Origin of the sequence: Paenibacillus sp. VMFN-D1 (genome assembly GCF_003386155.1) — a bacterium.
Classification (GTDB): Bacteria; Bacillota; Bacilli; order Paenibacillales; family Paenibacillaceae; genus Paenibacillus_AQ; species Paenibacillus_AQ favisporus.
Map to the genome: position 1 here is coordinate 1 of NZ_QRDU01000008.1, position 57,671 is coordinate 57,671.

49 protein-coding genes and 3 tRNA genes (1 of these 52 running past the window's edge) are annotated in these 57,671 nt (G+C 53.1%); 43 read left to right on the forward strand and 9 right to left on the reverse strand.

Features of this window, described 5'->3' with window-relative positions; genetic code table 11:
• The 17 genes from C7820_RS31235 (at window position 1) to C7820_RS31325 (ending at window position 19,461) form a co-directional block, all read left to right on the forward strand.
• A tRNA-Arg gene (locus C7820_RS31235) sits at window positions 1-77 on the forward strand.
• Between the two features lie 23 nt (window positions 78-100).
• A tRNA-Pro gene (locus C7820_RS31240) sits at window positions 101-174 on the forward strand.
• Between the two features lie 56 nt (window positions 175-230).
• Window positions 231-304, forward strand: a tRNA-Gly gene (locus C7820_RS31245).
• 1,213 nt (window positions 305-1,517) lie between these two features.
• Complete coding sequence (gene ppc, locus C7820_RS31255) at window positions 1,518-4,313, forward strand: phosphoenolpyruvate carboxylase (RefSeq protein WP_116234364.1); 2,796 nt, start codon at window positions 1,518-1,520, stop codon at window positions 4,311-4,313.
• Window positions 4,314-4,501: 188 nt separating this feature from the next.
• Window positions 4,502-5,068, forward strand: a complete 567-nt coding sequence (gene sigW / locus C7820_RS31260) for an RNA polymerase sigma factor SigW (RefSeq protein ID WP_076176256.1) — start codon at window positions 4,502-4,504, stop codon at window positions 5,066-5,068.
• Window positions 5,069-5,187: 119 nt separating this feature from the next.
• The gene (locus C7820_RS31265) at window positions 5,188-5,802 is read left to right on the forward strand and encodes a zf-HC2 domain-containing protein (protein ID WP_076176254.1); all 615 of its coding nucleotides are present in this window, start codon (window positions 5,188-5,190) and stop codon (window positions 5,800-5,802) included.
• Between the two features lie 199 nt (window positions 5,803-6,001).
• Window positions 6,002-6,832, forward strand: a complete 831-nt coding sequence (gene cdaA / locus C7820_RS31270) for a diadenylate cyclase CdaA (protein WP_076176252.1) — start codon at window positions 6,002-6,004, stop codon at window positions 6,830-6,832.
• Complete coding sequence (locus C7820_RS31275) at window positions 6,825-8,258, forward strand: CdaR family protein (RefSeq protein ID WP_181909256.1); 1,434 nt, start codon at window positions 6,825-6,827, stop codon at window positions 8,256-8,258. Before cdaA ends, C7820_RS31275 begins: the two co-directional genes overlap by 8 nt.
• A gap of 52 nt (window positions 8,259-8,310) precedes the next feature.
• Entirely contained in the window at window positions 8,311-9,651 is a 1,341-nt protein-coding gene (gene glmM, locus C7820_RS31280) for a phosphoglucosamine mutase (protein WP_105445344.1), read from the forward strand.
• Between the two features lie 602 nt (window positions 9,652-10,253).
• Entirely contained in the window at window positions 10,254-12,086 is a 1,833-nt protein-coding gene (gene glmS / locus C7820_RS31285) for a glutamine--fructose-6-phosphate transaminase (isomerizing) (protein WP_116234366.1), read from the forward strand.
• Window positions 12,087-13,543: 1,457 nt separating this feature from the next.
• Complete coding sequence (locus tag C7820_RS31295; protein WP_116234368.1) at window positions 13,544-13,912, forward strand: YxeA family protein; 369 nt, start codon at window positions 13,544-13,546, stop codon at window positions 13,910-13,912.
• Between the two features lie 69 nt (window positions 13,913-13,981).
• On the forward strand, window positions 13,982-16,186 hold the full coding sequence (locus C7820_RS31300) for a M1 family metallopeptidase (protein ID WP_116234369.1): 2,205 nt from the start codon (window positions 13,982-13,984) through the stop codon (window positions 16,184-16,186).
• Between the two features lie 326 nt (window positions 16,187-16,512).
• Window positions 16,513-16,866 carry a DMT family transporter gene (locus C7820_RS31305; protein ID WP_116234370.1) on the forward strand — a complete coding sequence of 118 codons (354 nt, stop codon included), beginning with the start codon at window positions 16,513-16,515 and terminating at the stop codon, window positions 16,864-16,866.
• Between the two features lies 1 nt (window position 16,867).
• Entirely contained in the window at window positions 16,868-17,182 is a 315-nt protein-coding gene (locus C7820_RS31310) for a DMT family transporter (protein ID WP_116234371.1), read from the forward strand.
• A gap of 41 nt (window positions 17,183-17,223) precedes the next feature.
• The gene (locus C7820_RS31315; RefSeq protein ID WP_181909257.1) at window positions 17,224-17,808 is read left to right on the forward strand and encodes a TetR/AcrR family transcriptional regulator; all 585 of its coding nucleotides are present in this window, start codon (window positions 17,224-17,226) and stop codon (window positions 17,806-17,808) included.
• 120 nt (window positions 17,809-17,928) lie between these two features.
• The gene (locus C7820_RS31320) at window positions 17,929-19,077 is read left to right on the forward strand and encodes a VanZ family protein (RefSeq protein WP_181909258.1); all 1,149 of its coding nucleotides are present in this window, start codon (window positions 17,929-17,931) and stop codon (window positions 19,075-19,077) included.
• Window positions 19,078-19,248: 171 nt separating this feature from the next.
• Window positions 19,249-19,461: a hypothetical protein gene (locus C7820_RS31325; protein ID WP_116234373.1), complete on the forward strand. Its 213-nt coding sequence runs from the start codon at window positions 19,249-19,251 to the stop codon at window positions 19,459-19,461.
• 100 nt (window positions 19,462-19,561) lie between these two features.
• Here the strand turns inward: C7820_RS31325 and C7820_RS31330 are convergent, their stop codons facing one another.
• Window positions 19,562-20,971 (reverse strand): MFS transporter, encoded by a 1,410-nt coding sequence (locus C7820_RS31330; protein ID WP_116234374.1) that lies wholly within the window; start codon window positions 20,969-20,971, stop codon window positions 19,562-19,564.
• A 197-nt stretch (window positions 20,972-21,168) separates the two neighbouring features.
• On the opposite strand from C7820_RS31330, the gene C7820_RS31335 reads away from it, so the two are divergent.
• On the forward strand, window positions 21,169-21,522 hold the full coding sequence (locus tag C7820_RS31335; protein WP_076176215.1) for a winged helix-turn-helix transcriptional regulator: 354 nt from the start codon (window positions 21,169-21,171) through the stop codon (window positions 21,520-21,522).
• Window positions 21,523-21,629: 107 nt separating this feature from the next.
• Here C7820_RS31335 and C7820_RS31340 read toward each other — a convergent pair whose 3' ends face one another.
• From C7820_RS31340 to C7820_RS31350, 3 genes are all read right to left on the reverse strand, one after another.
• On the reverse strand, window positions 21,630-22,727 hold the full coding sequence (locus C7820_RS31340; protein WP_116234375.1) for a TFIIB-type zinc ribbon-containing protein: 1,098 nt from the start codon (window positions 22,725-22,727) through the stop codon (window positions 21,630-21,632).
• Window positions 22,728-22,739: 12 nt separating this feature from the next.
• Window positions 22,740-23,813, reverse strand: coding sequence for an SPFH domain-containing protein (locus C7820_RS31345; protein WP_076176211.1), 1,074 nt, complete (start codon window positions 23,811-23,813; stop codon window positions 22,740-22,742).
• Between the two features lie 226 nt (window positions 23,814-24,039).
• Complete coding sequence (locus tag C7820_RS31350; RefSeq protein WP_258875620.1) at window positions 24,040-25,182, reverse strand: tyrosine-protein phosphatase; 1,143 nt, start codon at window positions 25,180-25,182, stop codon at window positions 24,040-24,042.
• 275 nt (window positions 25,183-25,457) lie between these two features.
• Between C7820_RS31350 and C7820_RS31355 the strand changes: the two genes are divergently transcribed.
• Both C7820_RS31355 and C7820_RS31360 read left to right on the forward strand, forming a co-directional pair.
• Window positions 25,458-25,811, forward strand: coding sequence for a VOC family protein (locus tag C7820_RS31355; RefSeq protein WP_089549818.1), 354 nt, complete (start codon window positions 25,458-25,460; stop codon window positions 25,809-25,811).
• Window positions 25,812-25,839: 28 nt separating this feature from the next.
• Complete coding sequence (locus C7820_RS31360) at window positions 25,840-27,558, forward strand: ABC transporter ATP-binding protein (protein WP_089549819.1); 1,719 nt, start codon at window positions 25,840-25,842, stop codon at window positions 27,556-27,558.
• A gap of 123 nt (window positions 27,559-27,681) precedes the next feature.
• Here the strand turns inward: C7820_RS31360 and C7820_RS31365 are convergent, their stop codons facing one another.
• Window positions 27,682-28,110, reverse strand: coding sequence for a MarR family winged helix-turn-helix transcriptional regulator (locus C7820_RS31365; protein WP_089549820.1), 429 nt, complete (start codon window positions 28,108-28,110; stop codon window positions 27,682-27,684).
• A gap of 174 nt (window positions 28,111-28,284) precedes the next feature.
• Between C7820_RS31365 and C7820_RS31370 the strand changes: the two genes are divergently transcribed.
• Window positions 28,285-29,745, forward strand: a complete 1,461-nt coding sequence (locus C7820_RS31370; RefSeq protein WP_116234376.1) for an MFS transporter — start codon at window positions 28,285-28,287, stop codon at window positions 29,743-29,745.
• 142 nt (window positions 29,746-29,887) lie between these two features.
• Here the strand turns inward: C7820_RS31370 and C7820_RS31375 are convergent, their stop codons facing one another.
• A complete protein-coding gene (locus C7820_RS31375) occupies window positions 29,888-30,748 on the reverse strand; it encodes a CPBP family intramembrane glutamic endopeptidase (RefSeq protein WP_116234377.1) in 861 nt (286 codons plus the stop codon).
• A gap of 203 nt (window positions 30,749-30,951) precedes the next feature.
• On the opposite strand from C7820_RS31375, the gene C7820_RS31380 reads away from it, so the two are divergent.
• The 4 genes from C7820_RS31380 (at window position 30,952) to C7820_RS31395 (ending at window position 37,625) form a co-directional block, all read left to right on the forward strand.
• Window positions 30,952-31,380: a DnaJ family domain-containing protein gene (locus C7820_RS31380; protein ID WP_244879526.1), complete on the forward strand. Its 429-nt coding sequence runs from the start codon at window positions 30,952-30,954 to the stop codon at window positions 31,378-31,380.
• A gap of 104 nt (window positions 31,381-31,484) precedes the next feature.
• The gene (locus C7820_RS31385; protein WP_116234439.1) at window positions 31,485-32,687 is read left to right on the forward strand and encodes an MFS transporter; all 1,203 of its coding nucleotides are present in this window, start codon (window positions 31,485-31,487) and stop codon (window positions 32,685-32,687) included.
• 61 nt (window positions 32,688-32,748) lie between these two features.
• Entirely contained in the window at window positions 32,749-34,380 is a 1,632-nt protein-coding gene (locus tag C7820_RS31390) for an SWIM zinc finger family protein (RefSeq protein WP_116234378.1), read from the forward strand.
• A complete protein-coding gene (locus C7820_RS31395) occupies window positions 34,377-37,625 on the forward strand; it encodes a DEAD/DEAH box helicase (RefSeq protein ID WP_258875623.1) in 3,249 nt (1,082 codons plus the stop codon). Before C7820_RS31390 ends, C7820_RS31395 begins: the two co-directional genes overlap by 4 nt.
• Window positions 37,626-37,814: 189 nt before the next feature.
• On the opposite strand, the gene C7820_RS31405 is transcribed toward C7820_RS31395, so the two are convergent.
• The gene (locus tag C7820_RS31405) at window positions 37,815-38,762 is read right to left on the reverse strand and encodes a DMT family transporter (protein ID WP_116234379.1); all 948 of its coding nucleotides are present in this window, start codon (window positions 38,760-38,762) and stop codon (window positions 37,815-37,817) included.
• 142 nt (window positions 38,763-38,904) lie between these two features.
• Between C7820_RS31405 and C7820_RS31410 the strand changes: the two genes are divergently transcribed.
• Both C7820_RS31410 and C7820_RS31415 read left to right on the forward strand, forming a co-directional pair.
• Complete coding sequence (locus tag C7820_RS31410; protein ID WP_076176191.1) at window positions 38,905-40,245, forward strand: aminotransferase-like domain-containing protein; 1,341 nt, start codon at window positions 38,905-38,907, stop codon at window positions 40,243-40,245.
• A gap of 28 nt (window positions 40,246-40,273) precedes the next feature.
• Window positions 40,274-40,996 carry an AAA family ATPase gene (locus tag C7820_RS31415; RefSeq protein WP_076176189.1) on the forward strand — a complete coding sequence of 241 codons (723 nt, stop codon included), beginning with the start codon at window positions 40,274-40,276 and terminating at the stop codon, window positions 40,994-40,996.
• A 79-nt stretch (window positions 40,997-41,075) separates the two neighbouring features.
• Here C7820_RS31415 and C7820_RS31420 read toward each other — a convergent pair whose 3' ends face one another.
• Complete coding sequence (locus C7820_RS31420; RefSeq protein ID WP_116234380.1) at window positions 41,076-41,999, reverse strand: LysR family transcriptional regulator; 924 nt, start codon at window positions 41,997-41,999, stop codon at window positions 41,076-41,078.
• Between the two features lie 138 nt (window positions 42,000-42,137).
• Here C7820_RS31420 and C7820_RS31425 point away from each other — a divergent pair, with 138 nt between their 5' ends.
• The 12 genes from C7820_RS31425 (at window position 42,138) to pruA (ending at window position 52,576) form a co-directional block, all read left to right on the forward strand.
• Window positions 42,138-42,521, forward strand: a complete 384-nt coding sequence (locus C7820_RS31425; protein ID WP_116234381.1) for a tautomerase family protein — start codon at window positions 42,138-42,140, stop codon at window positions 42,519-42,521.
• Window positions 42,522-42,588: 67 nt separating this feature from the next.
• Complete coding sequence (locus tag C7820_RS31430) at window positions 42,589-43,329, forward strand: SDR family NAD(P)-dependent oxidoreductase (protein WP_116234382.1); 741 nt, start codon at window positions 42,589-42,591, stop codon at window positions 43,327-43,329.
• A gap of 310 nt (window positions 43,330-43,639) precedes the next feature.
• Window positions 43,640-43,843 (forward strand): hypothetical protein, encoded by a 204-nt coding sequence (locus C7820_RS31435; RefSeq protein WP_076176181.1) that lies wholly within the window; start codon window positions 43,640-43,642, stop codon window positions 43,841-43,843.
• Window positions 43,844-44,235: 392 nt separating this feature from the next.
• Window positions 44,236-44,799, forward strand: coding sequence for a class I SAM-dependent methyltransferase (locus C7820_RS31440; protein WP_181909259.1), 564 nt, complete (start codon window positions 44,236-44,238; stop codon window positions 44,797-44,799).
• 72 nt (window positions 44,800-44,871) lie between these two features.
• Complete coding sequence (locus C7820_RS31445) at window positions 44,872-45,789, forward strand: aldo/keto reductase (RefSeq protein WP_076176177.1); 918 nt, start codon at window positions 44,872-44,874, stop codon at window positions 45,787-45,789.
• Between the two features lie 54 nt (window positions 45,790-45,843).
• Complete coding sequence (locus C7820_RS31450) at window positions 45,844-46,440, forward strand: YdeI/OmpD-associated family protein (RefSeq protein ID WP_076176175.1); 597 nt, start codon at window positions 45,844-45,846, stop codon at window positions 46,438-46,440.
• 212 nt (window positions 46,441-46,652) lie between these two features.
• On the forward strand, window positions 46,653-47,270 hold the full coding sequence (locus tag C7820_RS31455; protein WP_076176173.1) for a hypothetical protein: 618 nt from the start codon (window positions 46,653-46,655) through the stop codon (window positions 47,268-47,270).
• Window positions 47,271-47,411: 141 nt separating this feature from the next.
• Entirely contained in the window at window positions 47,412-47,738 is a 327-nt protein-coding gene (locus C7820_RS31460; protein WP_076176171.1) for a thioredoxin family protein, read from the forward strand.
• A gap of 203 nt (window positions 47,739-47,941) precedes the next feature.
• Window positions 47,942-49,147: an ornithine--oxo-acid transaminase gene (gene rocD / locus C7820_RS31465; protein WP_089549830.1), complete on the forward strand. Its 1,206-nt coding sequence runs from the start codon at window positions 47,942-47,944 to the stop codon at window positions 49,145-49,147.
• A gap of 6 nt (window positions 49,148-49,153) precedes the next feature.
• Window positions 49,154-50,053, forward strand: a complete 900-nt coding sequence (gene rocF, locus C7820_RS31470) for an arginase (RefSeq protein WP_116234384.1) — start codon at window positions 49,154-49,156, stop codon at window positions 50,051-50,053.
• 18 nt (window positions 50,054-50,071) lie between these two features.
• On the forward strand, window positions 50,072-50,986 hold the full coding sequence (locus C7820_RS31475; RefSeq protein WP_116234385.1) for a proline dehydrogenase family protein: 915 nt from the start codon (window positions 50,072-50,074) through the stop codon (window positions 50,984-50,986).
• 18 nt (window positions 50,987-51,004) lie between these two features.
• Complete coding sequence (gene pruA / locus C7820_RS31480; RefSeq protein ID WP_116234386.1) at window positions 51,005-52,576, forward strand: L-glutamate gamma-semialdehyde dehydrogenase; 1,572 nt, start codon at window positions 51,005-51,007, stop codon at window positions 52,574-52,576.
• A 177-nt stretch (window positions 52,577-52,753) separates the two neighbouring features.
• Here pruA and C7820_RS31485 read toward each other — a convergent pair whose 3' ends face one another.
• Window positions 52,754-53,209 (reverse strand): MarR family winged helix-turn-helix transcriptional regulator, encoded by a 456-nt coding sequence (locus tag C7820_RS31485; RefSeq protein ID WP_116234387.1) that lies wholly within the window; start codon window positions 53,207-53,209, stop codon window positions 52,754-52,756.
• A gap of 584 nt (window positions 53,210-53,793) precedes the next feature.
• On the opposite strand from C7820_RS31485, the gene C7820_RS31490 reads away from it, so the two are divergent.
• From C7820_RS31490 to C7820_RS31505, 4 genes are all read left to right on the forward strand, one after another.
• On the forward strand, window positions 53,794-54,423 hold the full coding sequence (locus tag C7820_RS31490; RefSeq protein ID WP_116234388.1) for a TetR/AcrR family transcriptional regulator: 630 nt from the start codon (window positions 53,794-53,796) through the stop codon (window positions 54,421-54,423).
• A 119-nt stretch (window positions 54,424-54,542) separates the two neighbouring features.
• Window positions 54,543-55,133: a permease gene (locus C7820_RS31495; protein WP_116234389.1), complete on the forward strand. Its 591-nt coding sequence runs from the start codon at window positions 54,543-54,545 to the stop codon at window positions 55,131-55,133.
• A 209-nt stretch (window positions 55,134-55,342) separates the two neighbouring features.
• A complete protein-coding gene (locus C7820_RS31500; RefSeq protein ID WP_116234390.1) occupies window positions 55,343-56,638 on the forward strand; it encodes a homocysteine synthase in 1,296 nt (431 codons plus the stop codon).
• A gap of 348 nt (window positions 56,639-56,986) precedes the next feature.
• A protein-coding gene (locus C7820_RS31505) for an aldolase/citrate lyase/malate synthase family protein (protein ID WP_116234391.1) crosses the window boundary here: on the forward strand, window positions 56,987-57,671 show its 5' portion. 617 nt of this gene lie beyond the right edge of the window; 685 of the gene's 1,302 nt are visible here — the first part of the coding sequence; it begins with the start codon at window positions 56,987-56,989; its stop codon lies off the right edge, out of view.

The window sequence follows — 57,671 nt, forward strand, 5'->3', positions numbered from 1 at the left end:
GCGCCCTTAGCTCAGCTGGATAGAGCGTTTGACTACGAATCAAAAGGTCAGGAGTTCGAATCTCTTAGGGCGCGCCATTTAACTGTTTTACAATAAATATCGGGATGTAGCTCAGCTTGGTAGAGCACCTGGTTTGGGACCAGGGGGTCGCATGTTCGAATCGTGTCATCCCGATACGCATGCACAGCTTCGTGCAAGTCATGATTGGTTCAAGGCTTGCACGAAGATCTGCGGGTGTAGTTCAATGGTAGAACTTCAGCCTTCCAAGCTGATAGCGTGGGTTCGATTCCCATCACCCGCTCCATACATAACAACATAACGCCGAAAGGCGTTTTTTTGTTTAGAGCGGTAGTGTGGGAGAGAACCTACGCAGCGTGGGTACGACCGTCCGTGCCGGCTTCATTTGAAGGAACCCGCTCAGGACGCGCGTCAACATCTACCTCTGTGGTGGGCCGAAGGCCCGCTTTTTAATCCGGATGTTGAGTATTCCCATCACCCGCTCCATACATAACAACATAACGCCGAAAGGCGTTTTTTTGTTTAGAGCGGCTGTGTGGGAGAGAGCCCATGCAGCGTGGGTACGACCGTCCGTGCCGGCTTCATTTGAAGGAACCCGCTCAGGACGCGCGTCAATATCTACCTCTGCGGCGGGCCGAAGGCACGCTTTTTTAATCGAGATGTTGAGTATTCCTATCACCCGCTCCATACATAAAACATACCGCCGAAAGGCGTTTTTTTGTTTAGAGCGATAGTGTGGGAGAGAGCCCATGCAGCGTGGGTACGACCGTCCGTGTCGGCTACACTGAAGGAACCCGATCAAGACGCGCGTCAACATCTACCTTTGCGGCGGGCTGGAGGCCCGCTTTTTTAATTTGAGATGCCCTCAAGGGCTGTTATACACGATTACAAGGTATCTCTCTGAGGATTTTACCTGATTGCCTCTATAACCGCCTTATTTGCCCCTCTAGCCCTTTTAAATGGAGGGTTAATAAACCACACAATGCATTCCTTAAAAATCTTTATTATGCCTAGCTAAGCAAGCTAAAAACAATCTAATATTGGGTATGCCCATGATTCCTTAATATGTGTTCTATGCTAATCAATGAACTAACATCTATATGAACAAGAGAGTACAGTTGAATCAGCTGCTATAATGAAAAGGTCCAAAGACATTTTCCATTAAATAACCTCATGTTAAATATTAACGAGATGATTTGTTTAAAGAGTTAACTTATGTGGTAAATAGTGGATGAGGCATCTGAGCTATGCATAAATAAACTCAATGCGGTATTTTATTTAGAATGAAAAGCACCGTATTATCCATAACATCTGGTAAACCATATGTCAGGAATTAAGCATGACTGAATGAAAATACATATTTTACATCGTGTTTTTACGCGAAAATCTGCGCTTTATTTAATAAAAGTGCAGATTTTCGATGTGATTTATTGTATGATGTTAAGAAAGTATGAACAAAGAGAAAGCAATACAGACGGGATAGAGACGGGAGGAGTAGCATGACTGAACTTACGGTAACCGCGAACAAAAGCAATTCAAACAACTTGCTGCGGCGTGACGTGCGATTCTTGGGGAACATACTCGGGGAAGTGCTTGTCCATCAAGGGGGCAATGAACTCTTAGATATCGTTGAGAAGATCCGTGAAACAAGCAAATCTTTACGTTCTGTTTTTTTGCCTGAATTGTATGAAGAATTCAAAAAGATGGTTGAAACCCTTGAGCCGGATATTCGCCATCAGGTGATTCGTGCTTTTGCGATTTACTTCCAGCTTGTGAATATCGCCGAGCAAAATCATCGGATCCGCAGAAAACGGGACTATGAGCGCTCAGCTGGAGAAAGTGTTCAGCCCGATTCGATCGAGATGGCCATCAAGGAACTGAAAGAGCGGAACTTTACGGTCGAAGAAGTTCAGGACATTATTGAGAGCCTGTCTTTGGAACTGGTAATGACCGCCCATCCGACGGAAGCTATGCGCAGAGCGATTCTGGATATTCATAAACGGATTTCCGAAGATGTCATGCTGCTGGACAATCCGACTCTTACGTTCCGCGAGCGTGAACAGCTTCGGGAGAAGCTGCTGAACGAAGTCATTACGCTGTGGCAGACGGATGAGCTTAGAGCCCGTAAGCCTACGGTACTGGATGAGGTCCGGAACGGAATGTATTACTTCCATGAGACGCTGTTCCACGTTCTGCCTGACGTCTATCAGGAATTGGAACGCTGCTTGACCAAGTATTATCCGGGACACCTCTGGCACGTGCCTACGTACCTGAAATTCGGCTCATGGATCGGCGGCGACCGTGACGGTAACCCATCTGTGACGGCCGAAATCACTTCGCAGACGCTTCGTATGCAGCGCAAGCTGGCTATTCGGGAATATCAGCGCATTTTAGTTGAATATATGCAGTATTTGAGCTTCAGCACTTCCATAGTAGAAGTTTCCAAGGAACTTCAGGATTCCATTGAACGGGACCGTGCAAATGTAACCGTTACAAAAAGGGATATTTGGAACAATGCGAAGGAACCATACCGTATTAAACTGGTTTACATGATGGAGAAAATTGCGAACGTTCTGGACGACAGTAAAAAAGGAACAGCCGAGTCCTACGCTTCGCCAGCGGAGTTTATTGAAGACCTGAGCATTATTGACCGCAGTCTTCGCTTCCATTTTGCGGACTATGTAGCAGATACTTATATCAAGAAGCTGATTCGCCAGGTGGAGCTTTTTGGCTTCCATACGGCGGCGCTGGATATCCGTCAGCACAGCCAGGAACATGAGAATGCGATGAAAGAGGTCCTGGAGAAGAGCAACATTACGCCGGACTATGCAGCGCTTTCCGAAGAGGAGAAGATTGAGCTGCTCACGAAGCTGCTGAGCGAACCGAGACCGATCTCGTCGGTATATCAGGATTACAGCCCAAGCACCAAAGAGTGCCTGGATGTATTCCGGGTAGTCAAGGAAGCACAGCAGGATTACGGCAAGGATTGCATTACCAGCTACTTGATCAGTATGGCTGAAGGAGCCAGTGACATTATGGAAGTCATGGTCTTCGCCAAAGAAGTCGGGCTGTTCCGGCAAGTTCCGGATGGTACCGTAGAATGTACATTGCAGGCGGTTCCGCTGTTCGAGACCATAGAGGACCTGCACGCCGCTCCGGAAATTATGAGACGGCTTTTCAAACTGCCGATTTATCGTCAGAGCATTACGGCCCGGAACGACCTTCAGGAAATTATGCTGGGTTACTCCGACAGCAACAAGGACGGCGGCGCGGTTACAGCCAACTGGGAACTGCGGGTTGCTCTGAAAGAGCTGACGGCTGTCGCCAGCGAGTTCGGCATCAAGCTGAAATTTTTCCACGGACGCGGCGGATCGTTGGGTCGCGGCGGCATGCCGCTGAACCGCAGCATTCTGGCTCAGCCGGCTTCTACCATCGGCGGAGGCATCAAGATCACCGAGCAGGGTGAGGTCATTTCCTCGCGCTATTCGCTGAAGGGCATTGCTTACCGCAGTTTGGAACAAGCAACATCGGCGCTGGTGACGGCAGCAATCAACGCGCGTTCGCCGGAAAAGGATGACGTAAACGAAGCCCAATGGGATGAGATCGTGCGCGAGATGTCCGAGGTTTCCCGGAACAAGTACCAGGATCTGATCTTCCGTGATCCGGATTTCTTGGCATTCTTCAAGGAATCCACGCCGCTTCCTGAAGTCGGAGAGCTGAACATCGGCTCGCGTCCTTCCAAGCGAAAGAATACCGACCGTTTTGAAGATCTGCGCGCCATTCCGTGGGTGTTCTCGTGGACCCAGAGCCGTTACCTGCTTCCTGCATGGTACGCCGCGGGTACAGGCCTTCAGAGCTTTTATCAGAACAAGGAAGAGAATCTGAAGGTGATGCAGGAGATGTACGAGAAGTTCTCCTTCTTCACTTCATTGATCGATTCCCTTCAAATGGCGATCGCCAAGGCGGATATGGTCATTGCCAAGGAATACGCCGGCATGGCCCGCAACGATGAGGCACGCCGCCGTATTTTCGGACTGATTGAGGAAGAGTTCAAGCTGACATCAGAGCTGATTTTGAAAATTACAGGACAAAAAGAAATTCTGGATAATGTGCCTGTCATTCAGGAATCGATCCGTCTCCGCAATCCTTATGTGGATCCGCTCAGCTATTTGCAGGTACAGCTGCTCAGCGAGCTCCGCGGACTGCGCGAACAGGATGAGGATAATGCAGAATTGCTGCGTGAGGTTCTGCTCACGATCAACGGCATTGCCTCGGGACTCCGGAACACAGGCTGATGATACGATTACTTCAATAAGCATCCCTGAAGCCAGAATAGGAAAGCTCAGTGCCTGAACCCCAGGTGCTGCGGCTTTCCTATTGTTCTGTTATACGGCTTGTCTTGCTTTTTAGAGAGACTTCATTTACGATTTGAATGGAAAAATAAATTGTTGTCGTACCCATCAGCAAGTCTGGGGGAATCTTGATGGAAAATATAGAAAACCGGCTGACAAAACTGGCTCTGAAAGGAGACCAGCGGGCGTTTGCCGAAATTGTGGAACTGTACAAGGACAAAATTTATCATTTGGCTTACAGGATGCTGAACAACCGCCACGAAGCGGAGGATGTCGTTCAGGAGACTTTTTTACGCGTATATAAAAATTTGGACAGGTATGACCAGAATCAGAAATTCTCCACATGGATTTACCGAATTGGAACCAATTTATGCATCGACCGGCTAAGGAAAAGGAAACCGACCTATTCCCTTGATGCCGAGATGAACGACCAGGAAGGTATGGACGGGTATTCGATGATTCCAAGCGATAACCGGACGCCTGAGAGCGAGACGCTGATCTCGGAGACGCAGCAGATCATTTACGAAGCGATCGAGAGCCTTCCGGCGAAGTATAAGTCGGTCATGGTCCTCCGGTATTTGCAGGATTTGTCCTTGCAGGAAATCAGCGATGTGCTGGGAATGCCCGTAACAACGATTAAAACGAGGGTGCACCGGGGCCGCGAATTTTTGCGCAAAAAATTAGAGCCCAAATTATAGAAAACGAGCTTCGGTTTTGAAACTTCTTCAGAACCTGTACGTATTACAAATGAAACTGACCTGTGCCCCTGAACCGGGGAGATTGAATACATTCATATTAATGAAAGGATTGGCTCAGAATGGATTGCAAATTAGCCGTCTCTTTAATGCATGATTATTTAGATGACGACTTGTCCAAGGAGCAGCAGTTGGAGCTTAAGACCCATATGCTGTCCTGCCCTGACTGTCGGATGCAGTTTAAAGAGCTGGAACAGACGGATATGCTGATGTACTCACTGACGCACCATACGCCGTCTGCATCTCTTGAGCTGACTGAGCGGATCATGAATTCTCTCCCGAAGCAGAAGAAGCAGCAGCTATGGCTTACATGGGTCAAGAGACATCCGGCCATTACAGCCGCGGCTATATTTGTCTTAGTGATGCTGTTTAGTACCGTGAGCTTCTGGGATCAGGATACCCAACTGGTGGTTAAAGGCAGTGATCTGGATCAAGTTGTCATTGAAGGGAACACGGTCATCGTGCCTGAGGGCAAGAGTATTGCGGGCAATTTGACGGTAGAAAATGGAAAGACTCAGATCTATGGTGATGTCCAAGGTAATTTGACGGTCATCGATGGATCGCTGTACCAAGCCTCAACCGCCCATATTTCGGGTCAGGTGAAGAGCATTGATCAGGCGATGGACTGGATATGGTATAAAATCACAAACATGTTCTCTGATGTCGCCTATCGTTAGTAAATCTTGATATTTGTGGATATTGGCGCCTCTTTGGGACAAAGCAGGCGTCTTTTTTGTTGGCAATATTTATAAATGGTTCCAATTTAAAACCGCGGCCGCTTGCAACCTGAAGGTGTACGTTATAACCTAGGTAATATAGGGGAAATTAAAAGACATAGAGACCCATCATCATGAAGGGGAGTATGGGGGCCTAAGTATGAGTTATTTTGCGGACTTAACGTGGAAAGAGTCCATTAAAGATATCATTGACATCGCCATCGTTACATATATCATTTATCAGGTCATTTTGCTTGTCAGGGGGACCCGGGCGGTTCAGCTGTTGAAAGGGATTTTGTTCCTGGTCATCATCTGGGCGCTCAGTACATGGTTTGATCTGTACACCCTTAAATGGCTTATGAATCAGATATTTAACTTTGGCATTTTGGCGATCTTTATCATCTTTCAGCCTGAGCTCCGGCGGGCGCTGGAGCAGTTGGGGCGGGGCAAGCTGTTTGGCCGCTCATCGGCGGAGGATGAACAGCTCAATAAGCTGATCGGCGAAGTCATTAAGGCCGTGAACTATTTGGCTCGCAGAAAGATCGGAGCGTTAATCGTATTTGAACGGGAGACAGGTCTCAATGAATATACGGAGTCCGGGATTCCTATGCAGTCCATGGTGAGCTCCCAGCTGCTCATTAACATTTTTATACCGAATACACCTCTCCATGACGGTGCCGTGATCATTCAGAACCAGCAGATCGCCGCTGCCGCCTGCTATTTGCCGCTGTCCGAGAATCCTTTTATCAGCAAGGAGCTGGGCACCCGGCATCGGGCGGCCATCGGGATCAGTGAAGTAGGGGATGCGGTGTCCATCGTCGTATCGGAGGAAACCGGACAAATATCGTTGGCTATTAACGGTCAGGTCGTTCGTGATATTAAAGAAGAATCCTTAATATCGAAACTGTATGAAGAGCTCCGTCCAAATTCCTCTGCGAAAGAAAAACGTCCTGTTTTCTGGAAGCGGAAGGGGAATGATAATCATGAATAAGTGGATCAATAACAACAATATTTCGAAAGTGCTGGCGCTTGCCGTAAGTATTTTGCTCTGGAGCATGGTTCATTTGAACGATGTGACGCCTACGCCTACCGCTAAAATTGATTCACGGATCATTGATAATGTGAAGGTACAGGCTTTTGGACTGGATGAGAAGAAGTATATTCTGAGCGCCATGGACACGGATCAGGTTCAGCTTGAGGTCAAAGGAAAAAAGTCGGACCTGCTCTCGATGTACTCAGAAGATTATAAAGTAAGGCTGGACCTGAGCAAAGCCAAAGTAGGTACCAGCACGCTGCCGCTGACCGTAGACGTTCCTTCGGGAATTGAGGTGGTCAACGTTCAGCCGTCAACCGTGACTGTCAATATTGAAAAGAGGGATACATCGTCTTTCCCGGTATCGATCGTGACGAGCGGGGAGCCGGCAGCCGGTTATCAGATGGGCAGCATTACGATGGAACCGGCTACGGTGTCTGTTACGCTGCCTGAAAGCGACCTGAAGAGGGTCGATAAGATTCAAGGATCGGTATCCATTGATGGCGAAGACGCAACGATTAAGGAAAAGCGGGTGAAGCTGACCGCGTTGGACAAGCAGGGGAAGGAAATTGAGGGGGCGGTAATTGAGCCGTCAACCATCTCTGTGGTCGTACCGATTACGCCGCCATACAAAGAGGTGCCGATCGAACTGCACTATTCCGGCCAACTGCCTGACGGCCTCGTGATTTCCAAGGCTCAGCCAAGCGTGACTACCGTGAAGCTGTACGGTTCTCAAGATGCGCTTGCGGGAATAAAGTCCTATAATGATGTCGATGTGGATTTGGGGCAAATCAAGGAAGCGGGAACAATGGTACTTCCTGTGGACTTGACGCCGCCGCAGGGTTTTGAGAAAATCGAGCCGAGCTCTATGGAGGTTGAAATCACCACGGTGTCCAACTCCCAGCGGGTGATTGACGACATTCCGATTAAGATCAGCGGGGCCGGCTCTGACGTGCAGGCCGCGATCAAGAGCCCGGCAAGCGGCACCATGTCGCTTAAGCTGAGCGGCGCTCCTGGACTGCTGAACAGCCTGACAAAGGATGACATTCAGCTCATCGCCAGCGTTGGTAACCTGAAGCCCGGTACGCATCAGGTGAACCTGCAGGTGGTCCTCCCACGCTATGTTTCGCGGGTGGATCAGGGAAATGCGCTAACGGCGACCATAGAGATCAAGGATAATGCTGCAACAACGTCGACCCAGCCGGACTCGAAGCCTGAAGATAACAGCAAGGGAACGACCGACAACGGCAGTAAAGGAACAGGCGGCAATTCAGGGTCCGAGACCGATTCGACGAACGTGGATGAGACAGACAACAATGGAACGGCGGGTGACACCACGCCGCCGGAAGGGCAGGAGCCACAGACAGATACCGGCTCACCCTGATCTGAACGAACACATATAGTAACTAGAGATGCACTCAAAAAGGAGATCAATTATGGGGAAATATTTTGGAACTGATGGAGTACGCGGTGTTGCCAATAAAGAACTGACGGCCGAAATGGCTTACAGCATTGGACGCTGCGGCGGTTATGTGTTGACCGGGGACGTGGAGAAACCTACGGTTGTCATTGGAATGGATACCCGGATTTCGGGAGTTATGCTGGAATCGGCACTGGTTGCGGGTCTGCTGTCCATCGGGGCGCATGTTATCCGTGTAGGTGTCGTATCTACGCCAGCGGTGGCGTATATTACACGGTTGTTAAAGGCGGACGCCGGCGTTATGATCTCGGCTTCGCACAATCCGGTCGAAGATAACGGCATTAAGTTCTTCGGCGGGGACGGCTTCAAGCTGTCCGACGAGACCGAGCTGAAAATCGAAGAGCTGATGGATGCAGCCGAAGATACGCTTCCGCGTCCGATTGGCAAGGATCTGGGCAATGTTATTGTCGATAATGAATCGAAATATAAATATTTGGAGTATTTGAAAACGACGATTTCCCACAGCTTTGACGGGCTGAAGATCGTACTCGACTGTGCCAACGGCGCGGCTTACGAGCTGGCTCCTAAGCTGTTTGAGGAACTGGGCGCAGAGGTGGTTACGATCGGCACCGAGCCGAACGGCTTGAACATCAATGACCACTGCGGATCCACCCACCCGGAAAAGCTGAGAGAAGAAGTGCTGAAGGCCAAAGCCGACCTGGGTCTTGCTTTCGATGGCGACGCGGACCGTCTGATCGCGATTGACGATCAAGGTGAGGAAGTCGACGGCGATTTCATCCTCTGCATTTGCGGCGACGCTATGAACAAGCAGGGTAAGCTGAACAACGGCACGATCGTATCGACCGTCATGAGCAACATCGGTTTTTATAAGGCGACCGAGAAGCTGGCGCTGAAAACGGCCAAGACGGCTGTCGGCGACCGTTATGTGATGGAGGAAATGCGTAAAGGCGGCTATAACTTGGGCGGAGAGCAGTCCGGCCATGTTATTTTCCTGGACTACAATACGACCGGTGACGGCATTCTGACCGCGATCCAGCTGGTGGATACGATTCAGGCTTCGGGCAAAAAGCTGAGCGAGCTGAGAACGATGATGCGCAAGTACCCTCAGGTGTTGGTGAACGTACGGGTAGAGGACAAGAGCAAGTATGAAGGCAATGCGGCCATTAAGGATGCTATTCAAGCCGTTGAGGGGATCCTTGGGGATAACGGCCGGGTACTGGTTCGTCCTTCAGGCACGGAATCGCTGATCCGCGTCATGGCTGAAGGTCCTAATAAGGAGGACCTGGATCAGTACGTCTCCCAGATCGTCGATGTGGTGAAACGGGAACTAGTATAGCAGGTAAATGTTGGTTTTTTCTATAAAATAAAGCATAAATGCCATAGGCCGGTGAGACTAGAATTGCGGTTTCATCGGCTTTTTTACAGGGTATATAACGGGGACTCCGATTTGGGGCTATCAGCCCGATTGCAAAACGGAGATGACATGAATATAATTAGTAAATGTCATTACGAAACAGAAAGCGAGGGTCGTGAGGTTAGCAACAATAGCGCCAGAACTTGAGCTTGCGCGGGGAAGAATCGGAAGGAGCACGACGCTTCGGATTCACGGCAGCATCAAGTTGACGAGGTGGAGGTGTTCGAAATGTTCGGCGGGGACCTCCCGGTGATACACCACAGCCGTAAACTCGAAACGGAAAATGAACGGGCGACCGTTCACACAACGTTTCCAGTGGGTGTTAGAAAATAGTGATCATTTTTCATGAGTGTGCGGGCAAGCGCATAAGAGATGCGGCGATGCTAGGATGTACATTCGTGAATGCACCTTGTATAACTGAATACAATGTTCGTTTTCCTGTACATTCTGGCACCATGCTGCACCTTTATGCTCCCGTACTCTTCTAAAACCCAATTCGAAGAAGTGAACGGAGGATATTAACTATGTGTGGTATTGTCGGATATATTGGTAATAAGGATACGCAAGCGGTATTGATCGAGGGTCTGAAGAAGCTGGAGTACCGCGGGTACGATTCTGCGGGTATTGCCGTGTTCACCAACCAGGGACTGCAAATTGCCAAGGCTCAAGGACGTTTGGCCAATCTGGAGTCCAAGCTGGAAGGAACACCGCTGGTGGGAAGTGCCGGCATCGGGCATACGCGCTGGGCTACTCATGGCAAGCCATCGGACGTGAACTCTCATCCGCATACGGACAACAGCCATAAATTTTCGGTCGTGCACAACGGCATTGTCGAAAATTATCTGGAGCTGAAGGATGAGCTGATCAGCCAGGGACATCATTTCGTGTCGGAAACCGATACAGAGGTGATTTCCCACCTGATTGCCCGCGAATACGACGGCGATATCGTCAAAGCGGTTCAGAAGGCCATCGGTTACATGCGCGGCGCCTTTGCCCTCGGTGTATTGACCGAGTACGAACCGGATAAACTCGTGGCTGTGCGTCAAGCAAGCCCGTTGATTATCGGGATTGGCGAAGGAGAGAACTTCATCGGATCGGATATTCCGGCAATTCTTCAATATACGCGTAAAGTATATATTTTGAATGACGGTGAGATGGCCGTATTGACGCAGGATTCTGTCGAATTGATGACCATTGAGGGGAATTTTATTTCTCGGGAAATGATTCATGTCGACTGGGATGCAGTGACGGCGGAAAAAGGCGGCTTTGAGCATTTCATGCTGAAAGAGATCCATGAGCAGCCGAAAGCTTATCGCGACACGATGCGCGGACGGATCGACGAATCAGGTAAAAAGGTAGTTCTGCCAGAGCTGAAGCTGACAGCCGATCAGATCAAAAATATCCGCAACATTCAAATCATTGCCTGCGGTACAGCATACCATGCAGGTCTCGTGGGACGCAGCGCGATTGAATCGCTGGTACGCATTCCGGTAGAGACGGACGTAGCGTCGGAATACCGTTACCGCTCACCAATCGTAACGCCGGAAACGCTGGTCATCGTCGTCAGCCAATCCGGTGAAACGGCGGATACCCTCGCTGCAATGCGTGAAGCCAAAGCGAACGGCGCACACGTACTGGCCATCACCAATGTGGTGGGCAGCTCGATCGCCCGTGATGCCGACGACGTCATCGTGACGCTGGCCGGCCCGGAAATTGCCGTAGCGTCCACTAAGGCATATACGTCGCAGCTGATCGCGTTCTATCTGCTGGCGCTGTACCTCGCCGAGGTTCGCGGCACGCAGACGCCGGAAGCGGTAGCTCAGATCGTAGCGGCTATGCAGGCTCTGCCGGAGCAGGTGGAAAGCATGCTGGCCAAGCCGGATGCCATTAAAGCCTATGCAGAGCATATTTCCAAGCATGAGCACTTATTCTTTATCGGTCGCGGACTGGACTACGCGGTAGCGCAAGAAGGTTCGCTGAAATTGAAAGAAATCTCTTATATTCACTCCGAAGCGTACGCAGCGGGTGAACTGAAGCACGGTACGCTGGCGCTGATCGAGGAAGGCATTCCGGTTATTGCCCTGGCAACCCAGGAAGCCGTTCTGGAGAAAACGGTCAGCAACATCAAGGAAGTGAACGCACGCGGCGCGGACATCATGGCGATTACCCATGAAGAAAATGTCGCAGGTCTGCTGAAGTCGGTTGACCAGGCGTTTGCGATTCCGAAGACGCTGCCGCTGCTAACACCAGCTCTGTCGGTGGTGCCGCTGCAGCTGCTGTCCTACTACGCATCGCTTGCCAGAGGCAACGACGTCGACAAGCCGCGGAATTTGGCGAAAAGCGTAACGGTGGAGTAAGGGTAGTAAGAGGATTGTCGACACGTGTGCAAAGCAAATAAAGTCGTATGCCAGCAAATTAAACTCGTATTGAGCAATTAAAAGTTGTATCAGAGTCGAGCAGATCCAGGATTATTTCCTGGCATTTGCTCGGCTTTTCTTTTATAGCAGGGGGTTGGAATTAAGGGGGATTAGAAGGGGAAACAGGGTTCTTATCGAATCATATCTCTGAGGCTTTTATCAGGCGTTTCAGGGCTTCTCAGGCGGTGGAGTGAGTTCTTCTCAGGCATTTGCTCAGGCTCTTGCCCAGGCGATTTCTAAGCCATTTAACTCGATTTTGTCCCTGTCTTTTTCCTGCCCTTCAATACGACTTTAATTTGCATTTCCCAAGTTCCCCCAACCCCTAATCCCTGTCTTTACCCCTGCATTTCCCGATACGACTTTAATTTGCTCAAATTCTCGGCAAATTGAAGGGGAAGAGCGAGAAAAACCAGTCGGGACAAGGGTTTGACTGGGTTGGGATTGATTGGAAGTGGCGATACGACTTTATTTTCGGTACATAACACGTGAATGCGTTAAATTAATTATGTAAATGAAGAATTAACTTGTAACTGATAAAAGAAGTATGCAACTTCTTAAGCAATTACAAAGGAGCTCAGATTAGTCTGAGCTCCTTTTTTGTTTAGCAAGAAAATCAGGGGTTTTACCAAGAGTGAGTAAAACCCGAGTTGGCGAGCCATTCTTAGGGCTTGAATTGCCTTTCAAAAGCCTATTGTCACTTTCAAAGGAAAGGTTATACCTCCGATACAAATGGTCCTCTTACGAGGCATAAGACGGGCTTACGGCCAATCATCTGAAGACTCTTGTTGTACCCGTCCATGATACTGAGAATTAGAGGCTTATGACCGTCAACTTATATCTGCAGAGCTAGAGTCGCTAACCGTTGTGAAATCTTCGCAAACACCACCTGAAGCAGCTATCCCGCCTTTGTATCTCTTCGATTCCTCCCCATATGTAGCAATCGAGTTGTTCGAAACGTATGATCTGGTCAAATAAATCATCCCAACCCCCTCAATGTAGGGCAAGACTCCGTATGCTAGACTCGGCAAGCTGAGGCCACTTAGGCTTGCTCTTCGCTCCATCAGCGGTAGCCGAAGAAGGTCCCTTCCTTTGAACTGAAGGATGTCAAAGATAACGAACGTAACCGGCAGCAATTGGCGCAAGCGTGCGATCTTATAATGCTTTCCTGCTTTGAATCTAGCGCTGCCAGCATCCATATCAGGGTTAGTACGCGAGACCTCGCGTTTTCCCAGAGGATGTACACCTGACTCTCCAGCTCCCTCAGTGACTGGATAAACGCTATAGTTAGCGCCCTGAGGTTTTTTAAGGTTGCTGTAAGGTTGGGATTAACACGGTGTAAGATTCGGCCTTTAAGATTGAAATTGCATTCAAGAAATTCAACTTAGGAGTGAACGGGAATGAAAAAGGGGATTATCGCTTTAGCCGTCGTTTTGATCGGTCTGGTTGGAATCGTCGTATTCTTCCAAAACATGAATTTGAACCGCCTTGGTGCACAGCAATATTATGTGCAGATTACCCAAGACGGAAAGCGAATGGAAGAGAAGTTGGACAATGGAGAGAAGGTTGTTCATTACGAATACAGCATGAAGGGTTTTGATTCTAACGGGAAGGAAAAAAGCCTGACCTTTACTGCATTCAAAGAACTGCGCAATGAAGCATACCTGCGGATTTATGTGAAGGGGGATAAAGTCAGCTCCTACCAGGAGGTGCAGTCCGAGGAACTGCCCAAGGAGGCAGGCCGGAAGCTGGAGACTGTCGTGAATTAGGTACCTGCACTACCTGAGAGCTTCACAAATAAACATCAATTTTATTTTTGGATCAAGGGAGAGAAAACGATGAAAAAAACTGCTTTTAACACTGTATCCCAAAAAACATTGGCTTTTTCGCTCGCATTTACGCTTGCAGCTTGCCCGCTGGCAAGCGCCGGTCATGTTCTGGCCGCGCCGGCAGCGGCGTCCGCGGATTCCGTAGTGGCTGCGCAGACGCATGACCAAGCCCGAGTCGCGTACGGAATTGATGCTAGGCTCGACGAAAAAAATATGCGTATCCAAGGGAGCGAGACTGTTACCTACCGGAACACATCCAAAGATACGCTGCGAAAGATCGTCTTCCATACGTTTGCTGACGCCAACCGATCCAAAGCGACCCAAACTTCGATGTTTGAGCAAAACAACGAAGAGATCCAAAAGGAAAATCCACAGAAGAAGCCGGAAGATTTTCTTGGCGGTATCTACATTCGCAGCGCGGCGGCTGATGGACAATCTTTGGTTTTTTCAAACAGCAATCAGGCTTTGACCGTTGAATTGAAGCAGGAGCTGAAGCCTGGGGAAGCGATGACGGTTGAAATCGGCTTTGAGGTGAAAATTCCTTTCGGCATGCAGCGCCTGTCCTACTATAAAGACATCATCAATGGCGCACATTGGTTCCCGGTCATGTCGGTCTACGACGAGAACAAGCATGAGTGGGACAACAAGCCGTACAGCAAGACCTTTGAAACCGACTATTACGATTCATCGGATTTCGAAGTTCGTATTAACGTGCCGGAAGACTATCAAGTTCTGATGCCAGGGACGATCACTACGCAGGCGGACCCAAAAGAGCCCGGCCGGAAAGTCGTTACCGCCGTTGCCGATAACACCCGGGAGCATGTCTTTTTTGCCAGTCCGAATTATAAGGTTGAGAGCGTAACGCGTGACGGCCTGACCATTGAATATTATTATTTCGACAATATGCCAGACAAGAAAAAACTCGTTGATGAATATATCGACACGGCTTTTAAGGCTATTCAATTTTTCAGTGAAAAGTACGGGAAATATCCTTACCCTGAGTTCCGGATCGCGGAGTCGTACGTAGAGGGTGTGGCTGTCGAGTTTGCCCGGGTCATCCAAATGGGGCAAATCCGGCCGAATAGCGATCCGGCGCATGATACCACATTCGTGCACGAGATTGCCCATCAATGGTTCCATGCCTTGATTGGCAACGATTCGGAGAAGGAGTCGTTTTTGGACGAAGGGTTTGCCGATTTTTCGATGGTGTATTTTGCCGAAAAACAAGGCGATGAGCTGAACGGGTTCAAATCGATCCAAATCGATGATTGGTCTTATTTAGACAAGCCGATCGCCTCAAACAATACGGAAGCGGGGGGCGAGGCCAACCCGGTCTTTTATAAAAAAGGACGTCAGGCCATTTACCAGCTGTACCGCATGGTGGGCGAGGACAAATTCGATGCGTTCATGAAGGAATATTTCAAACGGTACGCGCACAAAAACGCGACGATCAGCGGGTTGCTGCACACCATCCAGGATACGCTAGGAGAAGAAGCGCGAAAGGAAATGGACAAAGCGCTGCATGATCCGCAGTTTGCTCTAAAGCCCGAATACCGGTTGTCTGAGGCGGAAGAAGCCGCTTATTGGCGTGAACAGTTTAAAACCTCTTACCGTTCTTCCTTGTCCCAAATTCCGAATCTTCCGGCGGAAACGATGAGCCGCATCATGGATAAGGCACTGCAGGGCGAACCGCTGACGATCCTGATGAGTGATCAGGCTGGCAGCAAAGCGAAAAAGCAGCAGCAGACGATCTTGACACAGCTTGAAGGGACGCTTGGGATCATGGGAATTCCATACGAGGTCATTTCCGATCGGCAAACACTCAAGAAAAAGCTGGAAAAGGAGCTCGGAACCAGCAATATCATCGCCATCGGCAGTGCCAAAACAAACGGACTCATCCAGGCGCTTAAACCCGGCATCATGCAGAAATCGAAGGCCATCGGCTTCGACTGGAAAAGCCGGATGAACCAAACAGCTTCTTCAGGCGCTTATGTCGTCAAACATCCCTATAATCAAAATCGACTGCTGCTGCATTTTTTCTGGAACGGTGACGCCCTGAGCGACAACGCGGTCGAGCCGTTTGCGGAGCAAATGCTGAAAGCACTCAACTTTAGCACCGACTTTTATCAGTATTACGTTTTGAACAAAACAGGCCAGGTCGCAACAGATAAAAAGATCGCTAACCCGATCGCGAAATTTTTCGGCGAAGAATAATAATAGAGTCTCTGGCCCAGAGCAGGGAAGATGATGACTGAAGACTCGGCAGTGTAGCTGCCGGTCTTTTTCTTTGCTTGTAGAAAGGGAGCCTAGCACAGAACGAATCATGCTTAAGGTATGTAGGATTTGCTTTTTGGATTGAAAATCATATTTTACTCTTGCAAAATCAGCTTAACTTTCATAAAATCTAATGTACGTTAGTTAGATTATTTGGAATGGCTGTTCAATGGTCGTAATATTTAACGACAGAGCGACAAAATTTTTTAAAGAAAAAATCTAACGATCATTAGTTAGATTAAACTTTTTGAAAAGGAGAGGTTATCATGGCATGGCTATACTTAATTATTGGTGGAATTCTTGAAGTAGGTTGGGCACTTGGTCTAGGCTATTCAGAAGGGTTTACTAGAATAGAAATTGTTATTCCGACAGTTATATTATTAGCCCTTAGTTGGTGGTTTTTCGCTAAAACATTAAAAGTACTTCCCGTTTCGACGGCTTATGCAGTATTCACTGGTCTGGGTGCTTTTGGTACGGCTTTAGTGGGCATGACGATTTTAGGGGACCCCGTAAGTCCAACCAAGATTGTGTTAGTCATTCTATTAATTAGCTGTATTATTGGACTAAAGTTAATTTCGGATGAACCAAAGGAAGAGAAAAGTTCGGGGGGGAATGTGTAATATGTATTGGTTATCCTTAATATTAGCTGGATTGTTTGAAGTTGGAGGTATTATTAATCTGAAGCTAACGGAAGGATTTACAAAATTAAAGCCAACCATCTTTTTTATCTTATGTCTGTGTTTAAGTTTTTTCTTTCTTTCCGTCTCATTAATCGAAATACCTATTAGTATCGGTTATGGTATATGGACTGGGATAGGCGCGTCAGGAAGTGTTTTACTTGGGATGTTTTTATTTAAAGAACCGAAGAATGCGAAGAAACTTATTTTAGTTGCAGGAATTATTTTTTGCATAGTAGGCTTGAAATTGATATCCTGAGATATCCTGATGTATGCTAACCAAATGAGGTGAAAAACGTTTTGAAAAAGGGTGAAAAAACGAAAAGAACGATACTGGAACAAGGTTTAAAGCTGTTTTCCTCGAATGGTTACGAAGAAACAGCACTTAAAGATATAGCTGAAAATGTAAACATTAAAACCCCTTCGATTTATGCTTATTTTGAAAGTAAGCAAGATCTATTTGAACAAATTGTAAATTTTGTTATTGAAGATTATTTAGAGTTTATCGAACAACAATTTTATGTTATAGAAAATTATCCGTTAGAAAAAAAATTATATCATGTTTTAGTTGAATTAAATAAATACTATTATATGAACGAAAAGGGTTCCTTCCTCAAAAGGTATGGGATTTACCCTCCGGATAATTTTAAAGAACTTATCACAGCCCAGAATAAGAAGGTAGAAGAAGGGATTCGAGATCTTGTTTTCTCCATCTTAAGAAACAACAAAGAGAATGAGCTTATCGACGAGGAGACAATCGTTACTTCTTTTACAACCATATTAGACGGTATGCTTTTCCATATGATGAGCTCTCCTTATCAAGAATATGAACGTAGATTAAATATGATGTGGTCTGTATTTTGGAAGGGTATCCGTGAATTGTGAACTAATATGTATAATGAACAAGTTTTCGTTGGAATTTATTACAGGGGTATATGAAAAGAATCAATTGGAAAACATCTATATTGCTGAAGAAGTAAATCTTCTTAATAAAGAGGTACCAATATGTCTGTATATTTAATTCCAATAAAAATCGCATTTATTTTATTTAGTGTTTTTAGCTTTTTTCTTATTATCCCTTGGTTAGTTTATAGTTATAGAAAATATGGTTATTTGAGTCTTTGGGCTTCAATAGTGGCTTATTCCTTTGCTTTTTATATGTTAACGGCTTTATTTTTAGTTCTGCTGCCTCTTCCAGCAACTCGTAATACTTGTGCTCTTCAATCACCTGATACGGTGCATTATACGCTTGTCCCGTTTAATTTCGTTAGGGATATGATTAATAGTGGTTCAGTTGTTTGGTCACAGCCATCCACCTATGTTAGATTACTGACGCAAAGTGCATTTTTGCAGGCGGTATTCAATTTGCTATTGTTGCTGCCACTAGGCGTTTATCTAAGGTATTTTTTTCAACAAAAAAGATTTTGGAAGAGAGCACTTGGTTTGGGGTTTGCGTTATCACTTTTTTATGAGACAACACAATTAACAGGTATTTATGGGATCTATAATTGCCCATATCGTATCTTTGATGTGGATGATCTTATATTAAATAGTACGGGTGCTTTGTTTGGATTCGTCATTGCTCCTGTCCTGCTTGCTCTATTTCCATCTCGAAAGAGCCTTATTGCCAAGGGAGAAAAAATGCAAGAAAATCCACTTGTACCTCCTCTGTTACAATTGCTTGCTGTATTTATAGACTATCTATTGATAAAGATTAGTTGGAACCTTACCGTTGGACTTTTTACAACAAGTGGATTCGCACAATTTGTTTATACAACAACTTGCTTTTTTATTCTGTTCTTTGTAGTTCCATGCATTTGGGAGGGAAAAACAATTGGAACCAATATACTGCGTTTTAAACTAATTCACGTTGATGGAGAAGCCCCCCCGTGGCAGTCCATGCTGAAAAGGTCCTTTGCGCTATATTTACCTTTGGTACTATCATGGGCCCTAAATGTATTTTCTGATGTTGAGTTAGATATAACTCTTAATCCCTATCACACATGGATCACTATATTTATATTTGCATTTCTCATCATGATGTGGGCCGTAATATTGATCCATACTATATTCATCTTATTTAAAAGAGGGAGACGGAACTTTTACTTTGACTATGTAGCGGATTTAGTACCAAGGAAAATCAAACGTGCTTAGGCTCCTAAATAACTGATGCCACTCCTGAATGCGTTAAATAAACCAGTAGATGAGCTTGCAAAATCCTAGGGATCCATAATTGCAAAGGATCATGATAAAGGATATTTTCTGTAAACGAAGAAATACATAACACGCTGATCATTGGGATTACAAGAGGAGGGGGCTTGCATTTTGAATAAGAAGGATGATAAAAGGGTTCATTTCTACCATATTACGTTATCAAACGGTGAACTGCTTGAAAACATTCGAATTGAAGGTTCGCTGGAATGGAACCTCTCTGGTATCGCAGCACATCTGGTTGCCGTGGAAGATCCCGACGGAAGGAAAATTGTACTGAGCAAATATCATATTTTCAAAGCAGAACTGATAAAGGTCGAAGATTAAAAAGATGGATGTGTGTTATCTGTAAAATAGAAACCAAGAGCTGGAATCTGCCCTTGGTTTCTTTTATTAGCTTTATCCACCGGACAGAGCTTCTTAATATTTAATTGTTCACTACCGGAGAGCGTTTACGAAGGCCGAGGGCGGTGATGCCAATCCCGAGAAAGGAAGCGGCAATCGGAACCATCATTGCTGTGCGGTAGCCGTCGAGCAGGGCTTGCGGGGATTTGTCCAAACCTGTAGCGCCAATCTGCACAGCGGTCACGACCGCCAAACCGAGTGCGGCGCCAAACTGGAAGGAGGTATTCAATAAACCGCTGGCGAGCCCCTGCTCTTCTTCCGCTATTCCGTCCGTGGCGGCGATGGTTAAAGGTCCGTAAGTCAGCGAAAAGGCGAGGCCCGTCAGGATCATCGTCGGGAACATCGCTGCATAGGTCCAGTCCAAACCGATGGGAAGAAAAAGGGCGTAGGCTAATGCAGCGAGGCAGAACCCGCCGAAAATCACCGGAATATTGCCGAAACGGTTTACCAGCTTGGGGGTCAGGGTAGGTGCGAGTATGGAATCGACACCGACGGCGAGCAGGGCAAGACCCGTTTCAAGAGATGACCAGCCGCGCAGTTCTTGGAGGTAGAGCACTGTCACGAATTGGAACCCGAAAAAAGAGCCGGCAAACAACATGGCACCCAGGTTCGCCCGCACGAGTGAGCTGGCAGAAAATATGCCAAGGCGTACCAAGGGGGAAGCCGAGCGTCGTTCGATCGTTGCGAAGAGACCAAAAAGCAGGGCACTGCAGGCCAGGATTCCGGCGGTCCAGCTCCAGCCCAGGTTGGAGGATTCCACGACACCGTAAACCAGAAGCAGCATGGCCGCCGTGACGCTGACTGCTCCGGCCAGATCGAAGCCTTTGGAGGAGACCTCCGGCCGACCAGAGGCCGGTATGAGGCGAATCGCGGCTAGAAGAATCACGAATGCCAATAGAACCGGACCAAAGAAAACCCAACGCCAGTTAATCTCACTTAAGATGCCGCCGACCACAAGACCGAGTGAAAACCCGGCGGCCGCTGTCCCGGCATAAACGAGTAAGGCCTTGTTACGTGCAGTCCCCTCCGCAAAGCTTGTCGTGATGATAGATAAGCCGGCCGGAGTCATGAACGCTGCACTAATGCCTGTAATAAACCGGGCGGTGATCAGCATCCAGCCTTCGGTCGATAATCCGCCTAACCCGGAGAAAGCAAAGAAAACCGTGAGCCATAGCAGAAACATTTTTCGGCGCCCGAACAGGTCGGCTGCCCGGCCTCCCAGCAGCATGAAGCCGCCATACCCGAGTACATAGGCGCTGACTACCCATTGCAGCGAACCGGTCGACATGCCCAGTTCAGCACGGATCGAGGGCAGAGCCACGCCCATCATCGACACGTCGATCCCTTCCAGAAAAATTGCGCCGCACAAAACGAACAATAAGCCCCAGGAAAGCTTGCCGGAACTTTGAGACGTTTGACCGTTTGCCTTCATTCGATATGTCCTCCTCATTATGAATAATCATCCATTTTCGGAACCGGCTCGATCGGGTCTGCCGATTTCCTTATTGGCACAAGGAGATTATGTATCATATAATCGAGGAACAGAAGTACGCACTTTTTTGTGTCATTTTCACCAAAAGGTAATATAGGAACCAAAAAGTACCTATTTTGATCGGGGGAAAAAGTGCCATGAAAACGAGTATGCCGCAAGCTTTTAATATACCGATAGAAGCGACCCTGGAAGTCATCGGGGGGAAATGGAAAACGCTCATTTTATGCCATTTAACTTATGGAGCGAAACGAACGAGCGAGCTGAAAAAGTTGACCCCGGGCATCACGCAAAAAATGCTGACTCAGCAGCTTAGAGAGTTGGAGGAGGATGGGGTCATCATCCGGACGGTATACAACCAGGTCCCGCCGAAAGTCGTTTACGAATTGAGCGAGCTGGGCCAATCCCTTCGGCCGGTCATCGATGTGATGTGCCAGTGGGGAGAGCGGTACATCCAGGGATCAACCGAGAACCAGGCAAGCTCGAACATGTGACGTAAGCCGCGGAGAAACTAAAAAAAGAGCTCAGCAACCAGGCTGAACTCTTTTTTTATTCTATATTTATGAGTGGCGCATGTTATGAATCCGACCAACACGCACATTTAGGATTGATAAAAATACAAAATAATGGCGGCGGCCACAAGCACGCAGAAAAGGGTGAAAAACGTAATTTTCCATCCGCTGCGCGGGACCTTGCCGCTGATGCTGCCCGTCTCTCCGTTGACCATATAGCGATAAACCTTCTCCTTGTACGTGTAAGAGGCATTCCAAAGCGGCAGCAGGATATGCTTGTAGGTCCGCTCGGAGTATTGGGTATCGATGCTGAGGTTGCGCAGTTCGTCCCCGCCGATTTGCCGGCGTATCGAATCTTCCAGGCTGTCGTCCATCCGGGATACCGCGTCGCTCCAACCCTCACGCAGGGGCACGGTATACCTTTCGGCCACAAAACCGCTTAAATATTCAGGCTTGTAGGGTCGGAGGTCCTCCAGGCTGAAATCGTCAAACTGCTCCATCAGGCGGGTGTCGTGCTGTTTGGAAGCAGGAACAAGCACATCGTTGAAAAATCGATCGTAGGAGCCGGATGTCCAGTGCCACACGGTGTACCGAACCTGCTCCTCGTACGTCTCTGTTTTCCCGTCAACCGTTCGGGTACGCGTCTCAGTGCGGTAATGATAGGTACCCACCTCTGCCGAATAGTCGGAATCGGTTTGGGCATCAAAGGTCCAGAAGGGGACATAAATGCCGGAAACATTCGAGCGGGTCTGCTGCTTTTTGAAGGCGCCCGGCACGAACCATTTTTTCTTCTTCCACTTCAGGAACAGGGCGTTCGCCTCATCCTTCGAGATGTGAAAGGGGATGATGGATTCGGGCCGTATGCTGTCCGGATCCCCTTGGGGCAGGACCTTGGGGGAACCGCAAAATGCGCATAGAGCCGCCGTCTGCGCGGCAGGCAGGAGCATCTGGGCCCCGCAGTTCTCGCATTGGACCGCCTGCTGCTCGGTCCCCCAGTCTTTCAAGGCCTGATCTTGTTCATCCGCAAAATCGAGCTCATATTCGGTGGGCTCGGACGGATAACGGGGCTGTTTAATGGGAGCCAGGCTTCCGCAATACGTGCATTTCATCTGCTGGGTTTCGGTATCAAAAATCATTTGCGCCCCGCAGCCCGAGCAGGGGAAGCGGATCGGTGCTTCGACGGACATAAGCGCTCTCCTCTACACTTTATTGCCGCAGCTCGGACAGAACTTCATCGTGCTGCTCAAGCTGCCCCCACACTCCGTGCAAAATTTTTTCTCCGGCCGCGGCGTACCGCATTCCGGGCAAAATTTCTCGGAGGGTTTGAGCCCGTGTCCGCATTGGGCGCAGGGCTCGGTATCAACGGGGGACGCCGGATGGGCAGGAGCGGCAGGCTGGGGCTCCACAGCATCCGCCGAAGGCTTCATCGCTTGATTGAACATTTGCCCCATGGCCATGCCCGCCCCGAGGCTTGCCCCGGCGCCAGCAAGCCCGCTGTCGGGATTGTTGGCTGCATCGCGAAGCGATTCGGCGGCCTGAAACTTCATGTACTGATCGAGATTGCCGGCAATGCTCATGGATGACTTCCGGTCGATCATTTTTTCGACTTCTTCCGGCAAGGAGATGTTTTCGATAAAAAATCCGGACAGGGACAGACCCATGCCATTGAAAATCGGCTCCAGCTTGGTCCGGAGGGCGGAGCTCAGCTCGTCGTACTGCACCGCAATATCCATGATCGGAATTTTGGCCTCGCCAATCAGGTCGCTCACACCGGACACGATCACCGACTTGAGATAACCGCCGATTTGATCCGAACCGAATGAGGACTGGGTCCCGAAGATTTCCTTAAGAAACAAGGCCGGGTCCTGCACGCGGAACGCGTAGCTGCCGAATCCCCGCATCCGGATAGCTCCGAATTCAGGATCCCGCATCATAATGGGGTTGGTCGTTCCCCATTTCTGATCCGTGAAGTTACGTGTGTTTACAAAATACACATCTGCCTTAAACGGCGAATTGAATGCATATTTCCATGATTTTAACGCCGTCAGAACCGGCATGTTCTGCGTGCTTAAGGTATACGTGCCTGGGCCGAATACATCGGCGATCTGGCCCTCGTTCAGAAAAATCGCGGCCTGCGATTCCCGCACCGTCAGCCTCGCGCCCATTTTGATCGCTTTGTCGTAGACCGGAAACTGGTGCACGATTTCATTGGTGTTGTCCGTCCATTCAATAACCTCGATAAATTGGCCTTTAATAAAAGAAAACAAACCCATCGTTCAACCTCCATCTTGATTCCAATTATCTCCATTATACGTGATTCCGGTTTGTCCGTCTCAACGAATCGACGAAGGTTCAGCACCATACGCCACCATTGGACAAAATATGTCGGGGATGATAGGGGAAGTTTACACATTCTTATCTCTAAAAAAAGAACGACCTGTATGGCTTCATCCACACAGGTCGTCTTTATGTTCGCATCCGGAGAACCGGGATAGGCGACTATTCGAGATACATCCGCTTCAGCTTTGCCTGCTCGTCTTTGCTTAGCCCCAAGCCTTTTTCCAGGAAACCCTGAATCGAGCCGTATTTCTTCGTCATTTCGTCGAAAGCAGCGTTGATATATTCCGGGCGGACGTCCATTAACGCTTTGATGACTTCAATCGCATTCTCGTCCGTCAGATTAAACTGCTTCACCATGGCGTCCACAGCCGCCTTGTTGTACGCTTCCCGGTACTTGTTGCTGAGCATGAAATCCTGGACTACGGTTTCTTTCGGAACGCCGAGTGCTAGCAGCATCAATGCCGATCCGAGGCCGGTGCGGTCTTTACCTGCGGTGCAGTGCTGTACGAGCGCTGCGGATGCCGGATCCAGCATCATGTCGAACAATTTCACGTAAGCCGAAGGGGAGTCAACCATGTCGCGGTTGGCGGCGGTCAGCACGTCGCCGGGCTTGCCCATTTTGTCGAACTCGCCGCTCGCCATGAAGCTCATGATGTCAGTGCCGCTGCCGGATTGGCCGAAGACCGGGTTGCGGACATAGGCAGCGCCGGGAATCGCCGGATCGGGCTTGGACTTCACTTCATCGTCCGTGCGATAGTCCACGATCGTCTTCAGGCCGCTCTTTTGCAAATAGGCGATATCGCTTGCCGTGAGGCCGGCGAGCTCGTCCGAGCGGAACAGCTTGCCCCACTTGACCGTTTTGCCGTCCGCCGTTTTGTAGCCGCCGAGATCGCGGAAGTTGGTGGCGCCTTGGAGCGGCAGCAGACGCTCGGCGGTTGTGATGGCGGCACCGCTCGCCGCCTTCACTTTAAAGTAAACCCGGCTGCCCGGATTCGGATCCTTCGTTCGCAGGCCGCCAAACGAGGCGTAGGTACGGGCAAGCTCCTTCCAGCCGCTATCCGGACTCTGGCTCCAGTAAACTTTAACCGGTCCCAGATTGGCGGTGGTCTGCCAGTGCAGCGTCAGCGTACCGTCTTTGGCCCGTTCCACGGCAGCCCCGGTAAAGCTGCCCTGCTTGGCCTTGGCTTGAATGCCGGACGCGGGCGCTTTGCCCGCAGGTGCAGCTGCGCTGGCCGTGGCTGCCGACAGCGGCGCAGCCGAAAGCAGCAGGGCCGTGCCCAGCAAAATCGTTTTTTTCATCATGGTCGTTGTTCTCCCCCTCTGGTCTTAGAAAAATGCATGTTGTCCTCTTTATGATGAGGGAGAAGTGTTGGCATCATGTTATCCGAGCATTAGCGGAAGGTAAAATTGTGTCAGTATTTACATAAATCACGATATAAGGTGTCAGATTTAAACGAACCATGATACAGAATTCTTGCGGATGTGGGTCAGAGCAGAGGAAATTCGGCATACAGGGAGGGGGTTCCCGACCAGTGTCGAATAGTTACTTGGAAGTAAAAGGAACAGGGGGAATGGAGATGAAAGTAAAACGGATTGTCACGAACATTCATACGGAGGATCTGGCGGCTGCCCGTACTTTTTACGAGGACGTGCTCGGTTTGGAGAAGTGGATGGACCACGGATGGATCGCCACCTATGGGACCGATGCCCGTATGGATGTTCAGGTCAGCGTCGCATCGGAAGGGGGCTCGGGCACCCCGGTGCCGGACCTGTCCATCGAAGTGGATGACGTCGACGAAGCTCTGAACCGTATGAAGCAGGCGGGCTTTCAGATCGAATACGGTCCGGCGGATGAGCCGTGGGGCGTGCGCCGTTTCTATGTACGGGATCCTTTTGGGAAACTGATCAATATCCTGGCCCACAAGCCGTAAAATATCAACAAGGAAGTGTGATACATCCATGATTCGAAGGTTTTTCGCGTACTACAAGCCGTACAAGGGGCTGTTTATCCTTGATTTCGTGTGCGCGGTGTTCGCCGGGCTGCTGGAGCTGGCCTTTCCGCTGGCCGTCAGCCATTTTATCGATAACCTGCTGCCCAGCAAGGACTGGGCGATCATCGTCGTCGCCTGTCTGGCGCTGCTGGCCATTTACGGGCTCAATATGGTACTGCAGTATATCGTGACCTACTGGGGTCATATGCTGGGCATCAACATTGAAACGGATATGCGTAAAAAGCTGTTCGACCATATCCAGAAGCTCTCGTTCCGTTTCTTCGACAATCATAAAACCGGGCATTTGGTCGGGCGGATCACCAATGATCTGAACGACGTCGGCGAGGTGGCCCACCACGGGCCGGAGGATGTCTTTATTGCGGTCATGACGCTGATCGGCTCCTTTGCGCTGATGGCTTCCATTAACATGGAGCTGGCGCTGCTGACCTTTATTATTATTCCGGTCATGGCCTGGGTGATCATTCACTTCGGGGGCCGAATGACCACGACGTACCGGCGGCTGTTCGGGAACGTGGGGAATTTCAACGCCCGGATCGAGGACAACGTCGGCGGAATCCGCGTCGTGCAGTCCTTTGCCAATGAGGAGCATGAGAAGAAGCTGTTTGACGTCGACAACCAGAACTTCCGCCAGACCAAGCTGATGGCTTATAAGACGATGGCGAAAAGCATGTCGGTCACCTACATGATGATGCGGCTCGTCACCGTGTTCGTAATGCTGTGCGGCGCCTGGTTTTTCCTCAGCGGACGGATCGAGCTGGGCGAGTTCATGGCGTTCCTGCTGCTGTCCAACGTCTTTTTCCGTCCGATCGAAAAGATCAATGCGGTCATCGAAAGCTACCCGAAAGGCATCGCGGGCTTTCGGCGGTATTTGGAAATCATGGATACCGAGCCGGATATTGCGGACGCTCCGAATGCAGTGGAATTGGATCGGGTTGTAGGCAATATCCGCTACGAAGGTGTCACCTTCGGTTATGATCCGGCCAAACCGATCCTGAACAACATCGATCTGTCGATACGGGCGGGGGAGACCGTCGCGTTTGTCGGTCCTTCCGGAGCGGGGAAAACGACGATCTGCAGCCTGCTGCCGCGCTTCTATGAGCTGGATGGGGGACGGATTACGATCGACGGCATCGATATCCGGGACATCAAGCTGGATTCGCTGCGGCGGCACATCGGCATCGTGCAGCAGGACGTGTTCCTGTTCTCCGGGACAGTGAAGGAAAATATCGCATACGGCAATTTGAATGCCACCGATGAGGAAATTTGGAAGGCGGCGGAGCGCGCATCGCTGGCCGAAGTGATCCGCTCCATGCCGGAGGGCATGGATACGGTCATCGGCGAGCGGGGCGTGAAGCTGTCGGGCGGACAAAAGCAGCGCTTATCGATCGCCCGGATGTTCCTGAAGAACCCGCCGATCCTGATCCTGGACGAGGCAACATCCGCGCTCGACACCGAGACGGAAGCCGCCATTCAGCAGGCGCTGACCGAGCTGTCGCAGGGGCGCACGACGCTGGTCATCGCTCACCGGCTGACGACGATCCGCAACGCAGACCGGATTATGGTCGTGAATGAACAGGGTATTGCCGAGGAGGGCATGCACCAGGAGCTGATTGCCGCCGGCGGCATATACAGCCGGCTGCACCTGGCTCAATCACAGCATTCGTAATATCGGATTGAACCGCATTTAGCGGAGGCATTGCTTGCGATATAAGGAAGCCAATTCTCCGAAGCGGATACTTTCCTTAATCATCAAAAAGGAGCTCCACGATTCCCGTGGGGCTCCTTTACTTTATTCATCTTTTTGGGCCAAGCTGACTTTGTGCAGCAGCGAGATCAGCTGATCATGCTCCTCCGGGGTCAGATACCGGGCTAGAGTCCGGTTGGATTCATCCAGGATCGCATGCAGCTGAGGCTGTACTTCCTTGGCTTTGGAGGTGGGAAACAGCAGCTGGGAACGCCGGTCATCCGGGTCCGGCTTGCGCTCGATATAACCTGACGCCTCCAGCTGTTTAATGGAACGGGCCGTGGTGGCCTTGTCGAATTTCAACTGCTGGGTCAGCTGTTCCTGCGTAATTCCCGGTTGATGCAGGATGGCCTTCAGGAAGCTGTGCTGTCCGCCGCCGCCGATGCCGTAAGGAGCCAGTTCCTTGGCGAGCCTTTTCTGGTTCTGGCGATGGATGTAAGAGATCAGCTTGCCAATCGGTTCTTTGTCTGGCATTACATCGGCACCTTCTTTCATCATGAAGTGGAGGGACAACGGGAACGATAAACTCAAGTTCAGCAAATATTTTATCTCAAAATGGTTGCAAGCGCAACTAATATAAGGTACACTGTTACTGCCAATTAGTTGCGCGTGCAACTAATAATGATGAACAGGAGCAGGAGGTACCACATGAGTTCAATACAGCGGACGTATCAAGAGGATGCGAATATCCAGAAGAAGCGCTGGATCATCCTCATTGTTCTGAATTTATTTACATTTATGTCCACACTGGATGGAAGCATCGTCAACATCGCCCTGCCGGTGCTGTCCAAACAGATGGGATTGCCGATCGCCCAGATCGAATGGGTGACGACGGGGTACCTGATGGCGATCTGCGCGGTCATTCTTTTCTTCGGAAAATTGGGGGATATCGCAGGCAAGATCCGTATTTTTAAAATCGGCACGATCATCTTCATTATCGGGTCGCTGCTGTGCGGGTTCAGCACAACGCTGCCGTTCCTGATCGTTTCCCGGGTCATTCAAGCTCTTGGAGCGTCGATGACCATGGCGAACAGCCAAGGGATTCTGACCGATATTTTTCCGGCGAAGGAGCGGGGGAGGGCGCTGGGGCTGATCGGCACGTTCGTTTCTCTCGGGAGCATTGCCGGGCCATCCTTAGGCGGCATCATCATTTCATCGCTCGGATGGGAGTACATTTTCTGGGTTAACGTACCGATCGGTTTGATCGCGATCATCATGGGGTGGAAGGTGCTGCCGGCGGATTTGATCCGGGTCAAGGCCAAGATCGACGTGCCGGGGAGCTCGCTGTTCGCGGTATTTATCATCACTTTGTTCGCAGGACTGCTGCTCGGCCAGCAGGCCGGATACGGTAATGTCTGGATTCTGCTCGCTCTTGCCGTCGCGCTGGTGGCGCTGGTCATCTTCCTTCGCACCGAAGCGGTTCGCAAGGACGCGCTGCTGGATTTGTCGCTATTTAAAAATCCGCTCTTCTCCATCAGCATTCTGTGCGGCTTTCTCGTCTTTACGGCCAATTTCTGCTTCAACATCATCGCGCCGTTTTACGCCCAGAACATGCTGAATTTATCGCCGTTTGCCGCCGGCTTCCTGCTGATGCTCTTCCCGATCTGCATGGTCATCGTGGCGCCGGTGAGCGGCGCTTTGTCGGACAAAATCGGCTCGGAGCTTCTCACCTTTGCCGGCTTGGTCGTGATGGTGATCGCCCAATTCGGCTTGGCCTGGCTGCATGAAGGAAGCCGTCTCGTGCTCGTCGGGCTGTGGATCGCCATGCTCGGCATCGGCAGCGGCCTGTTCCAGTCGCCGAACAACTCGCTCGTCATGTCCCAAGTGCCGCGCACGCAGCTCGGCTCAGCCGGGAGCGTCAACTCTTTGGTGCGGAACGTGGGCATGGTCGTCGGCATCACTGTCGCAACGACGATTTTGTTCCACGTCATGAGCCTCCGCGCCGGCCGGCGGGTGACCGGGCTGGTGCCGGGTCATCCCGATATTTTCTTAAGCGGCATGCACGCCGTGTTCAGCACGTCAGCCTGCATCTGCCTGGTGGCCGCCGCCCTGACGGGCTGGCGCATGTACCGGGCGAAGGTGGGCAAGCGCCGGGAGGTAAAGGCTTAATTTTTAAGATGAAAAGCCAGTTTAATACTGAAAACAACCGTCCGAAAAAGGACGGTTGTTTTTTAGGTATAAGAAAGTATTAACTTCGGAGATTCAAATTCCTTTATAGCGCAACAAAAACTTCAGTAAAATGGGTCCCGCATTACCCCGCGTTAACCTCGGACAGCTCACCGGGTGCTTTTTTAGCCCGGGTGCTTTTTCCAAGCTTGATCCAGATTACAGCCGCGCAGGCCGCCCATACCGCAATGGTAATGATCCCGCTCTCCCCGGCCACGTAAGACCAGCCCGAAGCTTTATCGAAGAACAGCTGCTCCAGCCAGCTCCGCGACAAATTGATGACCATATGAATGACAACGACCGGCCAGATGCTGCGGCTGCGCCAGCGGACCCAGCCCATAAATACGGATAACGGAAAGATCATGACAGTAAACAGAACCAGGTTGATCCACACATTCCCGTCCGTATTGTATTGGTTCAGATAAAAAGGATAGTGGAAGCAGGCCCACACGGCGGCGGTGATCAGAATGGACTTTTGAATACCGCAAGTCTCGGTCAGCTTGGGCTGCAGATAGCCGCGCCAACCGATTTCCTCTCCGAAGGAAAAGATCAGCATGCTGATCAGCATCTGAGGAACCCAGGAGCTTTTGGTGATATACCAGGCATATTCGGAAACGGTGAAGCGGGCGGTGCCTTGGCTCAGGAATTCGGCTGACGGAAGTTGAACGATCCCGAAAGCCCACGCGGCAAGAAACCCGATTCCAATCGGGACGATGGACAAGATGGCGGCAAAATACCAGTGGAGACCGCCAAACGTGCCGAGCCCCGATGAACGGAGAGAATCTTTTCTTCCGGATACAAAGATCAGCATCAGCAGCACGGTGATCATTGGAGCAAGCTGGCTGATGGCGACGAGATTCATGCTTCCGGACAGATTGGCCAGCAGGGTAAGCAGCAGCACAGTTACACTGAATGCCGCCGCGGAGCGAACAGATGTTATTTTCATGAATAACTTCCTCTCTTGTTAGTTGTTAATGTTAGGGTAAGAGGCAATTATCAAGAATTTATAAAGCTCTGGCGGTAATTTACAGCCTTTTCGAAATACGACATGCTGAGGGAAGACCGGGGTATGCTACAATGGGGTTATACGATACGCGATAGGCACCAAATAACGGATCGGCGATCCTGGCATAAGGAGAGGTGACTGGGGTGGAACGGGAAGATCAGAACAAAGAAGCGAAAGATCAGGACGAAAAGGCCGAAGCGGAAGACCGCTACCAGAACATGTCCACACGTTACGGGCTGGTGGAATCGGCTATTGACGATTTTGCGAAGCGTGGCGGGTTTGACGATTTGCCGGGCAAAGGCAAGCCACATAAGATCGACGACGAAGACGTGTTCAGCAGCATTTTGAAGAAAAACAATTATCAGCCTCCCTGGGCCGAGCTGCGGAAGGAAATCGCTGCGGATTTGAAGCGTTTGGCTGACAATCCCCGCTCGGATCACGAGCTTCGGGCCGAACTCGAAGCGGTTAACGACAAAATCAGAACGTATAACCGGATCGTGCCGCACCCGATGCTGCAGAAGGGGCTGGTGTCCAGAGCGAATTTGGAGAATGCCTACCCCAAATGGGTTTAATGTTATAAAACGTTCATCCACTTTATGATTAAGGAGATTTATCATTGCAGACACAGGCGGAATTGAACGACGTGAAAACGGCCAAGCCGGCCGGCCGCAACTATATGCTGCAGCTGGCGACCGTTTTTATCGGGTTCATCATTTTTGGGTTTTCGGAAAATATCAAGGGTCCGGCGATTCCCCGCATCCAGGCGGATTTCGGACTCGACGAGCAGCAGCTTGGAACCCTGCTCTCGCTCAATTCGCTCGGGTATCTGCTGGCTTGTTCCTTCACAGGGTATATTACCCGCAAGATCGGGATCAAATGGGTCAGCATGATCTCGTTCGGGTCGATGGTTCTCTCGGGCGTCTTCATCTTATTGTCGCGAACATACCCGCTATTTTCGGCGTCCTATTTTTTCATGTACATCGGCAACGGCATGCTGGAAATCGGCCTGGCGATTCTGGGAGCGCGGATTTTCGTGCGCAATACCGGGACGATGATGAACTTGTCGCACTTTTTCTACGGGCTCAGCTCGATCGTGGCGCCGATGATCGCCTCAGGTTTAATGTCCGTTTCGATCTTGGGCGTGACGCTCGGCTGGCGTGAGATGTATATGGTGATGCTTGCGCTGGCGGTGATTCCGATGATCCCGGCGCTGCTCGGCCGGTTTCCGGGCGACGATACCGTCCAGGAGGACCGGATCTCGCTGTGGATGCTGACCAAGGACCGGGCCTTGTGGATGATCGTGCTGCTGCTGACCTTCGGGGTCATTTCGGAAATGGCCGTGGGCAGCTGGCTGGTGAATTTTCTGGAGAAGAGCTATCACTGGGACCAGACCGCAGCTTCGGGCATGCTCTCGATCTTTTTTCTGTGTTTCTCGCTGGCACGCCTTTTCCTGGGCCCGGTAACGGACCGGATCGGCTTTATTCTGTCGCTGATGATCCTCTCCGGCTTCTCGGGGCTGTGCACGTTCGCTGCCATTGTCAGCGGGGAAGGGGGCGCGTTCCTGTTTGCGGCCGCAGGCATCGGCATTGCTCCGATTTATCCGACGGTTATGGCGGTCATCGCCAAGCGTTACGTGAAAGGAAGCGATACGGCCATCACCTTCACCGTCACCCTGATGGGGGTCGGCAGCGTAATCGGCAATTATCTGATCGGCGCCATCACGAGCGGCGTAAAGCATATCTTTGGTTCCGGCACCCCTGAAGGCCTGGTCCGGGGACTGCAGGCCGGATATTCGTTTATCGGCTTATGCGCCCTGATCTGCTCGGCGGTCAGCTTCGTGCTGTACCGGTATTTGAAAAAAAGAAACGAACTGCTGTAGGGAAAGCGTGGGGGTTCCTCACGCTTTTTCCTAACGCTCTCTCAGGAGACGATGAACAATCATGAGTGTGAACCAAACTATAAACGATATACAGTGGCAAGAGCTGATCCGCAGTGTTGCGGAGTATTATAACGACCTGACGATCAAACGCGGATTTCAATATTATAAACAGGGCCGGGTGGCGGAGCTGTCGATCGGCGGGGATGGCGAAATTGAGGCCGTGGTGAAGGGCGGGGAGGCTTACCGTGTCCACCTGAATCCCGAGTCGGTTCAGGACAGCCGCTGCAGCTGCCCGGTCGGGGAACGATGCAAGCATTCCATCGCCGCCCTCCTGGAGTATGTCAGCCGGCAGGGCCGGTCCGTGCATGCAATTGTCAATGCGCATACGACCGTCAGGCTCCAGCACCATCTGCCGGAGACGGAAGCTGAAGAAGACCTCGGGCCTGTGCAGCGGGGAAGTGCGGCGGATGCTTTAAGGGAGAAGGCGGCCCATTTGGCGGAGATGAGCCTCTCCGAATGGCACGCCTTCTTCAAGCTGTGCATCACTCCGCTGGAATTTACGAGCCAAAACTCGCACTATGCCCGAAACGCCATACATGCGATCAACGCCGTCAAGCCGGACCTGACTCCGGCCTTGGAACAGCTGTATCAGCTCCATGCCAGGCTGTATATGCTGATCAAGCTGATCAAGCCCATTGTGCCGGGCGGACGGTCTCCGGCATTTTTGGGGTACCACGTGCAGGTGGCCGCGGATGAACTGCGGGGAGGCATGCTGCAGCTGCTGGGCGAAGGGATCGATTTGGCCGCCGAGCCGGATCAGTGGCCGCGCGTGACCAAGACGCTGAACTACCTGCGCCGGCAGATGCTGACGGAAACGGGGCAGCAAGGTTATCTGTTCGATGTTTATGACCGGTTCTGGCTGAAATGGATCCATCCGAACGTCACAGACACCCGGATGCATGAGGAAGAGATGCGGAAACTGCAAAGCGCCGAAGAGGAGCTGGGCGATACGCTCTCCCGGTTGCCCTGGATGCTCGCCCAGGCCCGTATTGCGTTCCTCATGGGGGAAGACCGGCAGGCCTGGTCCTGGCTGCAGGCAGCGGACAAGGCTTCCATCATCCCGCACGGATTCCTGACCTCCTTTCTGGATGAGCTGTCCGCTTCGGAGGATTGGGCCCGCCTGCAGGAATGGCTGGTGCGGCTGGCTCCTCTGTTCAGCAATCACCGGAAAGAGCCTCTGCACGAATATGCCGCCTATTGGAACACCTTTGTCCGGCATGTGCCCGAAGCGGAGGAGTCGATGTGGCATACCCTTGCCGGGATGCTGCCATATTCCAAGGAAGTTTATGAAGATAACCTGCTGGCTCACGAAAAATGGCGCTTGTGGATGGACGTGCAGCTCAGCTCCGGCAAGGACCCGCTGGAGTTTCGGGTCAGCGTGCTTGCGCCGATCGAGAAGCAGGCGCCTGAGCTGCTGCTGCCCTTCTACCATCAAGGCGTGGAGCGGCATGTCCTCCTGAAGAACCGCTCCGGCTACAAAGCCGCGGTCAAGCTGCTCAAGCGTCTGGCCAAGCTGTACAAAAAATTGAAGCGGGAGGAGCGCTGGGAAGAATTCATCATCGTGTTTTCCAGCCGCCACAGCCGGCTGCGCGCGCTTCAGGAAGAGCTTCGGAAAGGAAAGTTGATCCCATGATTCCATACACCGACACCATCACGATCCACACCCGGCTCAGCGGGTACGGCGACGCGCTCATCTACGGCTCGACGCCAACGCGCCGAACCGTTCCCGGCATCGACCTGAAGCATAGGCTGTTCGCCTGGCATGAAGAGACTTTGTACGGTACGCAGCTGGACGTTCAGCAGGTGCAGGACATCGAGCTGGTCATTCTGCCGGCCGAGTACGTCATCGCGTTCTTCGCTCAGCTGGACCTGCTTGCCCACATCCAGTGGGCGGGAGACGAAGGGACCGAGACGTTGATCCGGCTCGCTCCTGCGCTGATGACCTGCGTTCGTGAAAAACGGTACAACCCAAGCCTGCCCGCGTTTCAGTCCGGCAAGCTTCAGTGGAACTGGGATGAATCCCGCCTGGATGCCGAAGCGCGGGAAGAGATCAGGGACCTGGGGCCGGAGTTCGCCGAGGGGCTGCGCGCCGCGTTCTCTTCGCTGGTATTCAGCGAATGCTATGGAACGGAAGCGACGGCTTCCGACCTGCGCCGCGAGTACCCGATGCTCTTCGCGAGAGAGGGGGCCGTCGCCGGCTTGACCGAGCAGGCATGGCTCATCTCGATCGGCTGGAAAGCGGACGCGGCGCCGTTCCGGCCCGTGCTGCAGCTGCTGGAGCCGGACGAAGCCGAGCCCGTCTGGCGCCTTCAGCTTGTGCTGCAGGACAAGCTGGACCCGTCGGTGCTGGTGCCTGTCCGTCTGGATGCGGACGGACAGGCTTCCGGCGTGTGGCCGGACGTCTGGACGGCCCACATCCGCGAGCGCTCCGCCGGGTGGGCGGAGCATCTGCGCGCCAGCCTGCCGGCGAGCGTGCGGGCTGCGGAGCGCAGCGACGTGCTGGGCCAGCCGCTGTCCGACGCGGCGGCGTGGCAGTTTTTGACGGCGGACAGCCGCCGTCTGCTCGATGCGGGCTGGCAGGTACTCCTGCCCGCGTGGTGGGAAGCCGCCAGCCGGCGGAAGCCGAAGCTGCGGGCCAAGGTCAAGGCCGGCGAGGGCGAGGAGGCCGCCGCCAAAGGGCAGGGCAGCTCGCTGTTCGGCCTGGACTCGATCATTCAGTTTGACTGGCGGGTGTCGATCGGCGACCTCCAGATTACGGAGGACGAATTCAAGGAGCTGGTCGCCCGCAACGAGCGGCTGGTTCGCTTCCGCGGCGAATGGATTACGCTCGACCCCAGCCTGATCAAGCAGATCGGCCAGATGATGGAAGGAGTCGACAGCTCGCAGGGCTTGTCCCTTCAGGACGTTCTGCATCTGCATCTCCAGCGGAAGGACGAGGATGCCGGAGCCCGGAAGCGGGAGGACGGCGAGGAAGAAGAGGCGGACGAAGATCCGGATGAAGCGGCTCGGATCGAGCTCGAAGTGGAGCTGAACGAGCATCTTCTGACGCTGATGAACCAGCTCAGCCAGAAGTCGGCCTGGCCGAAGCTGGACGTTCCATCCGGGCTGCAGGCCGAGCTGCGTTCTTACCAGTACGACGGGTTCTCCTGGCTTGCGTTTCTGCGCCGGTTTGGGCTGGGCGCCTGCCTTGCCGACGATATGGGCCTGGGGAAAACCATCCAGTTTATCACGTATTTGCTGCACCTGAAGGAGACGGCGGAGGCATCCGGAGAACGGCGCCTGCCTTCGCTGCTGATCTGCCCGACCTCGGTGCTGGGCAACTGGCAGAAGGAGATCAGCCGCTTTGCGCCTTCGCTGAAGGTGCTGCTGCATTACGGTAGCCGTCGGTCGGGCGAGGCGGCGCTCCGCGAAGAACTACGCGAGGCCGATGTAGTCCTGACCTCGTACGCGACCGCGACGCTGGACCAGGACCTGCTGAAGGAGTTCGCCTGGGAATCGCTGTGCCTGGACGAGGCGCAGAACATCAAGAACGCCCAGACGAAGCAGTCGGCCGCCGTGCGCAGCTTCCCGGCCCGGCATCGGATCGCGCTGACCGGAACGCCGATCGAAAACCGGCTTTCCGAGCTGTGGTCGCTGTACGATTTTATGAACCCGGGATATTTGGGCAGCCTGCGCAGCTTCCAGGTCCGCTTTATTCAGCCAATCGAGCGGGATCAGGACGAGCAGCGGACGGCGCAGCTGCAAAAGCTGGTGAAGCCGTTTATGCTGCGGCGGAAGAAGAAGGATCCGCACATCCAGCTGGAGCTGCCGGAAAAAAACGAAATGAAAACCTATATCCACCTGACCGCCGAGCAGAGCGCCCTCTACGATCAGACGGTCAACGACCTGATGAACCGGGTGCAGAAGCTGGAGGGCATTCAGCGGAAGGGGGCTATTCTGTCGGCCCTGACACAGCTCAAGCAGGTCTGCGACCATCCGGTGCTCCTGACCGGGGAATCGGTCGACAACTTTGTGGATCCCGCGGATATTGCCGCGGGATCTGGCACGGCGGGCGCAGCGGCAGGCACGGACGGTGCGGCTGACTCAAGTGTCCTGCTGAGTGATTCAAACGCTCCAGGAGTTTCGGGTAATCTGGAGACTGCCGGAAAGCATGAGACTGAGGGCAGCGAAGCGGCTATAAGTGATCGACGGGCTTCGGCTGGCACAGTTGATGCCGTTGGCTTGGCTGCGGAAACTTCAGCCGATGCAAAGGCGCCAGAGCATGAGGCTGCTGCACGGACAGCTGCTGAATCCTCAGGAGGTCAGCTCGACACAGAACGGCTTATCAGCCGCTCGGCCAAGCTGGAACGGTTGCTGGCCATGGTCAAGGAGCTGCGGGAAGAGGGCGACCGCTGCCTGATTTTTACGCAGTATATCGGCATGGGCGAGATGCTTAAGCGGGTGCTGGGGCAGGAGCTGCAGGAGCCGGTGCTGTATCTGAACGGCAGCACGTCCAAAACCGCGCGGGACCGGATGATCGAACAGTTCCAGTCACAGTCGCTGCCGGCAGCGGAGCAGCCGGGTGTGTTCATCCTGTCGATCAAGGCGGGGGGCGTCGGTCTGAACCTGACTGCGGCCAACCACGTCTTCCACTTCGACCGCTGGTGGAACCCGGCGGTGGAGAACCAGGCAACGGACCGGGCCTACCGGATGGGCCAGACCAAGGACGTGCAGGTGCACAAGTTCATTTCGCTCGGCACGCTGGAGGAGCGGATCGACGAGATGCTGGAGAGCAAGCAGCAGCTCAGCGATAATGTCATTTCCAGCACGGAAAGCTGGATTACCGAGCTGTCGACCGAAGCGCTGAAGGACCTGTTTACGCTGCGGCGCGACTGGTAGGGACAGCTGAGGGAGAAGCTGGAGACATGTATCATTAGTTGGGGTGTGAAAAACAGCTGCAGGAAATTGCAGCTGTTTTTTTGCTGTTAGAGTGCCTGACACGCATGATCCTTGATTCCTGTGCTGCCTGTTTTGTTTTGGACTGCCTTCATGCCCAAGTGGCTGACTAAGGTTAAAGCCCAACACACATTATCCTTTGGAGCTCCCAAGCTCCTTGCTCTGATCCGCCCGCACTCCCTGGCGCTTCAGGTTCACACCCATTACGCCGCCGATAATCAGGACAGCTCCCGCCCAGTGGTACCAGTCCAGACGCTCGTTCAGCAGCAGCACGCCGCCGGCGATCGTCACGACGGTGGAGAGGCTGCCGAAGACGCTGACGCGGGAAGCCTCCATGCGGGACAGGGCATAGTTGGTCAGAAACGAAGTCACGAGGGAGGACAACACGCCAAGGTACAGCACGGCCAGAAGAAATTTAGGCTCCAGGAACGGCATGAAATACTGGCTGAGCGTCCCTTGAGATACATGCTTAATCACCGATATGGCGTTGAAAAACACAAAGCCGAAGAAGGTGATAATGTAGGTCATATCCTTTGGACGCCAGGTTTTGGTCATCCTCCGGGCGCCTGTATTATATCCAGCCATGGACAGGGCGGACAGGAGAATCAGCAGAACACCGCCAAGGCTGGCGGAGGAGATGCTGATCCCGGGCACGGCGAAAATCAGAATAACACCGGCCACCGAAACCAGGGTGAACATTTTTTGGGCAAACGTCGTGTGCTCCTTGAGGAAGATCGCAGCCAGAATCATCGTAAACACCGGCACGACCGCCTGGACGATCCCGGCTACCGAGGACGAGGCGTAGAGCAGCCCAAATGCCTGCAAGGCAAAAAACAGCGAAGGGTAAAGAAGGGCCAGCGGAAGCAGCGCGGCTGTCCGGGGCATGACTTCCTTCATTCGGGCCCGTCCGGGAAAGGCAAACAGCGATGCCGCTAGAAAGGACAGCGTGAAGCGATGGGCAAGCGTGTCGAGCGGATCCGATACGCTGAGCGCGATTTTGACGAAAATAAAAGACAATCCGATGATCAAAGCGTTGATGAGCGCGGCCACGACCGCTTTTTTATTCGAAGAAGCATTCATAAAGTCAGACCTCCCTAATCACTGCGCGCGCTTTATGGACCGGTCCTGTTGATGGTTTCATTTTACGGGGGGCGCGGCTGTGCTACAATATCAATAATCATCATCTGTACCGGTACAAAAGAGCGGGGGAGGAGGCGTTACGATGTATAAATACGCCGAGCTGATCAACGATTTGGAACTGCAAATCTCGGGTGACGCCTATAAGGAGGGGGACAGGCTGCCGTCCATCCGGGAGCTGTCAAAGCGCTATGATTGCAGCAAAAGCACGGTGATCCGCGCGCTGGAGGAGCTGCAGGACAAGCATTTGATTTATGCCGCCCCCAAGAGCGGTTATTACGTGATGAAGCGGTCCGGAAAAAAGCAGAATCCGGGAAACCGGTGGATCGATTTTACGGCGGCTGCGCCTGATCCGGATATTTTTCCGTATCTGGATTTTCAGCACTGTATCAATAAAGCGATCGATATGTACCGCAACGACTTGTTCATTTACGGCACGCCTCAGGGTCTGCCGTCCTTGATCCGCGAGATGCAGCGCCAATTGGCCTCTTACCAGGTGTTCACCGATCAGCGCGGTATCTTCATTACGTCCGGGGTACAACAGTCGCTGGGACTGCTGGCGCGTATTCCGTTTCCGAACGGCAGGCACCGGGTTTTGGTGGAACAGCCGTGTTATCCGCTGCTGATGGAGTACCTGAGGACGTACGGCATGGAAGCAGAAGGGATCCGGCGGTCGGGCGACGGCATCGATCTGGATGAGCTGGAACGGATGTTTAAGACCAGGGAGATCAAGTGGTTCTATACGGTGCCACGCTTCCACAATCCGCTGGGAGGATCCTATAACCGGTCGCAAAAGAAAGCTATCGCCCGTCTGGCTGCCCAGTACGACGTTTACGTTATCGAGGACGATTACATGGCCGATCTGGAGCAGGATGCCAAAGAGGACCCGATCTATGCGTACGACGATTCCGCACATGTCGTCTATTTAAAGAGTTATTCCAAGATCATATTTCCGGGCCTGCGGATCGGTGTGGCCGTGCTCCCGGAGGCGCTTCGGAACGATTTCAACCAATATAAAAAACTGTCGGACATCGACAGCTCGATGCTCTCCCAGGCGGCCCTGGAGCTGTACCTCAAGAGCGGCATGTTTGAGCGTCACCGCAAAAAAATGCGCAGCTGCTATGGGCGAAGATCTGCCCTGCTGCATGAAACGATCATGTTGCATGCAGGAAGTACGCAATCGTCTCACTTTACCTACCAGCCGGCCCGGCAGCGGGGTGTCCACACCTATCTGAAGCTGGAGGATGCTGCCCGTGCCCGTCAGGTGATTCAGCGGCTGCAGAAAAAGTTCATTCGGGTCGAAACGGCAGATGCGGGTTACCTTGATTCGTTTGTGAAAGAGCCACTTCTCAAGCTGAATGTGTCCAGCGTGAAGGAGCCGGACATCGAGTCCGGCATTGAGCAGGTGATTCGGGAGATCGGGTAGGACGATCCATGATGAAGGGAGAATACCGATGTTTTTACGAAGCTTGACCATTCTGCGCAATGAACATACCAAGGGAAACGAGTATCCCTTTTCCATCCCGGCGCTGCGGAATTTGGAGTCCCTTTCGTTTCGGGGAAACGTCACCTTTTTTGTCGGGGAAAACGGGTCGGGCAAATCCACGCTGATGGAAGGAATCGCAGACCGTTGCGGATTCAACACGGCCGGCGGGAGCAGAAACAACGCGTATGAGGTGGATGCTTCCCAATCAGCGCTTGGCGACCATATCCGGCTGTCTTGGATGCCCAAAGTGACGAACGGGTTTTTCCTGCGTGCGGAGACGTTTTATCATTTTGCCAGCCATCTGGACACCATGCCTGCCAGCTTACGTTACTACGGGGGGCGGTCGCTGCATGAGCAGTCGCATGGGGAGGCCTTTCTGTCGCTGTTCAAGCACCGGTTCGGTAAAAAGGCTATTTACCTGCTGGACGAGCCCGAAGCGGCCTTATCTCCGGCGCGGCAGCTGGCGCTGCTGAAGGTGATCAAGGATTTGGAGAAAGAGGCCCAGTTTATCATCGCGACCCATTCGCCGATCCTGCTGGGCTATCCCGATGCGGATATCATCAATTTTGACGTTCATCCTCCCCAAGAGGTTCAATATGAAGATACGATGCACTATATTATCACCCGCCGTTTTCTTGAAAACCGGAAGCGTGTGCTGAGCGAGCTGTTTGAGGAGGAGGACGGGGACTGAAACGGATATTCCATGTTAAAAGCCCATTTCGAGGAAATGGGCTTGTTTGCGTGGGCTCGATTGTTGTCATGGATCAAATCTATGCATTCCGCCGGATTGCCTCGGAGGGTTCCTCCGCCTCTTCCTGCGTCAGCCCCCGCTGCAGAGCCTCATAGAGCCTGGAGGCGGCCAGGCGCGGCGGGTATTCAGTCGACCGGCATACATAACCGCAGGTGATGTTGACGGCATTGCCTTTAAAGGGACGGATTACTGTTCCGGCCGGTGCAGGCTGCAGGACGGTCAGCGGCACGAGGGCAGCGCCCAATCCGCTCTGCACGTAAAATTTCAGCGCAGCCATGCTGCCGATTTCCATCGCATCCATAGGCGGGCCTCCGGGCTCCTGCATGATCATTTCAAGCTTCCGGCGGTAAGGGCAGTCGGCCTGCGTGATCAGCAGGCGATGCCCTCTAAAATCGGCGGGCGTGACGAGCTCCCTGGAAGCCAGCGGATGATCCTCCGGCATGAGGACGACAAAATGTTCGGTCAGCAGCGGTTCATAATAAAGCCCGGCACCGAGCTGGGGAGGAGAACAAATCGTCATGTCCAGATCTCCCCGCAGCACCTGTTCGTTCAGCTGGGGCGAGCTGGCAATCGTCACGGATACCCGAATATTGGGGTAATCGCGCAGAAAAGAAGCGAGGATCGCCGGCAGCCGGTAGCTGGCAATGGGCTCTACGACGCCAAGACGGAGATGGCCTGCTTCCCCAGACAGCAGCTCCTTCATGGTGCCTTGCAGCTGCTCCACATCCTTGACGATATGTGCGCTCTGCTCGTGAAAAAGGCGGCCCGCTTCGGTGAGCTGAAAGGTTTTGCCCCGTTCGATTAACCGGACGCCGAGCTCCGACTCGAGCTTCTGGATTTGCATCGTGACGGTGGATTGGGCGTAATTCAATTCTTCGGCCGCCCGGTTAAAGCCGCCAAGGGCGACGATCCGGTGAAAGGTTTTGACAGCTTTCAGGTCCATGATATGTTTGCCTCCTGCTGTATAGTTCAATATTTTTGAATTCGTCGTTTATTTAATTCAATTATACAAATATGATCCCCGGGATTACAATATCATTGCCAGCAGAAAGAAAACGGAAGCTACAGGAGGTTATGGAACATGCCATTTGTGCGGATAGATGTAGGGCAGGGGCCCTCGGAAGAAGAACTGGCTGTGATCAGCCGCTCCATTCATCAGGCGATGGTGGACACGATCGACGTCCCGGAAGACGATTATTTTCAGGTGATTACCCGGCATGGGGCAGGGGAGCTGCTGTACGACCGCAGTTACTTAAACGTAGAACGGTCCGACGGACAGATATTTATACAGATTACGCTGAAAGAGGGGCGGACGCTCGCGAAGAAAAAGGCGCTGTATGCCGCCATCGCGGAAAGGCTGCAGCAATCAGCGGGCATCCGGCCGCAGGACGTCATGATCATTTTAACGGAAAATACAGCAGAAAACTGGTCGTTCGGCAACGGCATCGCGCAGATGGCCCCGTGATTGGATTTCGGAAAGACATCAATGAATTTCTGACCCCATTTAGGAATTTGAAAGGAGAGCTGATCACATGAACATTCAGCATAAAACAGCGATCGTCACGGGAGGGGGAACCGGAATCGGGAGAGCGGTGTCCATTGAGCTGGCGAAGCGGGGAGCCCGCGTGGTCGTCAATTACTCCCGATCGCGGGAAGACGCGGAGGAAACGGTTCGGACCATTCAGGAGGGCGGCGGCACAGCCGTTGCGGTCCAAGCCAATGTAGCTAAAGAGGCAGAGGTTCAGGCGATGGTAGGCAGAGCCGCCAGGGAGTTCGGTTCGGTCGATATTTTGATTAATAACGCCAGCATTACCCGGTATATTGCCATGAATGACCTGGAATCCGTGACCGACGAGGCGTGGGATGAGCTCTATCAGGTCAACGTGAAAGGGATGTTCTACTGCGCCAGGGCGGCAGCTGCCGAGATGAAAAAGCAAAAACAAGGCGTTATCGTCAACCTGGGGAGCATCGCCGGCATTACGGGCAGCGGCTCTTCGCTGCCGTATGCCGTGTCCAAGGCCGCGGTGCATGGACTGACCCGCTCGCTCGCCCGGGCGCTGGCCCCGGAGATTCGCGTGAGCAGCGTCGCGCCGGGGGCGGTGGCCACCCGATGGTGGGCCGGGCGCGAGCAGCAGATGGAGCAGCTGGCAGGCTCCTTGCTGCTGAACCGGATTTCTTCGCCTGAAGATATCGCCCATATGATTTGTGCCGTGGTCGAACAGGATTCGCTGACCGGGCAGGTCATCACGGTGGATGCGGGGCAGACGATGTAAAAAGGATATCGCATCGGGCAGAAGGGGCGGCAGAATTGTAAAAGAGGCGAGCGGCCGGCCGTACGTCGCGAAAACAAGGGGATTTCGGGATCGTAGATGCAAAATCTTCCGCACCTCCGAAGCGTTTCACAACATATCCACATCATATCCACAGTAAATAACAGCATATCCACAGAATATCCACGGTATATCCACAGCATATCCGTTGCGTGAAGGACTCCAAACGAGGTAACCTGATCTTAGCTCCACTTGGAAAAGACGGATTACAACAGCCGCGGTTAATATCCGCGGGGTCAGGAGGGATTGCCCGATGCGCGAATGGATCGGCAAATGCCGCGATTGCGGCAGGGACATTTATTGCGAGAACGGTTTTTTGAATGGCGTGGTGCTGGAGGACCAGTCGTTGAAATGCTTCCCGTGTGCGGAGCAGGGGGATGCGGGAACCGGTGACTCGGAGCGGCAAAGTACAGAAACCGGTGGTTCGGTACAGCATTCGGAGAGAGAACCGGATTAGCGCAGGATATACTTGCAGACCCAGGAGTAACTTCCAAGTGGCAGCCTGAACAGGCTGCCTTTTTGCTTTGCATTCTCTGCATCCTTTGCATCCTCTGCATCCTCTGCATCGTCTGCATCGTCAAAAATTTTGCCCGTTAGAAATACCCACCCAGTCCGAAGTTTTTCAGCCGTTCTCAGTCGATCTCATTTCCCCGGCCTGAGCATCCATACCGTCGTTACCCATCCCTTGGACGCCTTGCTTGAGGCCTGCACAGGAGGAAGGCTTGGGATCGGGAGCTTTCTCCGGGGCATGCACCGCTAGGCGATTGTGTCTCTATGGCTGATAATGGTAGGATGAAGAAAATAAGGGTGATATCTCATATGGGGATATCCGACAAGGAGGATGAGCAAGTGGCTGCAGAAGAGTACGACCCGACGCTGATCGCGCGGCTGGAGAGCCCGGAACGCCTGGAGAAGCTTCCCCCGGAGAAGCTGCTGGACCTGCTGGAGTTGTCCGGGCACGAAGACCTGCTGGATGTGGGGGCAGGCAGCGGTTACTTCACGTTTCCGGCGGCGGCACGAACTTCCGGAACGGTCTATGCGCTGGATACCCATCCGCAGATGCTGGACATGCTGAAGACCCGTTCTGAAGAGCGGGGCGTTACGAATATTCGGCTGATTCAGGGAACGGCAGAACAGATTCCGCTAGGGGATGAAAGCGTGGACGTGATGATCCTGTCCCTCGTCCTGCATATTGCCGAGCCGCATGAGCAGGGATTGAAGGAAGTGCAGCGCGCTCTCAAAAAAGGAGGCAAGGCGCTCTGCGTGGAATGGGCTTATCCGGACAGCGAACCGCCGTCGGATCACCGCATCTCCTCATCGGACATGGCCCGCATGGGAGAGGAGCTTGGCCTCAAGGTGCTCAGCAGACAGCCGTGGTCAGACAAGTATTACAGCATCGTTTTTCAAAAATAACGTGTGTATCGCCCGGCGGAAGCTGTGCAGCGCTAAAAATGCAAACCCATTCACAGGAGAGGTGGCTTGAGAATGAAATACAGACGGCTTGGAAAAACGGAATTGAAGGTATCGGTGGTCGGTGTAGGAACATGGCAGTTCGGGGGAGACTGGGGGAAGGACTTTAACCAGCAGGAGGCAGACGCCATTTTGCATAAGGCGAAGGATTTGGGCATCAACCTGATCGACACGGCGGAATGCTATGGTCCGCATCACCTGTCCGAGAGCCTCATCGGAAACTTTCTGAAGCGGGACCGCCGCGAGGACTGGGTTGTGGCTTCGAAATTCGGCCACCGCTGGCATGATCATTGGGAAAACGCCTGGTCTGCAGATGAAGTTCTCGTCCAGTTGGATGAATCCTTGAAAGCGCTGCAAACGGACTATATCGACCTGTACCAGTTCCACTCGGGCTCGGATGAAGTATTTCACAACGACGATCTGTGGACACTGCTGGACAAGCAGGTGCAGGCCGGGAAAATCCGCAACCTCGGCATTTCCATCGGCAGCAACGATAACCTGGAGCAGACTTCCCGGGCGACGGAGCTGAACGCCAAAGCGATTCAGGTCGTGTACAACCGGCTCGACCGGAAACCGGAAGAGCGTGTCTTTCCGTCCTGCACCGAGCAGGATCTGGGCGTCCTTGCGAGAGTGCCGCTGGCCAGCGGTTATCTAAGCGGCAAGTACAAGCCCGGCGCCGTGTTCCAGGATAACGTGCGCAAACGGCATGAGCGCGACAACATCGATGCCCGCCTCCGCGAGGTGGAGGAAATCCAGCGGACCGAGGTGCCCGAAGGCGTGGGCATGGCCCAGTGGGCCTTGGCCTGGTGTCTGCAGAACCCCGCCGTGGACTGCGTGATCCCGGGCTGCAAGAGCCCGGAGCAGGTCGAGGCCAATGCGGCCGCTGCGGACCTCGATATGGTCCAGGATACGCATCCGCGGGCGTGGAAATAAACAGGGAAGCAGGCGTTCGGCACATTCCTGATTAAAGGAGGAGCAGACCGACTTATGTCCAGTAAAACAGGAGAAGGGCGGGAAGAACTGCCCGTGATCTTTTTTGAGAGTCAGCAGGCATGGGAGGAGTGGCTCGAAGCGCATCATGCCGATTCACGCGGCATTCGGCTGCAGATGGCCAAGAAGGGATCCGGCATCCCATCCATCACGTATGACGAAGCATTAGAGATTGCACTCTGCTACGGCTGGATCGACAGCCGCAAGGAGGCCTGGGACGAGACGTATTGGATTCAGCGGTTCGGCCCGCGCGGACCGAGGAGCATCTGGTCCAAGATCAACAAGGAGAAGGCGGAGCGCCTTGTCACAGAAGGCCGCATGAAGCCGGCTGGTCTTGCGGCGATCGAGGAAGCCAAACAAAAAGGCCAGTGGGAGCAGGCCTATGCATCCCAGAGCCGGTCGCAAATTCCCGAGGATCTGGAGCGGAAGTTCGAGGAGCATCCGGATGCGGCAGCCTTTTTTGCGACGCTGGACAGCCGCAACAAATACGCCGTCTTATTCCGGGTCCAGAGCGCCAAGAAGCCCGAAACGAGGGCTAAACGAATCGACCAGTTTATCGACATGCTGGAAAAAGGCGAAAAAATATATCCTTAAATCGTGCATCAGTCCTCAGTCACCATGATCAGCCGAAGCCTCCGTCAACGACGGGGGCTTTGCCCGTTCTTTGACCTGCTGCAGCGCTTTCCTGCCTGAATATTACGGTGCTCTTCCGAATAGGCTGTTTATAGCTGAATCATCGGAAAAAGGCGGAAGGGGCGGGGCGGCCAAACCTGAAAAGCCGCATCCAGAAAGGCGGGTTTTGCTTCATGCTGTTAAATATTAGCGTGGTGATGGTCTTGGTGTATACGGCGGTATGTATCGGGTATGTCCAAATTCACCGGCAGCATCTTTTAAACATGACCGGCAACATGGTGGCGATGACGACAGGGCTGATCTCCAACTTGACGATCGGGGTCATCCTAGGCATGATGTTTGCCGGCGACCTCGTACTGTCTACCGGCCTGTCGGTGCTGTTTTGCTTTGCGATTGGCTATTTGGTCGGCAAGCCGCTCCATCTGCTGGCGGTCATTGAGGGCATCGGCGGGGGGATCATGGGCGGACTGCATGGCGCTATGCTCGGCGAGATGATTCCCCGGGCAAGGTGGGACGTCATGCTGTTTATTATGGATGCGTTGTTTATTGCGATGACCGCCATGGTCATGTACTTGATTCATAACCAGAAATACAAAGCCCGGGAAGCTGCGGACGAAGAAGAGCGGACGGAAGGGGCTGGACAGGTGCCCGCTCTGATGCCGATCCGGCTGTCCTTTTGGATGCTGTATATTATCCTGCCGGTCGTGACCCTCTGCGCTGCAGCTATATTCAGCCATTCGGTCCCTGCCGGAGAAGTTCCGGTAACGGGGCATGAGATGCATTCCATGTAAGTCCTTTGCAAAATCGTTCATAAACGGATACAATACAGGTAACGGCTGAATTGTAATGATTTTGGTTACACTTACATCGCCGGGTGTCCGGCAGCCTGCCGGACCGCTGTATACCGACTAATGGACAAAGGGGATAGGATCATGGAACGTATTCAAACGGAAGCCCAATATAACGAACTGATTCAAGGGGACGGCATCACGGTCATCAAGTACGATGCAACCTGGTGCCCGGACTGCAAAACGCTCGATAAATTTATGCCGGACATCATGGCCAAACATCCGGATAAGAAATTTTATGCACTGGATGTAGAGCAGTTGGAGGACGTATCTTCCCAGAACGATGTGCGCGGCATCCCAAGTTTGCTCGTGTACAAGGACGGGAAGAAAATCGCCCATCTGCATAGCAAATTCGCCAAAACGCCTGGTGAAGTATCGGAATACCTTCAAACGCTGGAGTCCAAGCAATAATTTGCAATGAACTGAAGCCATCGGCCAAGCACCCCCGATTCACGGTAGAACGTGAAGACGGAGGGTGCTTTTTCTTTTGGAAAAGCCCGCCCCATCGGGTTATTTGGCATACACCCGTTACGGGATTTTTTACAAACATGAAATGAAATGGAGAGCAATACACATAGGGTGAGAACATGATGCCAAAAGAAGGATGTGCAGCCATGGCAACGACAGACGAGATTCTGCAAATGATGGATGAGCACAGCGCCAACAATTACTATCCGCTGCCGATCGTCATTCATAAGGCGGAGGGCGTATGGGTTGAGGATTTGAACGGACATCGGTATATGGATATGCTCAGCGCATATTCCGCCCTCAATCACGGCCACAGGCACCCCAAAATCATGCAGGCGCTGCAGGAACAGGCCGGCAAGGTGACTCTTACATCGCGGGCGTTTCAGAGCGAGGCGTTCGGCATCTTTGTGAGCAAGCTGGCGGCATATACCGGCAAGGACAAGATTCTGGCGATGAACACGGGCGCCGAAGCGGTGGAAACCGCGCTGAAAATGGCTAGGCGATGGGGCTACCGGATCAAGGGCATTCCGGAGAATCAAGCCGAGATCATTGTCTGTACCGGAAACTTTCACGGGCGTACGCTGAGCGTCACCTCGTTCTCCTCCGAAGAGGCGTATAAACGGGATTTCGGGCCGTTCACACCCGGCTTCCAGATCATCCCTTACGGCGATGCTTCCGCGCTGGAGCAGGCTATTACGCCGAACACGGCGGCTTTTCTTGTGGAGCCGATTCAGGGTGAGGCCGGGATCGTGATGCCGCCTGAAGGCTATTTAACCCAGGTGCGGGAGCTGTGCCGCCGTCATCAGGTGCTGCTGATGGCCGACGAAATTCAGACGGGGCTCGGCCGGACGGGACGCCGCTTTGCCTGCGATTGGGAGGGCGTCGTTCCGGACGTGTACATCCTTGGCAAAGCCCTCGGCGGGGGCGTGCTGCCCGTTTCGGCCGTCGCGGCAGACCGGGAGATTATGGACGTGTTTGAACCGGGTTCGCACGGCTCGACCTTTGGCGGCAATCCGCTGGCTTCCACGGTGGCGGCCGCTGCGCTGGAAGTGCTGGAGGAGGAGAAGCTGGCGGAGCGTGCCGAAACGCTTGGGCGCCTGTTTATGAAAAAGCTTACATCGATCTCCCATCCCGATATCGTCTCGGTCCGCGGTCGCGGCCTGCTGATCGGGCTGCAGCTGTCTGTGGCGGCAAGACCTTACTGCGAGGCGCTGGCCCGCATCGGCCTGTTATGCAAGGAAACCCATGATACCACGATCCGGTTTGCGCCGCCGCTCATCCTGTCCGAAGAAGAACTAGAATTTGCGCTCAGCCGAATTCGGGAGGTATTCACCGGTCAAGGGAGGGCGTGAAAACGTATGGGGCAACCAACCATTTCGATTATCAGCGTACCGTTCGGTTACGGGGCGGGACGGCCGGGAAGCGAGCAAGGGCCGGACAGCATCCTGAAGTTCGGTCTGGTCAAAAAGCTGGAGCAGCTTGGCTACGATGTGGACGCCGGGCGGAGGATCCAGCTGCCCTCCAGCCTGACGCCCTTTCCCACCACGCGTATGAAGCATGTGGACCAGGTCATGGCGGTCTGCTCACAGCTGGCGCGGGAGGCGGCGTCGGCGGCTTCAGCCGGCAGCATTCCCCTCATGCTTGGGGGGGACCACAGCATCGCCATGGGCTCGCTGGCCGGGCTCAGCCGGCATTACCCGAACATGGGCGTCATCTGGGTGGATGCCCATTCGGACCTGAACACCGAGATCACCAGCCCATCCGGGAACATGCACGGCATTCCCCTGGCGGCCGCTCTAGGCTTGACGCAGCTGAAGCTGACGCAGATCCTGCCCGGCGCCGTTCAACTGAAGCCGGAGAACTGCGTCATCATCGGTGCCCGTGATCTGGACCGGGACGAGAAGACGCTCATTCGCTCACGGGGCATCACCTGCTTCACGATGTACGATATCGACCGGCTGGGTATCGAGCATGTCGTGCAGGAGGCGCTGCGGATCGCCGGGACCGGCACGGACGGCCTGCACGTCAGCTTCGACATCGACAGTGTCGATCCGTTTGAGGCGCCCGGAACGGGCACGCCGGTCCGCGGCGGGCTTAGCTACCGCGAAGCCCACTTGGCCATGGAGCTGATGAGCGAATCCGGCCTCATCACGTCCGCGGATATGGTGGAGGTCAATCCCAGCCTTGACCGGAACAACCAGACCTCGAAGCTGGCGGTGGAGCTGCTCGGCTCCTTGTTCGGCAGCCGGATTTTGTAGGCGAAAGGAGGCGTCTCCTTGGAGAAAGCCATGAAGTCTTTGTTTTTGACGCTGGCCCAAAACCGGGCGGCGAACCGCTGGGCCAAACGGTACGGACTCCGGCTCGGGGCCAGGCGCTTCGTTGCGGGCGAGTCGATCGAGCATGCGATTGACGCCGTCCGCAAGCTGAACGCCAGCGGGCGGATGGCCACCCTCGATTACCTGGGGGAGTTCACGAGCAGCGAGGAGGAAGTGCGCGAGACGGCCGACATGTGCCTCAAGACGCTGGATGCGATCCACCGGTCCAAGGTGCAGGCGAACCTGTCGCTCAAGCTGACGTCGCTGGGTCTGGATCTGAGCCCGGACCTGTGCTTTGAGCTGATGCGGAGAATTTTGGCCAGGGCGCAGAGCTACCGACTGTTCGTGCGCATCGACATGGAGGACCACGCCCACTGCCAGCCGGCGATCGACATGCTGAAGAAGCTGCGGGGCGGGTATGACAATGTGGGTATCGTCATCCAGTCGTATTTGTACCGATCGGAGGAGGATGTGAAGGAACTGGGCGCCCAAGGGGTCAATCTACGCCTGGTGAAAGGGGCGTACAAGGAGCCCGCAAGCGTCGCGTATCCCCGGAAGGAAGACGTGGACGACAATTTGATTCGCCTGATCAAGATGCACCTGAAGTCCGGCAGCTACACGGCGATCGCCAGCCATGACGAGCGGATAATCAGCGAGGCTAAACGATTCATCGAGGAGGAGGGGATTCCGCGCTCCCGCTTTGAGTTTCAGATGCTGTACGGCATCTGCGAGGAACTGCAGCTGAAGCTTGTCGAGGAGGGCTACCGGTTCCGGGTATACGTTCCGTTCGGCGTGGACTGGTTCGGGTATTTCATGCGCAGGCTGGCGGAACGGCCGGCCAATGTCTGGTTTGTGCTCAAAAATACTTTTAAGTAAAAAGGGAGTGAGGTAGCCATGAACTCGTTTGCCTGGAGCGCCGCATTTCAAAATGAGCCCTTCACTGATTTTAACCAGCCGGAGCACCGCGAAGCGTTTCTGAAAGCTTTGGCCGCCGTGAAAGGGCAGCTGGGACATCGTTATCCTGTTGTGATCGGCGGAAAAGAGGTATACACGGAGCAGGAGCTGGTCTCGCGGAATCCCGGCCATGTGCGGGAAGTGGTCGGCCGGATGAGCCAGGCAGGTACCGATCTTGCGGAGCAGGCGATGCAGCAGGCGCAAAAGTCTTTTGCCACTTGGAAAAGAACGACGGCCACTGAGCGGGCGGCGCTGCTGCTCAAGGCGGCTTCCCTGCTGCGCCAGCGCAAGCACGAGTTTTCCGCCTGGATGGTCGTCGAGGCCGGTAAAAACTGGGCCGAGGCCGACGCGGATACGGCGGAAGCGATCGATTTTATGGAGTATTACGCCAGGGAAGCCGTCCGGCTCAGCGAGACGTCGCTGCACCAGCCGCTGCCGCGGGTGCCGGGAGAAGAGAACCGGCTGCAGTACATCCCCCTGGGCGTCGGCATTATTATCCCGCCGTGGAATTTTCCGCTGGCCATATGCGCCGGTATGACGACGGCCGCGGTGGTGACCGGCAACACCGTTCTGCTCAAGCCCGCATCGAACACGTCCGTTATCGCCTACCAGTTCTTCAAGCTGATGAAGGAAGCCGGATTCCCGGACGGGGTCATCAACTTTGTGCCGGGAAGCGGGGCCGTCATCGGCGATTACCTGACGGCGCATCCGCAGACCCGGTTCATCAGCTTCACGGGCTCGAAGGAGGTCGGCCTCCGGATCAACAAGCTGGCCGCGGAGCAGGCTGAGGGGCAGATCTGGATCAAGCGGGTCGTCGCCGAGATGGGCGGCAAAGACGGCATCGTGGTGGACGAGACGGCCGATCTGGAAGCAGCAGCGAAGGCCATCGTGGTCTCGGCCTTTGGCTACCAGGGGCAGAAATGCTCCGCCGGGTCGAGGGCGATCATCGTCGAGTCGGTCTACGATCAGGTGCTTGCCCGCGTGACGGAGCTGACCAACCTGCTGGAGGTGGGACCTGCGGAGGATAACGCGCCGATCGGACCCGTCATTGATGAGAAGTCGCGAGACAAAATTTTGGAGTACATTGGGATCGGCAGGGAAGAAGGGCGTCTTGTGACCGGCGGGGAACAGGTCGGGGAAGCCGGGTATTATATCCGGCCGGCCATCTTTACCGATGTCCCGGTCAAGGGACGGATTATGCAGGAGGAGATCTTCGGACCAGTGCTGGCAGTCGTACCTGCTCGGGATTGGGAGGAGGCCATCGAGATTTATAACGATACGGAGTTCGGTTTGACCGGCTCGTTCTTTTCGACGGACGAGAGCCGGATCTCGGCTGCGCTGGAACGCATGCACTGCGGCAACTTGTATGTTAACCGCAAGTGTACCGGTGCGCTCGTGGGCGGCCAGCCCTTCGGCGGCTTCAACATGTCCGGGACCGACTCGAAAGCCGGCGGGCATGATTACCTGCTGCTGTTCACCCAGGCGAAGGTAACCTCCCGCAAGTTACCTTGAGCGTGCCTCCTGGCAGGGTCATGCCCGGATATATTGACAAAGCACCCTGTATTGCCGGCGTGCCGCCGCAATTCCGGGTGCTTTATTGGGTTTGTTCTCGAAAGGTATAACGCTTCTAGAGCCCTTTCCCTTCGGGTTCGAACTCGTCGCTTCGGATCCACATGATGATGGGGGGAATCACTGTGCCTGCCGCTCATTCCGCTGCAGCTGGATAAGCTCGCCAAGCTGACGGATGGTGTCCAGCAGATGCTCGGTTTCCTCGTCCGTCAAATTCCCCAGCGTTTCGACGATGCGGACGGCGCTCATTTCCGCCAGCTTTTTCAGCAGCGCAGAACCTTTGTCCGTAATCGAGATGTTAACGAACCGGCGGTCCTGCTCGCTGCGGCTGCGAACAATGAGCTCTTCCTGCTCCAGCTTGTCGCAGATTTGCGTAATGGCGCTGGTGGTCAGGCCGGTGACCTTGACGATGTCCGTTCCGCGCTGGCTGCCGCTATTTTGCAAATATTGAAGTATAAACGATTCTGTCGTGCTTAGTTTTACCTGGCGAACCAGACCGGCATAATCTATAATTCTTGGAAGTCTGTCCATCAATTCAAAATATCGGGTCGCGAGTTCTGTAGATGTAGAATGCAAAGTAATCTCCCTCCTGGAGGCAACGGACAAGCCGGCTCGGCTCGAAACGTCCGTTCATGCATTTAATTGGTCCTAATGACATGTTAGTTTGATTTTAAGATACCGTCAACTTTCACCGGATGGGTTCCATGGGGACGGTATGTGCTTGACAAACCGCTTGTGGAAGATATATACTTTTCCATGCACTTATTAAAAGTAAGCTTATATCCAATAAGCTCTTACTTATCAATCGATAGGATTATGTGATCCGAATGTGCAACCATTCATTCGCTTAATTCGGCATCGATTACTCTCTTTATAACTCTCAGGATTCCTTTTTTATGGCAGCCGCGACGCGGCTGCTCTTTTTTTTGCCTGCAAGTTCAATAAGAAAAACGTCTATCGACGTACCTTCAAAGTAGACAGACCGCGTCAAGAGGAAGCTTTTCTTGCGGGATCAGGAAGCAGAAGCTCCCTCCGAAACTTATCCTTTCTGATCTCCTAAAAAAAGGATTGACTATAAAGTAACCATTGGTTATATTTATGACATACAGATTAAGTAACCGTTGGTTAGTTAAAAAAGACCGAAAGGAACAAACACCCAGATGCCCAGAAAAAAGCAAGTTCGATCCGAACAAACCAAGCAGGACATTTTGAATGCGGCAGGCCGGCTTTTCGCGGCCAAAGGGTACGATGCCGTCACCATGAGGGAAGTGGCCAAAGAAGCCGGCTGCTCCCATACAGCGATCTACATTTATTTTGAAGATAAGGAGGCGCTGCTCCATGAACTGTCCATCCCGGCGCTAACGGAATTGCAGCTTCAGATTGAGGCTAAGGTGTCCGGAAAGCTGGAGCCGGAAGAAGCATTAAGGCAAATCAGCCTGGATTTTATCCGCTTTTGCCTGATTCACCGCAATATGCACCGCATCTTTTTTGAGGCACGCTCCGTAAGGGTGGACGAAGCGGAGCCCGAACTTGAGATTAACCGCGTCCGTAACGGGATGTTCCGTCTGCTAATGCAGGCTGTCCGGCAGTGTCTGGATTTACCGGAGGGAAGCGAGCGGCTGCTGTCGGCCACCCGGATTTATTTTTACCTGCTTCATGGCATTGTGGGCACCTATCAGCTGTCCGAGGAATCGGCCGAGGAATTGATGGAGCGTCTGCTTCCCACGTTTCGTGAAGCGATCGAGGTTTTGCTGCTGGGCTTCCGCGCACAACATGCGCCGGATAAATAACGATCCGCAAAGGAGAGGTTGATGGATGAGCTTTATCGTTCTGATGCTTTTGTTTACGGTGGTTTGCGGCTGGCTTGATTCCCGAATCGGCCGGACCACGAAAAAGGAGGGAAAGTAAGATGTTCGCAGGTCATTTTGGACTCGCCGCAGCGGCCAAAGCCGCAAGCCCCAAAACTCCGCTGTGGGCGATCATGCTGGGCACGCAATTGCTCGACGTCATTTTTGTGCCGCTGCTGCTTACGGGAATGGAGACAACCGTGGAAACGGATGGTGGAGGATACGGCGGAGCCGTTATCCATGCAGACTATACGCATTCGCTGGTCAGTGCGTTGATCATCGCCCTGCTTGCCGGCCTTGGAGCCTGGAGGCTATGGGGAAAGCAAAGTGCAGGGGTTATCGGCGGCGTGGTCTTCAGCCACTGGCTGCTCGATCTGCTGGTGCACCGGAGTGACATGCCGATTTTGCCGGGAAATCTGGGCTCATTGCCTTTGATGGGGTTCGGCTTATGGAAATGGCCTTTCATCAGCGGCGCTTTGGAGGTTCTTCTTATTGCCGTGGGTGCGGTCATGTATTATCGGTCAGTGCGGTTAAGGGCACGGAACGCGCCGGAAATCGCCGGAAGCGCCTTTCCTGCCAAAGCGGTATGGGCTGCTGCGGTCATGGCCGTCCTGCTGATGGGCTCGTTTATATCCGATCTGATCGGGATTTGATCTCCCGGACTTTTGCTGAAATTTGGATTTTCTTGAGCAGCCTGTCCATGCGCTGCGTTTGGGTCTCACGTTCTCGGACATATAATTCCAATAAATTTTATCGGATTTATAATAATTTCCTTCTTTTCAAACCTCACAAAGTATGAGAAAATATGAAAAAATTCGCGTGTGGAATCATTTTCCACAGACACATGAAGGAGGATCCACCTATGTCCGAGAAACGCCCATTATCCATTGAAACGCTCGCCGTCCATGCAGGCCAGGAAATCGATCCTGCGACTTTTTCGCGTGCCGTGCCGCTCTATCAAACGACGTCTTACGGATTCAAGGACAGCGATCATGCCGCCAACCTGTTTGCTCTGAAGGAGTTCGGCAACATTTATACCCGCATTATGAACCCGACCACCGACGTATTTGAGCAGCGCATTGCAGCCCTGGAAGGCGGTGCCGGAGCGTTGGCGGTTTCCTCCGGGCAGGCGGCGATCACCTTCTCCATCCTGAATATTGCCGGCGCCGGGGATGAGATCGTCTCGTCCTCTACACTGTACGGCGGAACCTATAACTTATTTGCCAATACGCTGGCGAAGCTTGGCATTAAAGTGCACTTTGTCGATGCCAGCAACCCGGAAAATTTCCACGCGGCCATTACGGATAAGACGAAAGCGCTGTACGCCGAAACGATCGGCAACCCGAAAGGGGACGTGCTTGATGTGGAAGCCGTTGCCGCCATCGCCCATGAGAACGGCATCCCGCTGATCGTGGACAATACATTCCCGAGCCCTTATCTGCTGCGTCCGATCGAGCATGGTGCCGACGTCGTCGTTCACTCGGCAACGAAGTTCATCGGCGGCCACGGTACGTCCATCGGCGGCGTGATCGTCGACAGCGGCAAGTTTGACTGGGCGGCCAGCGGCAAGTTCCCGGGGCTGACCGAGCCGGATCCAAGCTACCACGGCGTCGTGTATACGGAAGCTGTCGGCCCGATTGCCTACATTATCAAGGCACGCGTACAGCTGCTCAGGGATTTGGGATCGGCGATCTCCCCGTTCAACTCGTGGCTGCTGCTTCAAGGTCTGGAAACGCTGCACCTGCGGATGGAGCGGCACAGTGAAAATGCGCTGAAAGTCGCGCAGTTCCTGGAAAGCCACGATGCGGTAGAGTGGGTTAGTTACCCCGGCCTCGCAAGCCATCCTTCGCATGAGCTGGCGAAGAAGTACCTGCCGAAGGGACAGGGAGCGATTCTGACGTTCGGCATCAAGGGCGGCACGGAAGCAGGCCGCAAGGTGATCGAGAACGTGAAGCTGTTCTCCCACTTGGCCAATGTCGGCGATTCGAAGTCGCTGATCATCCACCCGGCCAGCACTACGCACCAGCAGCTGTCGGAAGAGGAGCAGGTGGCCGCCGGGGTGAACCCCGAAATGCTGCGGCTGTCGATCGGTACGGAAGCGATTGACGATATTTTGCACGATCTGGAGCAGGCCATTGAGGCCAGCCAGCAGGCTTAAGCCATCCAAAACTATACAAAGCTATACAAAGCTATAGAAGTTAAATCCCGTCCTTATCCGGATCAGCCGCCTCGTTTGAGGCGGCTTTTTGTGTTGTGAATCGTAAGCTTGCCCAATGGGGACTCTCCGCCCGCAGGCTTTCCTTGGGAAACCGCGCAAATTCCGTATATTTCGCCCTTTCGGCTAATATTCTGTAGGGTATATAGATTGAACTCAAGTTTCGAATGAAAACCCTCTTTGTAACGGCTTATCCAAGCCTTTCAACATGAATTTCTTGAGTTCATTCTGTATAGCAATTTACGCAAGTGGAAGCTCATTTATCTCTGAAGAGAGGGTGGACAGCCAAAAATGAAGGGTGAACGGTGTCAGAACAGCTTCTGCCAATTCGGCTCCTGCCCCGCACCTTGCGGTGTGGAAGCGGTTCACCAGCCGGCATGCGGACAAATGGGCGGGACCGCTCGTGACCGGCGTTCCGGCAGGGAAGAGGAGAACGGCCGCCAGGAATCGGATGCCCCCCACTTGGAAGATGCCGGAGACTACGCAAGGGCAGGCTCCCTTCCCGAGATCGCATCCCTGGTAGAGCTTGCATCCATCGGCTCGATTACAAGGGAGAAGGCGCTTCTGTCCGCGGATTCCGAGCGGATTGGGGAAATCCTTCAGGAAGCGGAAGAATACCGGTCCAAGCCAGAGGAAGGCACGACCCCGGAAATGCTGTTGGATTGGAGTGATTCCATGCGCAGTTTGCGGGTTTATACGGAGGAAGCTCCGTACCTGTACCGGCAAAACGAACGCCTGGACGGAGCAGCCGGTCTTGTGCTGCTTCAGGAAGAAGAGTGGCTGAGAACCGGCCATCTGAAGGAAATTTATGCGGAGTGGCTCAATCGGGATCCGGGAGATGACGGCCGCGAACGGGAAATTCAGGAGCGGCTGATGAACCGGTGGAAGGGGCATCTGGTGAATCTCCTGCACAGCCTGCAGGGAGCGCCGCTAACGGTGGCTCTCGTGTCCGGACGCCTGAAAGACTACCGTAAGC

Coding starts and splice junctions, on each gene's coding strand:
- C7820_RS31460 (WP_076176171.1), top strand. CDS start 47,412: ATGGAACGTATTCAAACGGAAGCCCAATATAACGAACTGATTCAAGGG.
- pruA (WP_116234386.1), top strand. CDS start 51,005: ATGAACTCGTTTGCCTGGAGCGCCGCATTTCAAAATGAGCCCTTCACT.
- C7820_RS31360 (WP_089549819.1), top strand. CDS start 25,840: ATGATTCGAAGGTTTTTCGCGTACTACAAGCCGTACAAGGGGCTGTTT.
- C7820_RS31370 (WP_116234376.1), top strand. CDS start 28,285: ATGAGTTCAATACAGCGGACGTATCAAGAGGATGCGAATATCCAGAAG.
- glmS (WP_116234366.1), top strand. CDS start 10,254: ATGTGTGGTATTGTCGGATATATTGGTAATAAGGATACGCAAGCGGTA.
- C7820_RS31490 (WP_116234388.1), top strand. CDS start 53,794: ATGCCCAGAAAAAAGCAAGTTCGATCCGAACAAACCAAGCAGGACATT.
- C7820_RS31375 (WP_116234377.1), bottom strand. CDS start 30,748: ATGAAAATAACATCTGTTCGCTCCGCGGCGGCATTCAGTGTAACTGTG.
- rocF (WP_116234384.1), top strand. CDS start 49,154: ATGGGGCAACCAACCATTTCGATTATCAGCGTACCGTTCGGTTACGGG.
- C7820_RS31310 (WP_116234371.1), top strand. CDS start 16,868: ATGTATTGGTTATCCTTAATATTAGCTGGATTGTTTGAAGTTGGAGGT.
- C7820_RS31300 (WP_116234369.1), top strand. CDS start 13,982: ATGAAAAAAACTGCTTTTAACACTGTATCCCAAAAAACATTGGCTTTT.
- C7820_RS31395 (WP_258875623.1), top strand. CDS start 34,377: ATGATTCCATACACCGACACCATCACGATCCACACCCGGCTCAGCGGG.
- C7820_RS31415 (WP_076176189.1), top strand. CDS start 40,274: ATGTTTTTACGAAGCTTGACCATTCTGCGCAATGAACATACCAAGGGA.
- C7820_RS31445 (WP_076176177.1), top strand. CDS start 44,872: ATGAAATACAGACGGCTTGGAAAAACGGAATTGAAGGTATCGGTGGTC.
- C7820_RS31295 (WP_116234368.1), top strand. CDS start 13,544: ATGAAAAAGGGGATTATCGCTTTAGCCGTCGTTTTGATCGGTCTGGTT.
- ppc (WP_116234364.1), top strand. CDS start 1,518: ATGACTGAACTTACGGTAACCGCGAACAAAAGCAATTCAAACAACTTG.
- C7820_RS31340 (WP_116234375.1), bottom strand. CDS start 22,727: ATGTCCGTCGAAGCACCGATCCGCTTCCCCTGCTCGGGCTGCGGGGCG.
- C7820_RS31410 (WP_076176191.1), top strand. CDS start 38,905: ATGTATAAATACGCCGAGCTGATCAACGATTTGGAACTGCAAATCTCG.
- C7820_RS31435 (WP_076176181.1), top strand. CDS start 43,640: ATGCGCGAATGGATCGGCAAATGCCGCGATTGCGGCAGGGACATTTAT.
- C7820_RS31365 (WP_089549820.1), bottom strand. CDS start 28,110: ATGCCAGACAAAGAACCGATTGGCAAGCTGATCTCTTACATCCATCGC.
- sigW (WP_076176256.1), top strand. CDS start 4,502: ATGGAAAATATAGAAAACCGGCTGACAAAACTGGCTCTGAAAGGAGAC.
- C7820_RS31405 (WP_116234379.1), bottom strand. CDS start 38,762: ATGAATGCTTCTTCGAATAAAAAAGCGGTCGTGGCCGCGCTCATCAAC.
- C7820_RS31275 (WP_181909256.1), top strand. CDS start 6,825: ATGAATAAGTGGATCAATAACAACAATATTTCGAAAGTGCTGGCGCTT.
- C7820_RS31335 (WP_076176215.1), top strand. CDS start 21,169: ATGAAAACGAGTATGCCGCAAGCTTTTAATATACCGATAGAAGCGACC.
- C7820_RS31385 (WP_116234439.1), top strand. CDS start 31,485: ATGCTGCAGCTGGCGACCGTTTTTATCGGGTTCATCATTTTTGGGTTT.
- C7820_RS31390 (WP_116234378.1), top strand. CDS start 32,749: ATGAGTGTGAACCAAACTATAAACGATATACAGTGGCAAGAGCTGATC.
- C7820_RS31430 (WP_116234382.1), top strand. CDS start 42,589: ATGAACATTCAGCATAAAACAGCGATCGTCACGGGAGGGGGAACCGGA.
- C7820_RS31320 (WP_181909258.1), top strand. CDS start 17,929: ATGTCTGTATATTTAATTCCAATAAAAATCGCATTTATTTTATTTAGT.
- C7820_RS31450 (WP_076176175.1), top strand. CDS start 45,844: ATGTCCAGTAAAACAGGAGAAGGGCGGGAAGAACTGCCCGTGATCTTT.
- C7820_RS31345 (WP_076176211.1), bottom strand. CDS start 23,813: ATGGGTTTGTTTTCTTTTATTAAAGGCCAATTTATCGAGGTTATTGAA.
- C7820_RS31425 (WP_116234381.1), top strand. CDS start 42,138: ATGCCATTTGTGCGGATAGATGTAGGGCAGGGGCCCTCGGAAGAAGAA.
- C7820_RS31330 (WP_116234374.1), bottom strand. CDS start 20,971: ATGAAGGCAAACGGTCAAACGTCTCAAAGTTCCGGCAAGCTTTCCTGG.
- cdaA (WP_076176252.1), top strand. CDS start 6,002: ATGAGTTATTTTGCGGACTTAACGTGGAAAGAGTCCATTAAAGATATC.
- C7820_RS31420 (WP_116234380.1), bottom strand. CDS start 41,999: ATGGACCTGAAAGCTGTCAAAACCTTTCACCGGATCGTCGCCCTTGGC.
- C7820_RS31495 (WP_116234389.1), top strand. CDS start 54,543: ATGTTCGCAGGTCATTTTGGACTCGCCGCAGCGGCCAAAGCCGCAAGC.
- C7820_RS31265 (WP_076176254.1), top strand. CDS start 5,188: ATGGATTGCAAATTAGCCGTCTCTTTAATGCATGATTATTTAGATGAC.
- C7820_RS31500 (WP_116234390.1), top strand. CDS start 55,343: ATGTCCGAGAAACGCCCATTATCCATTGAAACGCTCGCCGTCCATGCA.
- rocD (WP_089549830.1), top strand. CDS start 47,942: ATGGCAACGACAGACGAGATTCTGCAAATGATGGATGAGCACAGCGCC.
- C7820_RS31305 (WP_116234370.1), top strand. CDS start 16,513: ATGGCATGGCTATACTTAATTATTGGTGGAATTCTTGAAGTAGGTTGG.
- glmM (WP_105445344.1), top strand. CDS start 8,311: ATGGGGAAATATTTTGGAACTGATGGAGTACGCGGTGTTGCCAATAAA.
- C7820_RS31350 (WP_258875620.1), bottom strand. CDS start 25,182: ATGATGAAAAAAACGATTTTGCTGGGCACGGCCCTGCTGCTTTCGGCT.
- C7820_RS31455 (WP_076176173.1), top strand. CDS start 46,653: ATGCTGTTAAATATTAGCGTGGTGATGGTCTTGGTGTATACGGCGGTA.
- C7820_RS31355 (WP_089549818.1), top strand. CDS start 25,458: ATGAAAGTAAAACGGATTGTCACGAACATTCATACGGAGGATCTGGCG.